This window comes from Parablautia sp. Marseille-Q6255 (genome assembly GCF_951230155.1).
Lineage (GTDB): Bacteria > Bacillota > Clostridia > Lachnospirales > Lachnospiraceae > Choladousia.
On record NZ_CATNVD010000009.1, the window covers coordinates 57,672 to 115,342 of the forward strand.

At 49.6% G+C, this 57,671-nt stretch carries 50 protein-coding genes (2 of these 50 cut by a window edge); 38 read left to right on the plus strand and 12 right to left on the minus strand.

The window, feature by feature from the left end:
* Positions 1-266, minus strand: partial view of a cation-translocating P-type ATPase gene (locus QOX44_RS08090; RefSeq protein WP_283682540.1) — the 5' portion only. It extends 2,335 nt beyond the left edge of the window; the window shows 266 of its 2,601 coding nt (coding positions 1-266); the start codon lies at positions 264-266; its stop codon lies off the left edge, out of view.
* Positions 267-626: 360 nt separating this feature from the next.
* Here QOX44_RS08090 and QOX44_RS08095 point away from each other — a divergent pair, with 360 nt between their 5' ends.
* From QOX44_RS08095 to QOX44_RS08120, 6 genes are read left to right on the plus strand one after another with little or no spacing between them, the layout of a single operon-like run.
* Positions 627-1,076 (plus strand): RrF2 family transcriptional regulator, encoded by a 450-nt coding sequence (locus QOX44_RS08095; RefSeq protein ID WP_283682541.1) that lies wholly within the window; start codon positions 627-629, stop codon positions 1,074-1,076.
* A 15-nt stretch (positions 1,077-1,091) separates the two neighbouring features.
* Entirely contained in the window at positions 1,092-1,832 is a 741-nt protein-coding gene (locus tag QOX44_RS08100; RefSeq protein ID WP_283682543.1) for an MBL fold metallo-hydrolase, read from the plus strand.
* Positions 1,833-1,855: 23 nt separating this feature from the next.
* Positions 1,856-2,242 (plus strand): VOC family protein, encoded by a 387-nt coding sequence (locus QOX44_RS08105; RefSeq protein ID WP_283682544.1) that lies wholly within the window; start codon positions 1,856-1,858, stop codon positions 2,240-2,242.
* Positions 2,239-3,309, plus strand: a complete 1,071-nt coding sequence (locus tag QOX44_RS08110) for an asparaginase (protein WP_283682546.1) — start codon at positions 2,239-2,241, stop codon at positions 3,307-3,309. Before QOX44_RS08105 ends, QOX44_RS08110 begins: the two co-directional genes overlap by 4 nt.
* A 16-nt stretch (positions 3,310-3,325) precedes the next feature.
* Positions 3,326-5,071 (plus strand): ABC transporter ATP-binding protein, encoded by a 1,746-nt coding sequence (locus QOX44_RS08115; RefSeq protein ID WP_283682547.1) that lies wholly within the window; start codon positions 3,326-3,328, stop codon positions 5,069-5,071.
* Positions 5,061-6,812, plus strand: a complete 1,752-nt coding sequence (locus tag QOX44_RS08120; protein ID WP_283682548.1) for an ABC transporter ATP-binding protein — start codon at positions 5,061-5,063, stop codon at positions 6,810-6,812. Before QOX44_RS08115 ends, QOX44_RS08120 begins: the two co-directional genes overlap by 11 nt.
* Before the next feature lie 65 nt (positions 6,813-6,877).
* On the opposite strand, the gene QOX44_RS08125 is transcribed toward QOX44_RS08120, so the two are convergent.
* Genes QOX44_RS08125 through QOX44_RS08135 form a run of 3 tightly spaced genes read right to left on the minus strand, consistent with a single transcriptional unit; the run spans position 6,878 to position 9,891 of the window.
* The gene (locus tag QOX44_RS08125; protein ID WP_283682549.1) at positions 6,878-8,584 is read right to left on the minus strand and encodes a M56 family metallopeptidase; all 1,707 of its coding nucleotides are present in this window, start codon (positions 8,582-8,584) and stop codon (positions 6,878-6,880) included.
* 39 nt (positions 8,585-8,623) lie between these two features.
* Positions 8,624-9,505 (minus strand): hypothetical protein, encoded by an 882-nt coding sequence (locus QOX44_RS08130; protein WP_283682550.1) that lies wholly within the window; start codon positions 9,503-9,505, stop codon positions 8,624-8,626.
* The gene (locus QOX44_RS08135) at positions 9,502-9,891 is read right to left on the minus strand and encodes a BlaI/MecI/CopY family transcriptional regulator (protein ID WP_283682551.1); all 390 of its coding nucleotides are present in this window, start codon (positions 9,889-9,891) and stop codon (positions 9,502-9,504) included. The genes QOX44_RS08130 and QOX44_RS08135 overlap by 4 nt, the downstream gene beginning before the upstream one ends.
* Before the next feature lie 224 nt (positions 9,892-10,115).
* On the opposite strand from QOX44_RS08135, the gene QOX44_RS08140 reads away from it, so the two are divergent.
* The 6 genes from QOX44_RS08140 to QOX44_RS08165 all read left to right on the plus strand — a co-directional run bounded on the left by QOX44_RS08140 (position 10,116) and on the right by QOX44_RS08165 (position 17,387).
* The gene (locus tag QOX44_RS08140; protein ID WP_283682552.1) at positions 10,116-10,991 is read left to right on the plus strand and encodes a PPK2 family polyphosphate kinase; all 876 of its coding nucleotides are present in this window, start codon (positions 10,116-10,118) and stop codon (positions 10,989-10,991) included.
* Between the two features lie 193 nt (positions 10,992-11,184).
* Entirely contained in the window at positions 11,185-12,531 is a 1,347-nt protein-coding gene (glmM, locus tag QOX44_RS08145) for a phosphoglucosamine mutase (RefSeq protein WP_283682554.1), read from the plus strand.
* Between the two features lie 61 nt (positions 12,532-12,592).
* Positions 12,593-14,317 carry an ABC transporter ATP-binding protein gene (locus QOX44_RS08150; protein ID WP_283682556.1) on the plus strand — a complete coding sequence of 575 codons (1,725 nt, stop codon included), beginning with the start codon at positions 12,593-12,595 and terminating at the stop codon, positions 14,315-14,317.
* 63 nt (positions 14,318-14,380) lie between these two features.
* Positions 14,381-15,271: a DUF2156 domain-containing protein gene (locus QOX44_RS08155; RefSeq protein WP_283682557.1), complete on the plus strand. Its 891-nt coding sequence runs from the start codon at positions 14,381-14,383 to the stop codon at positions 15,269-15,271.
* Positions 15,272-15,320: 49 nt separating this feature from the next.
* On the plus strand, positions 15,321-16,379 hold the full coding sequence (hisC, locus tag QOX44_RS08160) for a histidinol-phosphate transaminase (protein ID WP_283682653.1): 1,059 nt from the start codon (positions 15,321-15,323) through the stop codon (positions 16,377-16,379).
* A 249-nt stretch (positions 16,380-16,628) separates the two neighbouring features.
* Positions 16,629-17,387: a class I SAM-dependent DNA methyltransferase gene (locus QOX44_RS08165; RefSeq protein ID WP_283682558.1), complete on the plus strand. Its 759-nt coding sequence runs from the start codon at positions 16,629-16,631 to the stop codon at positions 17,385-17,387.
* A 38-nt stretch (positions 17,388-17,425) separates the two neighbouring features.
* Here the strand turns inward: QOX44_RS08165 and QOX44_RS08170 are convergent, their stop codons facing one another.
* Positions 17,426-17,920, minus strand: a complete 495-nt coding sequence (locus QOX44_RS08170) for a hypothetical protein (RefSeq protein ID WP_283682560.1) — start codon at positions 17,918-17,920, stop codon at positions 17,426-17,428.
* 252 nt (positions 17,921-18,172) lie between these two features.
* Between QOX44_RS08170 and QOX44_RS08175 the strand changes: the two genes are divergently transcribed.
* Positions 18,173-20,566: an LTA synthase family protein gene (locus QOX44_RS08175; protein WP_283682561.1), complete on the plus strand. Its 2,394-nt coding sequence runs from the start codon at positions 18,173-18,175 to the stop codon at positions 20,564-20,566.
* A gap of 10 nt (positions 20,567-20,576) precedes the next feature.
* A complete protein-coding gene (dapF, locus tag QOX44_RS08180) occupies positions 20,577-21,443 on the plus strand; it encodes a diaminopimelate epimerase (RefSeq protein ID WP_283682562.1) in 867 nt (288 codons plus the stop codon).
* A gap of 51 nt (positions 21,444-21,494) precedes the next feature.
* Here the strand turns inward: dapF and asnA are convergent, their stop codons facing one another.
* Positions 21,495-22,505: an aspartate--ammonia ligase gene (asnA, locus tag QOX44_RS08185; RefSeq protein WP_283682563.1), complete on the minus strand. Its 1,011-nt coding sequence runs from the start codon at positions 22,503-22,505 to the stop codon at positions 21,495-21,497.
* Positions 22,506-22,666: 161 nt separating this feature from the next.
* On the opposite strand from asnA, the gene QOX44_RS08190 reads away from it, so the two are divergent.
* The 5 genes from QOX44_RS08190 (at position 22,667) to QOX44_RS08210 (ending at position 29,901) form a co-directional block, all read left to right on the plus strand.
* A complete protein-coding gene (locus QOX44_RS08190) occupies positions 22,667-23,779 on the plus strand; it encodes a hypothetical protein (RefSeq protein ID WP_283682564.1) in 1,113 nt (370 codons plus the stop codon).
* A 98-nt stretch (positions 23,780-23,877) separates the two neighbouring features.
* On the plus strand, positions 23,878-25,185 hold the full coding sequence (locus tag QOX44_RS08195) for a polysaccharide deacetylase family protein (RefSeq protein ID WP_283682565.1): 1,308 nt from the start codon (positions 23,878-23,880) through the stop codon (positions 25,183-25,185).
* Between the two features lie 149 nt (positions 25,186-25,334).
* Positions 25,335-27,467, plus strand: a complete 2,133-nt coding sequence (gene nrdD, locus QOX44_RS08200) for an anaerobic ribonucleoside-triphosphate reductase (RefSeq protein ID WP_283682567.1) — start codon at positions 25,335-25,337, stop codon at positions 27,465-27,467.
* Between the two features lie 151 nt (positions 27,468-27,618).
* Positions 27,619-28,647, plus strand: a complete 1,029-nt coding sequence (locus QOX44_RS08205; protein WP_283682568.1) for a M42 family metallopeptidase — start codon at positions 27,619-27,621, stop codon at positions 28,645-28,647.
* Positions 28,648-28,959: 312 nt separating this feature from the next.
* On the plus strand, positions 28,960-29,901 hold the full coding sequence (locus tag QOX44_RS08210) for a hypothetical protein (protein ID WP_283682569.1): 942 nt from the start codon (positions 28,960-28,962) through the stop codon (positions 29,899-29,901).
* A gap of 136 nt (positions 29,902-30,037) precedes the next feature.
* On the opposite strand, the gene QOX44_RS08215 is transcribed toward QOX44_RS08210, so the two are convergent.
* A complete protein-coding gene (locus tag QOX44_RS08215; RefSeq protein WP_283682570.1) occupies positions 30,038-31,081 on the minus strand; it encodes a LacI family DNA-binding transcriptional regulator in 1,044 nt (347 codons plus the stop codon).
* A gap of 292 nt (positions 31,082-31,373) precedes the next feature.
* Between QOX44_RS08215 and QOX44_RS08220 the strand changes: the two genes are divergently transcribed.
* The 8 genes from QOX44_RS08220 (at position 31,374) to QOX44_RS08255 (ending at position 41,274) form a co-directional block, all read left to right on the plus strand.
* Complete coding sequence (locus tag QOX44_RS08220) at positions 31,374-32,702, plus strand: ABC transporter substrate-binding protein (protein ID WP_283682572.1); 1,329 nt, start codon at positions 31,374-31,376, stop codon at positions 32,700-32,702.
* Between the two features lie 112 nt (positions 32,703-32,814).
* Positions 32,815-33,723, plus strand: coding sequence for a carbohydrate ABC transporter permease (locus tag QOX44_RS08225; RefSeq protein ID WP_283682573.1), 909 nt, complete (start codon positions 32,815-32,817; stop codon positions 33,721-33,723).
* A complete protein-coding gene (locus QOX44_RS08230; RefSeq protein WP_283682574.1) occupies positions 33,723-34,559 on the plus strand; it encodes a carbohydrate ABC transporter permease in 837 nt (278 codons plus the stop codon). Before QOX44_RS08225 ends, QOX44_RS08230 begins: the two co-directional genes overlap by 1 nt.
* A gap of 41 nt (positions 34,560-34,600) precedes the next feature.
* Positions 34,601-36,097, plus strand: a complete 1,497-nt coding sequence (locus QOX44_RS08235) for an alpha-L-arabinofuranosidase C-terminal domain-containing protein (RefSeq protein WP_283682576.1) — start codon at positions 34,601-34,603, stop codon at positions 36,095-36,097.
* Positions 36,098-36,135: 38 nt separating this feature from the next.
* Entirely contained in the window at positions 36,136-37,647 is a 1,512-nt protein-coding gene (gene arfA, locus QOX44_RS08240; protein WP_283682577.1) for an arabinosylfuranosidase ArfA, read from the plus strand.
* 193 nt (positions 37,648-37,840) lie between these two features.
* Positions 37,841-38,290 (plus strand): BlaI/MecI/CopY family transcriptional regulator, encoded by a 450-nt coding sequence (locus tag QOX44_RS08245; RefSeq protein ID WP_331488355.1) that lies wholly within the window; start codon positions 37,841-37,843, stop codon positions 38,288-38,290.
* Positions 38,271-40,328 (plus strand): M56 family metallopeptidase, encoded by a 2,058-nt coding sequence (locus QOX44_RS08250; protein WP_283682578.1) that lies wholly within the window; start codon positions 38,271-38,273, stop codon positions 40,326-40,328. Before QOX44_RS08245 ends, QOX44_RS08250 begins: the two co-directional genes overlap by 20 nt.
* Positions 40,329-40,404: 76 nt before the next feature.
* Positions 40,405-41,274, plus strand: a complete 870-nt coding sequence (locus tag QOX44_RS08255) for a TrmH family RNA methyltransferase (RefSeq protein ID WP_283682579.1) — start codon at positions 40,405-40,407, stop codon at positions 41,272-41,274.
* Positions 41,275-41,361: 87 nt separating this feature from the next.
* Here the strand turns inward: QOX44_RS08255 and QOX44_RS08260 are convergent, their stop codons facing one another.
* From QOX44_RS08260 to QOX44_RS08270, 3 genes are all read right to left on the minus strand, one after another.
* Entirely contained in the window at positions 41,362-42,213 is an 852-nt protein-coding gene (locus QOX44_RS08260) for a hypothetical protein (RefSeq protein WP_283682580.1), read from the minus strand.
* 105 nt (positions 42,214-42,318) lie between these two features.
* Positions 42,319-43,923, minus strand: a complete 1,605-nt coding sequence (locus QOX44_RS08265) for an ABC transporter substrate-binding protein (protein WP_283682581.1) — start codon at positions 43,921-43,923, stop codon at positions 42,319-42,321.
* Entirely contained in the window at positions 43,920-44,795 is an 876-nt protein-coding gene (locus QOX44_RS08270; protein ID WP_283682582.1) for a carbohydrate ABC transporter permease, read from the minus strand. Before QOX44_RS08270 ends, QOX44_RS08265 begins: the two co-directional genes overlap by 4 nt.
* Before the next feature lie 317 nt (positions 44,796-45,112).
* On the opposite strand from QOX44_RS08270, the gene QOX44_RS08275 reads away from it, so the two are divergent.
* Positions 45,113-46,372, plus strand: a complete 1,260-nt coding sequence (locus tag QOX44_RS08275; RefSeq protein WP_283682584.1) for an IS110 family transposase — start codon at positions 45,113-45,115, stop codon at positions 46,370-46,372.
* Positions 46,373-46,484: 112 nt separating this feature from the next.
* Here the strand turns inward: QOX44_RS08275 and QOX44_RS08280 are convergent, their stop codons facing one another.
* Positions 46,485-47,378, minus strand: coding sequence for a carbohydrate ABC transporter permease (locus QOX44_RS08280; protein WP_283682585.1), 894 nt, complete (start codon positions 47,376-47,378; stop codon positions 46,485-46,487).
* Complete coding sequence (locus QOX44_RS08285) at positions 47,375-48,478, minus strand: ABC transporter ATP-binding protein (protein ID WP_283682586.1); 1,104 nt, start codon at positions 48,476-48,478, stop codon at positions 47,375-47,377. The genes QOX44_RS08280 and QOX44_RS08285 overlap by 4 nt, the downstream gene beginning before the upstream one ends.
* A 285-nt stretch (positions 48,479-48,763) precedes the next feature.
* Here QOX44_RS08285 and QOX44_RS08290 point away from each other — a divergent pair, with 285 nt between their 5' ends.
* The 10 genes from QOX44_RS08290 to QOX44_RS08335 form a co-directional block, all read left to right on the plus strand.
* The gene (locus tag QOX44_RS08290; RefSeq protein WP_283682587.1) at positions 48,764-50,125 is read left to right on the plus strand and encodes a sodium-dependent transporter; all 1,362 of its coding nucleotides are present in this window, start codon (positions 48,764-48,766) and stop codon (positions 50,123-50,125) included.
* A gap of 110 nt (positions 50,126-50,235) precedes the next feature.
* Complete coding sequence (locus QOX44_RS08295; RefSeq protein ID WP_283682656.1) at positions 50,236-50,925, plus strand: DNA alkylation repair protein; 690 nt, start codon at positions 50,236-50,238, stop codon at positions 50,923-50,925.
* A gap of 314 nt (positions 50,926-51,239) precedes the next feature.
* Positions 51,240-51,707, plus strand: coding sequence for a hypothetical protein (locus tag QOX44_RS08300; RefSeq protein ID WP_283682589.1), 468 nt, complete (start codon positions 51,240-51,242; stop codon positions 51,705-51,707).
* 53 nt (positions 51,708-51,760) lie between these two features.
* Entirely contained in the window at positions 51,761-52,120 is a 360-nt protein-coding gene (locus QOX44_RS08305; protein ID WP_283682590.1) for a YccF domain-containing protein, read from the plus strand.
* A gap of 208 nt (positions 52,121-52,328) precedes the next feature.
* Positions 52,329-53,150 carry an SH3 domain-containing protein gene (locus QOX44_RS08310; RefSeq protein WP_283682591.1) on the plus strand — a complete coding sequence of 274 codons (822 nt, stop codon included), beginning with the start codon at positions 52,329-52,331 and terminating at the stop codon, positions 53,148-53,150.
* A 182-nt stretch (positions 53,151-53,332) separates the two neighbouring features.
* Positions 53,333-53,713, plus strand: a complete 381-nt coding sequence (locus tag QOX44_RS08315) for a GntR family transcriptional regulator (RefSeq protein ID WP_283682592.1) — start codon at positions 53,333-53,335, stop codon at positions 53,711-53,713.
* Positions 53,710-54,612: an ABC transporter ATP-binding protein gene (locus QOX44_RS08320; RefSeq protein WP_283682593.1), complete on the plus strand. Its 903-nt coding sequence runs from the start codon at positions 53,710-53,712 to the stop codon at positions 54,610-54,612. Before QOX44_RS08315 ends, QOX44_RS08320 begins: the two co-directional genes overlap by 4 nt.
* Positions 54,587-56,392 (plus strand): DUF6449 domain-containing protein, encoded by a 1,806-nt coding sequence (locus tag QOX44_RS08325; RefSeq protein WP_283682594.1) that lies wholly within the window; start codon positions 54,587-54,589, stop codon positions 56,390-56,392. The genes QOX44_RS08320 and QOX44_RS08325 overlap by 26 nt, the downstream gene beginning before the upstream one ends.
* A 202-nt stretch (positions 56,393-56,594) precedes the next feature.
* Entirely contained in the window at positions 56,595-57,578 is a 984-nt protein-coding gene (locus QOX44_RS08330; protein WP_283682595.1) for a substrate-binding domain-containing protein, read from the plus strand.
* A 32-nt stretch (positions 57,579-57,610) separates the two neighbouring features.
* Positions 57,611-57,671: the 5' end (the start) of a response regulator transcription factor gene (locus QOX44_RS08335; protein WP_283682596.1), read on the plus strand. 1,535 nt of this gene lie beyond the right edge of the window; the window shows 61 of its 1,596 coding nt (coding positions 1-61); the start codon lies at positions 57,611-57,613; its stop codon lies off the right edge, out of view.

Here is a 57,671-nt window from a genome sequence, read left to right on the forward strand (position 1 = left end):
AGGATAATAACGGCGATGATAACGACCGTACTTTCCACATTTCCAGAGAACATGGAAATAATGGCTGCAGCGATCAGAATAATGACGAGAAGGTCTGCAAACTGTGAAAAAAAGACCTGCAGGGTACTTTTCTTCTTGCCTTCGAGAAGTGCATTTTCTCCTTTTTCGTGGAGAAGCTCTTCGGCCTGCTGCGGTGAAAGTCCCTGAGCGGCAGTGCCCAGTGCGGACAGAACCTCTTCGTTTGTCTGCTGATACCAGTTTTTCATAAGCATTCACTCCTTGTTTTGTTGTATCGTGTTTGTTTTGTCTGCGGCCGGGCCAAACAAAAAAGACTTTTAATGTATTTATTTAGAGAATTTCCCGATTCCGTAAACAAATACATTAAAAGTCTTGTAACCAGTCTCCTGGTATGTATCACCAGACCAGAGGCCGCGATTGTTGATGATACATTTCAACTACTCCCTTTTAACGGAATAGCACATAGTATACGTTTCTTCCGGGAGGATGTCAATAGTAAATATGCCAAATTTGACTGCCGGTATGTGGCGGAGGCAAGGAGACAAAACCTATTGAAAATATAGGGATTGTAACGTATAATAGCGTCAGTATAAGAGGGAGGAATTGTGGTGAAGGTATCTACAAAAGGAAGGTATGCACTGCGCATGATGCTGGATCTGGCGACAAACCAGACGGGAGAGCCGGTCCGGCTGCGGGATGTGGCGCGCAGGCAGAAAATATCAGAGAAATACCTCGAGCAGATCGCTGCAATACTGAATAAAGCAGGCTTTGTGCGCAGTGTCCGCGGCCCGCAGGGCGGGTATCTGCTCCAGAAAGTACCGGAGGCTTATACGGTAGGGATGATCCTGCGGCTGACAGAAGGCAGCCTCGCGCCGGTGGGCTGTGTCGGGGAGGATCCGGCTGGTTTTTGCGCAGGAGAATGCCAGATGGCGCGCGCCTGTGTGACAAGGAGGCTGTGGAAGCAGCTAAATGATGCGATCAATGGTGTTGTGGATCGGGTGACGTTAGCTGATCTGCTGGCGTGGCAGGCAGAGGCGGCGGACGATTATGTGATCTGACGAGGAGGTGACAGGATGAAGGTGACGTATCTGAACCACAGTGGTTTTTTGCTTGAGTGGGAGGACTGTTTCTGGATTTTTGATTATTATCGCGGAGCGCTTCCGCAGCTTTCGCCCCAGAAGCCTGTGTTTGTTTTTTGCAGTCACAGCCATGGGGATCATTTCAATCCGGAGATTTTCCGGCTTCTCGCAGGCCATCCGTCGGTGCGGTATGTATTTTCCAATGAGATCAGGAAAAAGCTCCGCAAAATGGAGATTTTGCAGGAAGAGGATATACGGTTCCTTACTGTGCGCACGGATGCGCAGCTTTTTGACGCAGCAGGAAATGCGATCCGGATCCATACGCTGCAGTCTACAGACTGCGGCTGTGCGTTTGTGCTGGAGTACACAGGACGGACGGTATATCATGCAGGAGACCTGCACTGGTGGACGTGGCCGGGTGAGCCGGAGCCGGAGAACCGGAAGATGGAGGCAGACTATAAAAAGGAAATGGAATATCTGGATGGAAAGACGGTAGATCTTGCTTTTACGCCTCTGGATCCGAGGCAGGAGGAAGACTATGCAAAAGGGATGTGCTATTTCCTTTCTCGTGCACAGGTGCATCATGTGTTCCCGATGCATTTCTGGGATGATTTTTCTGTGATGGAGCGCTTTGAGAAGGAGTACGTGCGGTCGGATGCACGGATATGGGCGGAGGATGTATGTTTTCATCCGATCCGCCGGGACGGACAGACATGGCAGATAACATTTGAATAAAACAGCAGGAGGATGAAGAAGAGATGACATTTAAAATGATCCATGAAAATTATAATGTACTTGACCTGGAGAAATCCATGCATTTTTATGAGCAGGCGCTTGGCCTGAAGGAGATACGCAGAAAGGAAGCGTCAGACGGATCCTTTGTGATCGTCTATATGGGAGATGGCAAGAGCGGATTTGAGCTTGAGCTGACCTGGCTTGCCGGACGCACAGAGCCGTACAGCCTTGGCGATGAGGAGTTCCACCTTGCATTTGAGACGGAGGATTTTGAAAAAGCGCACCAGCTGCACAGTGAGATGGGCTGCATCTGCTTTGAAAATACGCAGATGGGTATTTATTTTATCCAGGATCCTGATGGCTACTGGCTGGAGATTGTCCCGGCGCATAAGGAAGGGACGCAGGAATGAACCGCATTCTGATGATCAGTACGGGAGGCACGCTGGCCTCCTCGCACAGTGATAACGGACTGTCGCCGGGGCTGCACGGCAGCGATATCCTTGACCGGATCGCGGGACTGACCACGGGCTTTGTGGTGGAGGAGAAGGAGCTGTTTATGATGGACAGCTCCAACATGCAGCCGGAGGAGTGGGCGCAGCTTGCGCAGTGTATTTATGAGTGCAGGATGGATTACGATGGGATCGTGGTGATCCACGGGACCGATACGCTGGCTTATACGGCGAGCGCGCTCTCGTTTGCATTGCAGCATATCGAGATCCCGGTCGTGCTGACCGGCAGTCAGGTTTCCATCGAAAATCCGATCGCTGATGCGACCGAAAATTGCCGGGCTGCGCTTCATATGGCAGCGAGTGGATGTCCGGGCGTGTATGTGGCATTCAATCGGAAGATTATTTTGGGCACGAGGGCGAGCAAGGTCCGCACACGCAGCTTTGACGCATTTGAGAGCATTGACCATCCCTATGTGGCAAAAATCAACAGCAGTGGTCTGGTGGTGAATCCGGCTGCACTGTATCCGCCGCGTAAGGATGGGGCGACCCGGGACACTGCTCCTGGCGCAGACACACAGGGCGTGCAGCTGTGCCGGAAATCCTCGTGTATTCTGAAAAACCGTTTTTCGGCAGATGTGTTTTTGCTGAAGCTGTTTCCCGGGATCTCTCCGGATATTTTTGAGCAGCTTGCAAAGATGGGAGTGCGGGGCATCTATATAGAAGCGTTTGGGATCGGCGGTCTGCCGTTTGAAAGAAGAAACCTGTCTGCAGCGATCCGCAGGGCCGTAGAAGCGGGGATGGTCGTGGCTGTGGGAAGCCAGTGTCTGTATGAGGGCAGTGATTTTACTGTCTATGAGGTCGGCAGACAGGTGCTTGGATGCGGTGTGATCGAGACAGGAAATATGACTTCTGAAGCTGCGGTTACAAAACTGATGTGGGCACTCGGACAGTATGAGGATCGGGAGCAGGTATGTGAGATCATGAGGACGAACCTGCTTGGCGAGCTGGAGTGCGAAGGCGGGCTGTAAGAGGCAGGAGAGGGTTATGTGGAAGCTTTTAAAATATATGAAGACTTATAGAAAAGAGGCAGTTCTGGCTCCTGCGTTTAAGCTTCTGGAAGCGCTGTTTGAATTGTTCGTGCCGCTTCTCATGGCACGTATCATTGACATTGGCATCCGGGAGCAGGATCAGGGATATATTGTGCAGATGTGTCTCTGGATGGCAGTACTCGGTCTGACCGGTCTGGTGTGCTCTATTACAGCACAGTATTTTTCTGCCAGGGCAGCAGTAGGGTTTGCGTCAAAGCTGCGCAGCAGCCTGTTTGCTCATATTCAGAGTCTGTCCTTTTCGAAGCTGGATACAGTCGGCGCATCTACTATGATCACGCGTATGACAAGCGACATCAATCAGGTTCAGTCTGGTGTGAACCTGTTTTTGCGTCTGTTTTTGCGCTCTCCGTTTATCGTGTTCGGAGCAATGGTGATGGCGTTTACTGTTGATGCAAAAGCAGCAGTTATTTTTGTGGTGGTGATCCCGCTTCTGTGCGTGATCGTATTCGGAGTCATGCTGATCAGTATTCCTGTCTATAAAAAGGTGCAGGGACGTCTGGACCGGGTGGTCGCTCTTACCAGAGAAAATCTGCAGGGAGTCCGTGTGATCCGTGCATTTTGTCGGGAACCACAGGAGATAAAAGCGTTTGAGCGGGAGAATCAGGCGCTTGTGAGAGTGCAGCTCTTTTCGGGGCGGATCTCGGCGATCATGAACCCGCTCACGTATGTAGTGGTAAATGGCGGACTGCTTGTCCTGCTGTATACAGGAGCAGGGCGTGTTGATGAGGGGATACTTTTGCAGGGAAGTGTCGTGGCTCTGGTCAATTATATGTCCCAGATCCTCGTAGAGCTGGTCAAGCTGGCTAATCTGATTATTACGGTGACGAAGGCGATCGCCTGCGGCAACCGGATCCAGGCAGTATTTGAGCTGCAGCCCGGGATGGAACGCAGGGCGGCCTGCACACAGACAGCTTCGCAGGATGGCCGGACGGAGGAGATGGTTTCCTTTGAGCACGCGGCGCTGCGTTATCCGGGCGCCGCAGCGGATTCGCTTACGGATATCAGCTTTTCAGTAAAGCGCGGCGAGACGGTGGGGATCATCGGAGGGACAGGGGCTGGCAAGACATCGCTGGTCAGCCTGATCCCGCGGTTTTATGATGTGAGCGCGGGCTGTGTGAAGGTAAAAGGAAGAGATGTGCGGGAATATCCGCCAGAAGAGCTTCGCGCTATGGTAGGTATGGTGATGCAAAAAGCTGTGCTGTTTCAGGGGACCATACGGGAAAATTTGCTGTGGGGCAATGAAAATGCAACAGACGGGGAGCTTTGCGAGGCGATCCGGACAGCTCAGGCAGAGGACGTTGTATTTGGCGCAAAAAGCGGTCTTGATGCGGCTGTAAAGCAGGGTGGACAAAACTTTTCCGGAGGCCAGAGGCAGAGACTTGCGATCGCCCGGGCTCTGGTGAGAAAGCCGGAGATCCTGATCCTCGATGACAGTGCCTCAGCGCTGGATTTTGCGACAGATGCGCGCCTGCGCCAGGCAATCGCGGGACTTCCGGGGGAGATGACGGTGTTTATCGTATCACAGAGGGCATCCTCTCTAAAGCACGCTGATAAGATTCTTGTGCTGGAGGATGGCGAGATTGCCGACATGGGTACGCATGAGGAGCTGTTGGGACGTTGCAGTGTATATCAGGAAATCTGCGACGCACAGTTTCCGGGGAGGGAAGATCATGAACAATGAGGAGCAGAAACAAACTATAAAAAAAGTACTGCGCTGTATCCGGCCTCATGGGATCCTCGTGGCGCTCTCCCTTTTGATGGCGCTGGTGTTCGTAGCCCTGACTTTGTATGTCCCGGTGCTGACGGGACGGGTGATCGATCATATGACAGGACCGGGGGCGGTAGAGTTTGACGCTGTCTTTGGACTTATGAAGCAGATATTAGGAGCAGTGCTGCTCACGGCAGGAGCGCAGTGGATCATGAACGCTGCAAATAACAGAATCGTATATCGGGTGTCAGGAGAGGTGCGTGAGCAGGCATTTCGCAGGATAGAGGAGCTCCCGCTCCAGTATCTGGACGCACATTCCTCCGGTGATATGGTCAGCAGAGTAGTGGCAGATGTGGATCAGTTCTCAGACGATCTGCTGATGGGATTTACGCAGCTTTTTACAGGCGTTATCACGATCCTGGGGACGCTGGGCTTTATGCTTTGCGTCAATGTGGGGATCACGCTGGTCGTAGTACTGCTGACTCCGGTTTCTCTTCTGGTCGCGCGCTTTATCGCAGGGCGGACGTACCGGATGTTTCGCAGACAGTCAGAGACGAGGGGAGAGCAGACCGCGCTGATTGATGAGATGATCGGAAATCAGAAGGTAGTGCAGGCATATGGGCAGGAAAAGCGGGTTCAGGAAAAATTTGATGAGATCAATGACAGACTGAGCAGCTATTCGCTGCAGGCGATCTTTTTTTCATCGATCACCAATCCGGCCACGCGTTTTGTCAACAGCCTTGTCTATATAGGCGTCGGGCTGACCGGAGCCTTTGCCGCAGTAAGAGGAGCGATGACAGTAGGACAGCTCTCTGCATTTTTGTCATATGCGAATCAGTATACGAAGCCGTTCAATGAGATCTCGGGTGTTGTGACGGAGCTGCAGAACGCGCTCGCATGTGCAGGGAGGGTGTTTGCACTGATCGAGGCTGCAGCGCAGACGCCGGACGCAGATCCGGCAGAGAAGCTTCCGGAAGATCCGGGCTGCCTGTCTTTGGAGCATGTGTGCTTTTCCTATACGCCGGAGAAAAAGCTGATCGAGGATTTTAATCTTGAGGTAAAGGAAGGACAGCGCATTGCGATCGTAGGTCCGACCGGCTGCGGCAAGACAACGATGATCAATCTGCTGATGCGTTTTTATGATGTGGACAGCGGAGCAGTGAAGATAGAGGGAAAGGATATCCGCGCTCTGACGCGCCGGAGCCTGCGCAGCTCCTTTGGTATGGTGCTGCAGGATACATGGATACGCAGCGGTACGATCCGTGACAACATCTGTATGGGATATCCCGATGCTTCGGAGGAGGAGATGATCGAGGCAGCGAAAAAGGCGCATGCACACAGCTTTATCAAGCGGCTGCCGCAGGGATACGATACGGTGATCGGAGAAAATGGAGGCAGTCTTTCACAGGGGCAGCGACAGCTTCTGTGTATTGCGCGCGTCATGCTCTGCCTTCCGCCGATGCTGATCCTGGATGAGGCGACCTCATCGATCGACCTTCGCACAGAGATCAGGATACAGAAAGCGTTTCAGACGATGATGGAGGGCCGTACAAGCTTTATTGTGGCGCACCGCCTGTCTACTGTGCGAAATGCTGATGTGATCCTTGTTATGAAGGACGGGAATATTATCGAGAAGGGAGATCACCAGAGTCTCCTTGCGCAGAATGGATTTTATGCGAAGCTGTACGAGGCGCAGTTTGCGGAGGTACAGTAGAAGAAAAAGTGAGGCTATTGCAAACCGCCTGTCCTGGCAGATTTTGCAATAGCCTTTTGCGTCCCCTAGTTTCCTGAAATATGCTGGACCTCTCGGGTATCGGAAAAATATGTGATGTTTATGGTGTCGCCGGCAGTCAGCGTAGTGTTTCCGTTCTGGAAATTGACCAGCCCCGGATCGTACCAGTACCACTCAGTAGTCCCGTCAGGATTTTGTATCTCAAAAGAGGTATCCTTTACGGTAAGGATGGTTCCGGTCATGTCAGTCGGGGTTCCCTGCGGGACAGTCCCGCCGCTGTCTGTATCGCTGTTTTCCGAGGAACCCGTGCCGGTTCCATCCGTATTGCTGTCGGAGGGATTGTCGGTGGTGTTTCCGGGAGGCGTTTCACCCGTATTGCCATCGGAAGGACTGTCGGTGGTGCTTCCGGAAGGCGTTTTGCCCGCATTGCTGTCGGAAGGACTGCCGCTGCTGTTTTCCAGAAGCGTTTCTCCGGGGCTTTCGTAGCCGCTGCCTGAGGAAGTGCCGGAGAGACTGTCCGGATCACTGGAAGAAGGATACCGGTCAGGCTCAATGCCAGTCTCCTGACGGACAGCATCGGTGGCCGCCGCGGGGAGATCATAGGAGCCGAGGACGGCAGGAGTGACAGCTACTGTCTGCGGTGTTTCCTCTTCGGTCTGTGCTTTGGCTTTGCCGGACGCAGCTGTGTCCGCGGTGGAAAGGGCGCTTTCGCCGGAATCTGGAGTCTGCTGCGGCTGCTTTGGCGCAGAGCAGCCGATGAGCATGCCGGAGAATACCAGGACAGCGCCAAGGAAAAGCGCCGGAGTGATCCCCCGCTTCAGTGATCCGGCTCTTAGCATATAGCGGATGCGTTCCTTAAATACCAGAGTACTGTCATTGAGGCTGGCTGCCAGATAGGGCAGGGCGTGCTGCCCGGTGGCTGTCTTTAGCAGGAGCTGGTTGTACAGCTGCCGCTCCGGCTGTGTGCAGCCCTCCGTGACTCTGCTGTCACAGAGGTTTTCAATATCCTTTTCCGCTTCCTTTGTCATCAGGTACAGCGCCGGATTAAACCAGTGGATCGTTGAGACACAGAGCAGGAGCATCTTATACCAGAGATCGTGGCGCCGGTAATGAGAAAGCTCATGGCAGAAGATGAGCTTTAGCTCCTGGTCAGAGTAAATATTTGCCGGAAGATACAGGCACGGTCTGGTGAGTCCGGCAAGGATCGGACTGGTAATGCCGGAATGTATCATAAGCTGAGGCGGTCTGGCGATATGTTCCTTACGGCATGCTGTACGATAGAGAGTCTGGACGTACGCAGAGTCCGCCGGGAGGCTCCAGCGCCTGAGATTTCTGAGTGTGAGCTGGTACTGGATCGTCCGGAAGAGAGCGAGAAGGACCGCTCCTGCGCCCCATACGAGGATAAATATCTGCAAAAGTCCATACAGGGACACTTTTTCAGAATATACGGTGATCTGCGCGGCGGTATCATCTGCCCCGTCTGTGCGGTTTGCCGCTGTGGCAGCTGGCTCCGGGCCTTTTGCAGGGGCAGAAGAGATGCCTGTATCCTGCGAAGGCACGACCAGATGCAGCGGTGCGGCAGAATTCAGTGGATTTACCGGCACCAGCAAAAAGACAGTAATGATAAGCCACATACAGTATTTCCACAGGGCCGTATATTTTGTTTTCAGAAAATGCGCTGCCAGAAGTACAAGCATGACAAAGACAGCAGCGATCAGGTTTGTTTTTATGATATGAAATGCAAAATTCTCCATATCACGTCCTCCGAAGTAATAGAGTATGAGGTACAGGGGTTATCCGACAAAGCGGGATTCCTCAAAAAAGCCGTGGATGTTGATCGCATTTCCCTGCGTCAGGTCATGGATCCATCCGGTTTTCCCCTCTGAGTTTTTGATGCGGGCATATAAAATACCATTTTTTCTGCGTACCTTCTGTGCAGTCACCTTTTCGCGGCGCGAAATGGTAAAGCTGGTATTGTGTCCGCCGGGTTTTGTGCTGGCGGTGATGTTGACCTTCGAGGTCCACCTTGTTTTTGCGATACTGTTTTGTTTGAGCTTATAGGAAGTGCCGTACTGCTTTACAGACTGTCCTGTAACCTCGTATGGAACGTCAATGAAAAATGTGCCGAACGCCATATCGACGTCCTGCCATTCGATGATGAGACGCCCGTCCCTGACTCCTTCCAGGTGGCCGCGTGCCCATCCGGAGAGCAGCTTGGGGCCCTCATACATGGTATGATTTTTGGAGAGCGTGACGAGATCGCCAAGCTCGGTGAAACGTTCTGTTGCAGAATTATATTCAAACAGTTTCATATAAGTGCAGGTATCGTTTGGTCCTTTGTCACGTACGTACAGGATACGGCGGCCCGGAGCGATACGGCAAAGAGCGATTTCCCATGTGTTATAGTCAGGATCATCTCCCATACCCGGGAGTGTGACCATTTTTTCATCATTGATATAGATGCTCAGAAAACGGGTATTTGCCGTGGAGAAGGTAGTAAGCTTAAGCTTCTGTTTGCCCTTTCCGGTCATGGTGACACGATACGTTTTTCCTGTTTTTAGCCGCTTCATATCAGAAGAAGCTGCTGAAGACGGAAGGGAGCAGGAAAAGAGCAGGCAGAGCAGGACAGCAAGAAAGGTACATTTTTTGAAATTAAGAGTCATTTTCTTTTTCATTTCGCGTTTTCCTCCAATTCTTGTATAAAATCATTGAGCTCCTGGATCTGATCCTCGCTCATTTTTCTTCCCTGATAGAGAGAAGCGACAAACTTTTTGAGCGAATTTCCGTACAGCTTTTCCAGGACGCTGCGGCTCTCGTTTCGCTGGTATTCTTCCTGTGAGACGAGGGGAAAGTACAGGTTCATTTTACCCTGCTTTTCAACGGAAACAAATTTTTTCTTTTCAAGCCGTGCGAGCAGTGAAAGGATCGTCGTGGGCGCAAGCGGCTTTTTTTCGTTGATGATCTGTTCGATGGCAGAACGGCTCATAGGCGGCTTATGATTCCAGAGGATGAGCATAATGTCAAGCTCAGAATCAGGCAGCCTCTGATACGTTTGTTTCATAGTCAGAGAACCTCCTTTTATTTACTACATATGTAGAAGATGATTATATTCTACACTTGTAGTAGATATAAGTCAATAGATAATCTGAATTTTTATGAAACTTTAGAAAAACATAAAATGCGCACAATCCGTTGATAATATGATATGATAAGAACACCTGGCAGGGTTTTTTACGTCCGGGTGAGAACCGTTTTCACAAATCAGAGGAACCGGGAGGGATGCATATGCTGCTAAAAAAATATTGCTTTGATGGAAAACAGAAGCTTGATCTGGATAAGCTGCCCACAGACAGCCGGAAGGATTCTGTTGACAGGGAAAAGATCCTGAAAAGGACGGCAGAAAATCAGAAAAGTATGCAGGAACTGCAGGATAAGCTTTATGCGGACGGCAAAGAGGGACTGATCATCGTGCTGCAGGCGATGGATGCGGCAGGCAAAGACAGTACGGTAAAGCACGTGATGAGCGGTGTGAACCCGCAGGGGATCGATACCTTTAGCTTTAAGCAGCCGGGAGCAGAAGAACTGTCGCATGATTTTTTATGGAGGGTGAACAGATGTCTGCCCAGGTATGGGAAAATGGCAATCTTTAATCGTTCCTATTATGAAGATGTGCTGGTCGTGCAGGTCCATAAAATGAACCGGACGTACCATATGGCTGACCGTATTACGGGACAAAAAGACAGAGAATTCTTTGAAAAGCGTTATCGGCAGATCCGAAATTATGAGGAATACCTCTATGAGAACAGCTACCGTACCGTTAAGATTTTCCTGAATGTCTCCAAAGAAAAACAAAAGGAGCGTTTTATGGAACGGATCAATCAGCCGGAAAAAAACTGGAAATTTTCCCATTCAGACCTGAAGGAACGTTCCCTTTGGGAAGAGTATCATAAAGTATATCAGGAGGTTATCAATGAAACTGCCACGAAGGAAAATCCGTGGTATGTTATTCCTGCTGATCAGAAGTGGTATGCGCGCTATCTTGTCTCAGAGGCGATTCTGAGAACGCTGCGTGATATGGATCCGCATTATCCGAAGATGCCGGAATCCGAGAGAGCGCTTCTGGAGGAGTGCCGCAGCGCGCTTTTGCGGGAGGAGGATTAGAGAAAGTGTAAAATCGTCCGAAAAATTTGCACAAATTTACAGATTTTGGCAGACTACAGCGTTGACGTTTACTGGCAGAACGTGTATATTAAAAAAATGAAAGCGTTGCAGGATAGTTCCGGCAGTACCTTTTCGGGTATTTTGTGATGCTTCATGTAACTTTGTGGAAATGCAAAAAGAGGAGTGAGCATATATGGGAAAATATTTTGGAACAGACGGTTTTCGCGGTGAGGCGAATAAGACACTGAATGTAGAGCATGCCTTTAAGGTAGGACGTTTCCTGGGCTGGTATTACGGACAGGAGCATAAGGCGAAGATCGTGATCGGAAAGGATACGAGACGTTCCAGCTATATGTTTGAATATGCGCTTGCCGCAGGCCTGACGGCATCAGGGGCTGATGCATACCTTCTGCATGTGACGACGACACCGAGTGTATCCTTTGTTGCGCGCACGGAGGATTTTGACTGTGGTATTATGATCTCTGCGAGCCATAATCCGTATTATGACAATGGCATCAAGATCATCAGCGGGACAGGAAAGAAGATCGAGGCTGAGGTTGAGGAAAAGATCGAGGCATATATTGACGGACAGATCGGAGAGCCGCCGCTTGCGACAGGAGGAGAGATCGGACGCACTGTGGATTATGTGGCAGGACGTAACCGCTATATCGGATCGCTGATCGCACTTGCGACGCGTTCCTTCAAGAATACCAAAGTAGGGTTGGACTGCTCCAATGGAAGCTCCTCAGCCATTGCCAAAAGTGTATTTGATGCGCTTGGCGCAAAGACCTATGTGATCCATAATGAGCCGGACGGCACAAACATCAACCGGGACTGCGGTTCCACACATATCGGAGAGCTGCAGAAATACGTTCTGGAGAAGGGGCTGGATGTGGGCTTTGCCTTTGACGGCGATGCAGACCGCTGTATTGCCGTAGATGAGAACGGCCGCATCATTGACGGAGATCTGATCCTTTATGTGTGTGGAAAATATCTCAAGGAAGAGGGAAAGCTGACGAACAATACAGTCGTGACGACGATCATGTCAAATCTGGGACTGTATAAGGCCTTTGACAAGATCGGCATTCAGTATGAGAAGACGGCAGTAGGTGATAAGTACGTCTATGCAAATATGTCTGAAAACGGTCACTGCCTTGGCGGCGAGCAGTCCGGCCATATTATTTTCTCAAAGTATGCGACCACCGGAGACGGTATTCTGACCGCTTTGATGGTCATGGAAGCTATGATGGAGAAAAAGATGAGCCTTGGCGCGCTTGCTTCAGAGGTAAAGATCTATCCGCAGCTTTTGAAAAATGTCCGTGTGGCAGACAAACAGGCGGTAAAGGAAAATGAAGCTGTGCAGGCAGCCGTGGATGCTGTAGCGCAGGCGCTTGGCGCAAACGGAAGGATCCTTGTCCGGGAGAGCGGTACAGAGCCTGTGATCCGTGTGATGGTAGAGGCTGAGACGGATGAGCTGTGTGAGAAGCACGTATGTGACGTGATCGAGGTTATGAAAAAAGAGGGGCTTACGCAGGAGTAAAGCCGGTTCCGTCAGGGATGACCGGTTTCTCCGGGCATCCCCGGCAGAAAGGCGTTTGAAAATGAAACACAAATGGAAAAAACTCGCAGGATACTACGGGTCATATAAGAAACTGTTTTTCAGCGATATGTTTTTCGCTGTATTAGGAGCGGGCGTCACACTGGCGATCCCGCTGATTGTGCGTTATATCACAACGAATGTGATCACAATGCCCGCAAATGAGGCGCTGCACATGATCCTGAAGCTCGGCGTGGCGATGGCAGGACTGGTAGCGTTGGAATGCTTCTGCAATTTTTATATTGCGTATTTCGGGCATATGATGGGAGCAAGGATCGAGCATGATATGCGAAATGAGATCTTCTCCCATTATCAGAAACTGTCGTTTGCATTTTACGATAATCAGAAGGTTGGGCAGCTTCTCTCAAGGGTGACCTCCGATCTGTTTGACATCAGCGAGCTTCTTCACCACGGCCCGGAGGATGTCGTTATTTCTGTGATCAAGTTCGTGGGTTCTTTTCTCATTCTTTGCAATATCAATGTCTCGCTGACTCTGGTGGCATTTGCATTTCTTCCGGTGATCGTTGCATATGCGTTTTATTTTAATAAGAAGATGAAGCGCGCGTTTAAACGCAACCGTGCAAGGATTGCAGATATTAACAGCCAGATCGAGGACAGTCTTTCCGGTATCCGCGCTGTCAAATCCTTTGGCAATGAAGAGATAGAGATGAAAAAATTCCGGGAAGGGAATGAACTGTTTGTAGAATCCAAGCGCAACAGCTACTGGTATATGGCATGGTATCATTCCGGGCTCGGAGCCCTTACGACGCTTGTGACAGTCGCTGTACTTGTCGCAGGAGCGGGTCTGATCACCGGCACAGGCATGGATGTCGCAGATCTGGTAACGTTTCTTCTATATATAAATAACTTTACAGAGCCGATCAAAAAGCTGATCAATTTCACAGAACAGTTCCAGAATGGATATGCCGGGTATGAGCGTTTTCTGGAGGTGCTTGATATCGAACCGGATATCAAGGATGCGCCGGATGCAGTATCCATATCGCAGGCAAAGGGTGATATTTGTTTTGATAATGTATCATTCAGATACGAAGAAAATCAGGATACGGTATTGAGCCATATTGATCTTCAGGTAAAGGCGGGAGACTATCTGGCGATCGTCGGCTCCTCTGGTGGCGGCAAGACGACACTTTGCAGTCTGATCCCGCGCTTTTACGATGTGGACGGAGGACGGATCCTGCTTGACGGGACGGATATCCGCAGGTTCCGGCTTGCGGATCTGCGCAGACAGATCGGTATTGTACAGCAGGATGTATATCTGTTTGCAGAAAATGTTATGGAAAATATCCGTTATGGCAGGCCGGATGCAACGGACGAAGAGGTCATCCGGGCTGCGAAGCTTGCCAATGCGCATGAATTTATTGAACAGCTTCCGGATGGATATCTGACGGATATCGGACAGCGGGGCGTGAAGCTTTCAGGGGGACAGAAGCAGCGGCTTTCCATTGCGAGAGTATTTCTGAAAAATCCGGCGATACTTATTTTCGATGAAGCGACCTCTGCCCTGGACAATGAGAGTGAAAAGATCGTACAGCAGTCTATGGAGGAGCTGGCAAAGGGCAGGACGACGTTTGTCATTGCACACCGCCTCTCAACGATAAGAAATGCACAGAGGATCCTCGTACTGACGCCAAATGGCATCGAGGAGCAGGGGACTCATGAGGAGCTGCTCGCAAAGAACGGGATTTACGCAAAGCTGTACAATGGCTGAGGCATTGTGAGGATCTGAAGGCCAAGGATAAAATGCAGTATAAAAAATAGAATGGAGATTTTTATGGAAATAGAATTTAAACGGCCGGAGCTTGAGCACAGAGAGATGGTGAACCGATATTTCAGAATGAACCGGAACCGGAGCTGTGAGTATACGTTTGCCAATTTATATCTCTGGTCGAGACATTATAAAGTAAAGTTTGCAATTGTAGAGGACATGCTTGTATTTCAGTATACGGAAACAGGCAGCTTTACGTTCCCGCAGGGGGATCTGGCGAACCTGAAAAAGGTGCTGGATATCCTGGAGGAGTGGAGCAGGGAGCACGGAGTAGCCTTTCATCTGACGAATGTGAATGCAGAGCAGTTTGCGCAGCTTGAGGCAGTATATCCGGGGAGATATACGGTGGAGTATTACCGGGATTCGGCTGACTACGTGTATGAGACAGAAAAGCTGATCGCACTTTCCGGTAAGAAGTATCACGGAAAAAAGAATCATATCAATAAATTTAACCGTCTTTATCCGGACTGGTCGTATGAGACGATCACCGACGAAAATGTCGAGGAATGCTTTCAGATGGCGCTTAACTGGCGCAAAGAGAACGGCTGTGAGGAGGATGTGGACAAGAATGCAGAGATGTGCGTGACACTTAATTCTCTCCGGCTGATGAAGGAACTGGAGCTTTGCGGCGGACTGATCCGCGTGGAGGGGCGTGTCGTGGCATTTTCGATCGGCGAGCCGGTCTGTGACGATACCATGGTAGTGCATATTGAAAAAGCATATGCAGATGTGCAGGGAGCTTATACGATCATTAATCAGCAGTTTCTTGCGCATGAGGCAGTACAGTACAAATACGTAAACCGTGAGGAAGATCTGGGAGATCCTGGTCTGCGTCAGGCAAAGGAATCCTACCGGCCGGTATTTCTGGTCGAAAAGGGTCTTGTATCATTTGCGTAACAGATAAGACGAACGCAGAAAAGCAAAAGGAAAGGGAGAGGACAGTGTGATGCAGGGATGGGAAAAAAATGTGCGCAGGGTGATACCGTACGTGCCGGGCGAGCAGCCGAAAAGAGAGAATATCATTAAGCTCAATACGAATGAAAACCCGTATCCGCCCTCGCCGAAGGTGACAGAGGCGCTGCGGCAGATGGATGCAGGCACACTGCGCAAGTATCCCGATCCATCTGCACAGGAGCTTACAGAGGCGATCGCTGCGCAGCATGGTGTGGACCCGGAGCAGGTCTTTCCGGGAGTAGGTTCAGACGATGTACTGGCGATGGCTTTTCTGGCATTTTTTAATTCTGAAAAGCCAATCCTGTTTCCGGATATTACGTATTCCTTTTATGATGTGTGGGCAGATCTGTTTCAGATCCCGTATGAGCGTCAGCCGCTCAATGAGGCATTTGAGATCGTGAAGGAGGACTATTATAAAGATAACGGCGGCGTGATCTTTCCGAATCCGAATGCCCCCACCGGCGTTCTCATGGGACTTTCACAGGTCGAGGATATCATCCGCCATAACGGGGATGTCGTAGTGATCGTTGATGAAGCGTACATTGATTTTGGAGGCATATCAGCAAAATGCCTGATCGACAGATATGAGAATCTTCTGGTCGTGCAGACCTTTTCCAAATCACGCTCTATGGCAGGTATGCGCATCGGGTACGCGCTTGGCAGTAAAAAGCTGATCCACTATCTGAATGATGTGAAGTATTCGTTTAATTCCTATACCATGAATGCGACGGCTATCCGGCTTGGGACGGCAGCTTTGAGCGACGATGCGTATTTTGAGGAGACGTGTGCCAGGATCATCGCGACGCGGGAGCGCACGAAGCAGGAGCTTGCGGCGCTTGGCTTTACCTTTGCAGACTCCTTTGCAAATTTTGTGTTTGCATCACATGAGCGCGTTTTGGCGAAGGAGCTGTTTGAAGCGCTTCGCGAAGCCGGGATTTATGTCAGATACTTCAACAAGCCCCGGATCGACAATTATCTGCGCATTACGATCGGCACGGATGAAGAGATGGACAGACTGTTCACATTCCTGCGGGAGTATTTAAAAAAGTAAAATTGAATATGGATGACAGAAAGAGTGCAGAAGCTGCGGAGTGCGGTATGCTGCGCTCTTTTTACATGGGAAATTGCGCTTTGTGAAATAAAACCTGCTTCGCAAGGATGCGCGGGCAATCGTGCCGCAGGATATGAAAGCGATATTCTAAGTGACTTCTTATTATAGAGATGGTATAATAGGAACACTTAATCCTCGATGATTTGTCAGGCTGAAAGAAAATATTTGTTATATGAAAGGATGATATTTTTGGCATCGTATGAGAGCTTTGCGCGTGTCTATGACACGTTTATGGATAATATTCCTTATGAGGAGTGGTGCGATTATCTGCACATGCTTCTGAAAAAGTACGGCGTAGAGGACGGGCTTGTGCTGGAGCTTGGCTGCGGGACAGGCTCGATGACGGAGCTTCTGGCGGCATGCGGGTATGACATGATCGGAGCGGACAATTCCATTGAAATGCTGGAGATCGCTATGGAAAAAAAGGAAGCGTCCGGATCGGATATTCTGTATCTGATGCAGGATATGCGTGAGTTTGAGCTGTATGGGACGGTGCGCGCTGTTGTGAGCGTGTGCGACTCGATGAACTATATTACGGAGGAAGAGGATCTGCTTACCGTATTTTCTCTGGTAAATAATTATCTCGATCCGGGCGGCGTATTTATTTTTGATCTGAACACCGTGTATAAATACGAAGAGCTGCTCGCAGATCACACGATCGCGGAGAATCGTGAGGAGAGCAGCTTTATCTGGGAAAACTGGTATGATGAAGAAACGCAGATCAATGAGTATGATCTGACGCTGTTTATCAGAAATGAGGATGGCCTGTATGAGAAATACGAGGAGACGCATTATCAGAGAGCGTATACGATCGATACGGTAAAGCGACTGCTTGTACAGGCAGGGCTGAAGCCAGAAGCAGTGTATGAGGCATTTACGCAGGATGCACCGGGGGAAGTAAGTGAGCGCGTCTACTTTGTGGCGCGGGAGGTGACGAAGCGCTGTTAGGCAGCGCTGTCGTCAGCTGTTCTTCCCTTCTTGTGCTACTAGTAGATATGCGGCGCTTCGTATGTTTCATTATAATTCAATTCTCCGGAGTAAATATCGGTAATAACATTATCCTCCCATTTAAAATCCAGATAGCGGTAGATCACATCATGTCTGCGCAGATAGGAGCGGGAGCTGATCAGATCGGGAAGCTGGGCGAGCGTAACGTCATTTTCCTCGCAGAATGCTTCTTCTGAGACGGGCTCTCCATCAATGAACAGTGTGGCGATCAGAGTAGAGATACGGTCCTCGTAGGGGATCTCGTCGATCGACATCACAAGATAGCTGGATGCCTGATCCAGGTATGCCGCCTGTATTTCATAGTCCTTGTAGGCGCTGATAAATTCCTCCGGCCCGTCTCCGGGAGCAACTCCGGCAGCGGTCGTCTCACCGTCCATGATAAACAGCTGTGCAGACGCGATTTTGGTTGGATTTTTCTGACAACCTGACAAAAACAATAATGCCAGAAGTGTTATACATAGTAATTTTTTCATATAATAAGGAATCCCTTCTATTTCTCTGTTTATAAACTAACATACAACAGAAAAAGAATCCAGCAAAAAATTATGCGCTTTTTGCAGAGAAATTCTTAAAGAAATGTAAAACAGCATAAATAAATCTTAATTTTTTAGGAAGGCAGTTGACTTTTGGCAGGTTTTAGATTAATCTGTCAAATGAATTTTACTGTACTTTACATATATAAAAGGGTCTGCGCAGGGGGAGTGGCAGGCGCGGGGGTAGGAATTATGATGAAGATGAAGAAGATGAAAAGTCGTGAAGAAAAAATGGAAATAAAAAGGGCAAAAAGGGAGCAAAAAGAAAAGGTACATAAGGAGCCGGGGCGTCTGGTCACGATACTGAACAAGTATTCTCTGATTTTTCATGCGCTGCTTGCATGCGGCGTCTGCTTTCTGATCGAGTGGATTTCCAGACATTCTTTCCTGGAAGCATGCTCTTTCATGATAGATCGGAACCTTGTATTTCTTTATAATTCGCTGATCGTATTTTCCTCTCTGATGCTGGTATATATCGTGCGCAGGAGGGCGGTGCTCCGTACGATCATCTGTGCATTCTGGATATTCCTCGGAACGGTCAACGGATGTATTCTTGCAAAGCGGGTTTCGCCGTTTAGTTTTACCGATATTAAGATGGTCGGCGACCTGTTCATGATGGAAAGTAACTACTTTACGGATACAGAGGCGATGCTGGTGATCGGAGGCGTAGCGCTCGTTGTGATCCTGCTTGTGGTATTTTGGTTCAAAGGACCGAAATTCCAGGGAAAACTCAATTATGCACTGAGCTTTGCGATGATCCTGGCAGTTGTGATGATGCTTCCGAACGTGACAAATGCAGCGGTAAGCAATCACATCCTGACCTCCTATTTTGAGAATCTGGCACAGGGCTATAAGGACTACGGATTTGTCTACAGCTTTTCTTCCAGCGTGATCGACCGTGGGATGAGTACGCCGGAGGAATATTCGCAGGAATCTGTCGATGCGGTTATGGCAAAGCTAGGTGACAAGGATACCGCGGTCCTGGAACAGCAGGATCATGTGCTGACTGGATCCGCAGACACAGATGTGCAGCAGGAGTCCGAAAAACAGACAGGCAAGGCAGCACAGCAGGAATCTGAGACACTGACGGTACAGCAGGAAGCCGGGACATCGGCGGCGCAGCAGGGAACAGAAGCGCCGGCCGTGCAGTCAGAAGCTGTGACAGAAGAAACAGGAGAGACGGGAGCGGAGCGTGTGGGAGCGTCAGCCGCACAGATGGAAAAATCGGATATTGCGGTAGATGAAAAGATTCCGGGAGAGACAGAGGGAGTGGACGATGAGTATCCTAATATTATCTGTGTTCTTCTGGAATCTTTTGTTGACCCGGGGCTGATCCGGTTTTTAGAGACAGATCAGGATCCGATCCCAACCTTCCATTATCTGTACGATAATTATACATCCGGTTACCTGGAGGTGCCGGTAGTCGGAGCGGGTACGGCAAATACGGAGTTCGAAGTGCTGACCGGCATGGGGATGCAGTTTTTTGGTCTGGGAGAATATCCGTACAAGACGGTACTGAAAAAGACAAACTGCGAGAGTATTGCGTCAGACCTGAAAACACTGGGCTATGGCGCGCATGCAGTTCACAATAACGGAGGTAATTTTTACAGCCGCAAGAATGCATTCTCGATGATGGGCTTTGATACGTTTACCAGCAAGGAACTGATGGATATCCATGATTATACACCGCTTGGGACATGGCCAACGGATGATATTCTGGTGGGAGAGGTGGAAAAGTCACTTGACTATACACCGGATCAGCCGGATTTTGTGTATACGATCACGGTCGAGGCGCACGGAGATTACCCGCATGAGCCGGTGATCCATAATCCTGATATTACGGTAACCGGACCTGAGGATGAGGGCTGGCGTTATGCATGGGAATATTATGTAAATCAGCTCCATGAGGTAGACGAGTTTATCGCAGATCTGATCACAATGCTTTCTGAGCGCGATGAAAAGACGATGGTAGTGATGTTTGGCGACCATCTTCCTACGATGGGTCTTACCGAGGAGGATATGGAGACGGGAAGCCTGTTTAAAACACAGTACATCACGTGGAACAATTTCGGAATGGAAAAGGAAGATAAGGATATGAGATCCTACCAGCTGCTCGCAGATATGACGGAGGATCTCGGTATCCACAATGGCACGATGTTTACGTTCCACCAGAAGCGGGACGCCTATACTACAGAGGAAGAATATCAGAAGGATATGGAGCTGCTGCAGTATGATATTCTTTACGGAGACCATTACGTATATGATGGCGGCGATCCGTATCCTGCCACAGAGATTGTCATGGGTACGCAGGATGTGACGATCCGCAAGATTGAGGAAGAAAAGAATTACTACTATATATGGGGGAATAATTACACAAAATGGAGCAGGGTATTTGTCGATGGAAAGAAGCTTAAGACAAAGTATGTAACACCGCGGCTTCTGATGGTGGCAAAGGATCAGATCGATCCAGGTTTCCACAAGATCGTGGTCAACCAGATGGGATCCTCTGATACGGTATTCCGCAGCTCAAATACAGTGCTCTATACGATCAAGCCGAGGGAGACGGAGACAGAAAAAGCCGGATGAGGAGAGAAAGATGAAATTTACCAAGATGCACGGGATTGGAAATGATTATGTATATGTCAATTGCTTTTCGGAGCAGGTCAGTGATCCGCCAGAGCTGGCAAGAAGGGTCAGCGACCGGCATTTCGGAATAGGGTCGGACGGACTGATCCTTATCCGGCCATCGCAGATCGCGGATTTTGAGATGGAGATGTATAATGCAGACGGCTCGCGGGGGGCAATGTGCGGAAATGGTATTCGCTGTGTCGCGAAATACGTGTATGATTACGGTCTGACGGATCAGACACAGATCCGTGTCGCGACCGGCAGTGGAGTGAAACAGCTTGATCTGACAGTCGATGCTGCCGGAAAAGTATGTCTGGTCAGAGTAGATATGGGAAGGCCGGTGCTGGAGGCAGCAGGGATCCCGGCAGATGTATCCTGCTTTGCTTCCCCGGACGCAATGTCGGAAACGTCCCGCCTTGTTTCGCAGAAGCTTGCAGTAAATGGGGAGATGTACGCAGCGACATGTGTTTCGATGGGAAATCCGCACTGTGTAGTCTGTGTTGACGATGTAGACGGACTGGAGATTGAAGCGATCGGCCCGCATTTTGAGAACCATCCGGCATTTCCGGATCGGGTCAATACAGAATTTATCCGGGTGATCGACCGGCAGACGGTGCAGATGCGCGTGTGGGAGCGCGGCTCCGGTGAGACCTGGGCGTGTGGGACAGGAGCATGTGCAGTGGCAGTCGCATGTATTTTGAATGGATGGACGGAAGATGAGGTCACAGTGAAGCTTCGCGGAGGTGATCTTGGGATCTGTTGGGACAGAGAGAAAAATACTGTGTATATGACGGGACCGGCAACAACCGTATTTGATGGAGAGATTTCTGTTTAAGAGATCTCTCCATTTCTATAGCAGGCTCGTTTCCCGTTTTTTGCAGGATCGTCACAGGAGCATGATCCCATGGCTGGCTGCTTCCTCACGGATCTCCTGCGGCCACAGGGAGCACTGGACCTCTCCGATGTGTGCTTTGCGCAGGTAGAACATACAGATGCGGGACTGTCCGATCCCGCCGCCGATCGTGTAGGGAAGCTCCCGGTCCAGAATTGCTTTCTGGAAAGGCAGCTCTGCACGTTCGACACAGTCTGCCGCGCGCAGCTGATGCATCAGCGCCATTTCATCAACACGGATGCCCATGGAGGAAAGCTCCAGAGCAATGTCAAGTACCGGATAGTAGACGAGGATATCTGCATTTAATGTCCAGTCATCGTAATCCGGCGCGCGCCCGTCATGCTTCTGGCCGGAAGCCAGAAGTCCTCCGATCTGCATAATGCAGACAGCGCCCTTTTCCTTTGTGATCGCATATTCGCGCTCTTTGGGAGAGAGACCGGGATAGAGATCCTCCAGCTCCTGTGAAGTGATGAAAAAGATCTCCCTGGGGAGTACCTCTCCTATGTAATCATACTGGATCGACATATATACCTCTGTTTTTTTCAGAGCCTTATATACAGAGCGGACCACCTTTTTCAGCGTATCGAGGTTTCGTTCGTTTTTGCTGATGATTTTCTCCCAATCCCACTGGTCTACATAAATGGAGTGGATATTATCGGTTTCCTCATCCCGGCGGATCGCATTCATGTCGGTATACAGTCCTTCTCCGTGGGAAAAACCGTATTCTTTCAGTGCGTATCGCTTCCATTTCGCCAGCGAGTGTACAATTTCAGCTTCTGCATCATTTTGCTCGCGGATGCCGAATTTGACGGGACGCTCCACACCGTTTAGATTATCATTGAGTCCGGAGTTCGGATCAACGAAAAGCGGAGAAGAAACACGCAGCAGATTAAGCTGTGATGCGAGCGTCTGCTGGAAAAAGTCCTTGACTGTTTTTATTGCTATCTGAGTGTCGTAAAGCGAAAGGGCAGATTCATACCCTTCTGGTATGATCAGATGGTCCATTTCAGAAATCCTCCCGTATATTTTTAATATAAGTATTGATTATACCAGAATGAAGCGAAGTTACAACTGTTAATTTGGCGAAATAAGTGCAAAAATTCTTTACCGGACGGAAAGAACTGTGTTAGGATTACTGTATTGGGGATTGTGAAAAAGAAATGACCATGAAAAAGAAAGTGACAAACGGGATGGAGGCGGCTATGAAGCGATGTACGTTATGTGGGGGCAGGCTGGAAGACGGCAGATGTACGGAATGCGGTCTGGATAATACAAAAAATGACAGAAGATATCGTCTGAACACGCACAATGAACAGGGAATGGTACTGCACGAGGGCGGATGTGAAGAGAATCTGAATAAAGTCCGGGATGAGCATACAGCTTTGGCACAGAGGTCTTTAAATGAAGATCCCGATGCGAAAGAGGAAAAGATCCGGACAGCAAAAAAGCAGGAAAAGAGGCGCCAGGCGGGGACGGTAAAAAAGAAAAACCGGACGGTCAGGATCGTGCTGGGAGTTTTTCTGGTTGTTTTTGTCGTCCAGATTCTTGGGGCAATACTGTCGGCACTGACACAGTGGCCGGATCCGTCCGGCTCTGATTGGATCCGGGAGGACTCAGCGGATAACAGTCTTGTACAGGAGCCGGATAAGCTGCGGCCACAGGCGATCGACTGGAATGAACAGGAGGATGGCTACTATGAGACGGAGCTAAGGTGCGGGCTTTATGTAGTGGGGTATGAGATCCCGGCAGGCCGGTATCAGTTTTCCTGTGAGGAGGGGACTGCCTGGGTAAGCTGGAACCAGGAGGATGGAGACAGTGACTGGGTATCTTTGTATTCGCTGCAGACGCAGAAGGATTATTCGGAGTTTACGGATGAGGTCACCAGCTATGAAGTCTCAGAAGAAATAGAGTTTTCGGATGGGGCTGTGATTTATGTGGAAGACTGCGATGAGACTGTGTGGATGAAGGGGATTGCTTCCGGACTGATGGAAAAGAGGGAGCCGCAGGATCTGGAGGAAGTGACGCTGGAGGACGGCATGGTCGTCGGAGCGGATATTGCACAGGGCGTATATGATCTTGTAGTTGAGGAGCAGGCAGGCGGAGAGTTCCGCAGTGTGGGCGTAAAACTGGAAAGGGATCAGAGGAGCCTGGTCACCGTTTATCTGAATGTGCTGCAGACAGAGTTTTATCATCTGCCGCTGGAGGAAGGGACGCAGATCCATCTGGAAACGTACGATGACAGGGAGCCGCTGACGGTGCGGCTGGTGCCGAGCTGGTAAAGACGGTGGAGCCGCGGGCGCATACGCTTGTATATTTTTATGGCCTTTGCTAAAATAGGGTAAATGGAGTATATGATTGACAGGAAAAGGGGAACAGTATGTCTGGCAGAAATAAGAAGATTTTGTTGATGTTTTCTCTTGCAGCAGTGCTGCTTGGCAGCGGATGCTCAAGAAAGGTACTGAACTATCAGGTCGCAGAGTGTATCGGGACGCTGAATAAATACGAAAATAATGAACCGGTCGAGACGCCCAAGATGAAGGCGGAGCGTGAGCAGAGGGAATCGGAGGAAGCGGTAGAAAAAGGTAAGGAGAAGGTGCTGAAACAGGCGCAAAAGCAGGCGCAGGAGTATCATTATGAGGAGGCGATCGCTACGCTGCAGTCCTCGGAGGAGCTAAAGGAGGATGAGCGCGCCCTCGAGGCGATCGCCGAGTATCAGCGTGCGCAGGAGAGCATGTATGAGTATGAGGGAGCGATCGGACATCTTTGCTTTACCAATCTGGTCGTTGATATGAAGCTTGCCTTCGACGGCGATGAGTATGCCCCGGTATATCAGCAGAATATGATCACACTGGAGGAGTTTACCAATATTTTGAATACGCTCTATGAAAGCGGCTATATCCTGATCGACATTCATTCTCTGGCGCAGGAGGATGAGGCAGGGCAGCGTGTGACAATGAGCGCAAAGCTGCCGAAGATCCCGGAAGGCAAAAAACCGCTGATCCTGTCCATAGAGAATCTGGACTACAGCGCGGTGCGAAATGGCGATGGCGTGGCAACGCGGCTCGAGCTGGATGAGAATGGAGAGGTCGCAGCGCGTTACACCGATGACGGTGGGCATGACCTGATCGGCGCATACGATGTTGTGCCGGTGTTGGAGCAGTTTATTGATGAGCATCCGGATTTTTCCTTCCAGAATGCACGCGGCATTATCTCCGTATCCGGATCAAACGGAGTGTTTGGATATCAGGTGGAGGAAGGAAAGGCGGCGGATTATGAGGCGAATCAGGATACGGTAAAACAGATCGCTGAAAAGCTGCGCGCAGATGGCTGGACATTTGCCTCACAGGGCTACAGCTATCAGTATCTGGGAGATATGTCCTATGAAACGCTTCAGGAAGATATCACAAAGTGGGAGACTGTTGTTGGCAGTCTGCTGGGAGAATGTGATACCCTGCTGTATCCGTACGGCTCTGAGGTAGACTATACGACAGAGAAGGCGCAGCTTCTGATCAACGAAGGGTTCCGGTATCTGGTCGGTATCTGGTCAGACGGAGACCATCTTGAAGTAAATGAGGAATACCTGCGGCAGACGAGGCGCACAGTGACAGGCTACGTGTTTGAAAATTATCCGGGAAATTACAGCACGTATTTTTCCACTGCGAATATCCTTGATCCGGCAAGATAAGGCAGAAAAGCCCTTTTCCAAAGCGGCGGACGGGTCAGGAAAGAGCGGCAGTGAAATATCTTCTTTACAAGATGTTGGATTTGAGGTATACTCAAAAAACAATATATAGATCAATACTGGTTTCAGTTTCAAAAGAGGAGTAATGCGAGATGTATGTAATCAAAAAAGACGGAACAAAGGAAGCGTTCAATGTTCAGAAGATCATTGTTGCTGTCAACAAATCAGCAGCGCGTATTTTGTATAAGTTTACAGAGGAAGAGCTGCAGTTTCTGTGTGATTTTGCAAAGGAAAAGGCAGAGTCCCTTCACAAAGAGGGCATCACGATCCAGGAGATGCACAATATCGTCGAGGGAGCGCTTGAGGCAGTCAATCCGGCAGTTGCAAAGAGCTATCGTGATTACCGTAATTATAAGCTTGACTTTATCCACATGATGGATGATGTCTATACAAAGAGCCAGTCTATCCGTTATATCGGGGATAAGAGCAATGCAAATACGGACAGCGCGCTCGTGGCGACAAAGAGAAGCCTGATCTTTAATGAGCTGAACAAGGAGCTTTACCGCAAGTTCTTTATGACGCGCGATGAGCTGCAGGCATGTAAGGACGGGTATATTTATATCCATGATCAGTCGGCGCGTCTGGACACGATGAACTGCTGTCTGTTTGATGTCGGTTCTGTACTCAGGGACGGTTTTGAGATGGGAAATGTCTGGTACAATGAGCCGAAGACGCTGGATACGGCGTTTGATGTCATGGGAGACATTATCCTGAGCACTGCTGCGCAGCAGTATGGCGGCTTTACCGTACCGGAGGTAGATAAGATCCTCGCGCCGTATGCGCAGAAGAGCTTTATCAAATACCGCGAGGAGTTTATGGAGTATGCAGACCCCTCCTGGGAGGGAGCGCAGGAGAAGGCGCTCCAGTATGCCAGAAATAAGGTGCGCCGCGATTGCGACCAGGGCTGGCAGGGCATTGAGTACAAGCTGAATACAGTCGGCTCCTCACGCGGGGACTATCCGTTTGTCACAGTGACACTTGGACTTGGCACGGATGAGTTTTCCCGGATGATCTCGATCTCTCTTCTTGAGGTGCATAAGGGAGGACAGGGAAAGAAAGGGAATAAAAAGCCGGTACTGTTTCCGAAGATTGTTTTTCTCTACGATGAGAAACTCCACTGTCCGGGCGGCGCATGTGAGGATGTGTTTGAAGCGGGCGTCGCATGCTCTGCAAAGACGATGTATCCTGACTGGCTGTCTATGACAGGAGAAGGCTATATTTCCAGTATGTATAAGAAATATGGAAAGGTCATCAGCCCCATGGGCTGCCGCGCATTCCTCAGTCCGTGGTATGAGCGGGGAGGTATGGATCCCGCAGATGAGAACGATGTACCGGTATTTGTCGGAAGATTTAACGTCGGCGCGGTCAGCCTCCATCTGCCTATGATCCTGGCAAAATCCCGTGCAGAGAGCCGCGATTTTTATGAAGTGCTGGACTATTATCTCGAGATGATCCGCAAGCTGCATATCCGCACCTATGAATATCTTGGCGAGATGCGTGCGTCTACAAATCCGCTCGCGTACTGTGAAGGCGGATTTTATGGCGGACATTTAAAGCCGCAGGATAAGATCAAGCCGCTTCTAAAGCCAATGACCGCTTCCTTTGGGATCACCGCGCTCAATGAGCTTCAGCAGCTGTATAACGGCAAGTCTATCGCTGAGGACGGCCAGTTTGCGCTGGAGGTACTGCAGTACATTAATGATAAAGTAAATGGATTCAAACGGGAGGATGGATGGCTTTATGCGATCTACGGCACGCCGGCGGAGAGTTTGTGCGGTCTGCAGGTAGAGCAGTTCCGCAAGAAGTACGGGATCATTGAGAATGTCTCGGATCGTCCGTATGTGAGCAATAGCTTCCACTGCCATGTGACAGAGGATCTGACTCCGATCGAGAAGCAGGACCTCGAGGGGCGTTTCTGGGAGCTTTGCAATGGCGGTAAGATCCAGTATGTGCGTTATCCGATAGACTACAATATCGAGGCGATCAAGAGCCTGATCCGCCGTGCAATGGCGCTTGGCTATTATGAAGGCGTGAACCTTTCCCTTGCCTACTGTGATGACTGCGGTCACCAGGAGCTGGAAATGGACGTATGCCCGAAATGCGGTTCCAGAAATCTGACCAAGATCGATCGCATGAACGGCTATCTTTCCTACAGCCGTGTTCATGGAGATACGCGTCTGAATACTGCAAAAATGGCAGAGATCGCAGAACGAAAAAGCATGTGATACAACAGTCCAGCCATGCAGAAAAACGGAGGTTTCAGCCTGAGCCGATTGATCGGGCGGAGGGTGCGCAGCAGCGGAAAGCCCGTCAGGGCGATCTGCGGCCTGCATGGCGGGACATTTTTTGTATGACTGGAGTTTGGAGGAGAAGAATATGGATTACATGGATTATATTATGAAAATGACACAGAAGCTTCTGGCAGTGCCAAGTCCATCAGGGTTTACGCATAATGCGGCACAGTTTCTTTATAAGGAGCTGGAGAACCTGGGGTATCAGCCTCAGATGACAGTCAAGGGGGCTGTCCTGGTGGATCTGGGCGGAGAAGATGCGCAGGATGCAGTATTGCTGGCAGCACATATTGATACGCTCGGTGCAATGGTCACGCAGATAAAAGAGAATGGGAGACTGAAGCTTACCAATATCGGAGGGCTTAATCCAAATAATACAGAGGCGGAAAACTGCCGCGTTTATACCCGGGAAGGAAATATTTATGACGCAACCTTCCAGCTTACGGATGCATCAGTGCATGTAAATGGCAGCTACAGTGAGGAAAAACGAACCTACGACAGCATGGAGGCTCTTCTGGACGAGCTGGTTTCTACCAGAGAAGATGTGGAGAAACTCGGTATTATGGCGGGAGATTTTGTCTGCTTTGATCCCCGCACGGTTGTGACAAAAAGCGGATATATCAAGAGCAGGTTCCTGGATGATAAATTCAGCTCCTGCATTATTCTCGGGTACGCAAAATATTTAAAAGAGCAGGGGATATTGCCGAAGCGCCGTATATATGCGATGTTTACTACATATGAAGAAGTCGGTCACGGAGGTGCGGCGGCTATTCCGGAAGGGGTCACAGAGATGATCTCCGTTGATATGGGATGCGTTGGCGAAGGACTTTCCTGTGATGAGACGATGGTCTCTATTTGTGCAAAGGACAGTACAGGACCGTATGATTACCGTGTTGTTTCCGGTCTGGTGCAGGCGGCAAAGGAGGCAGGGCTGTCCTATGCAGTGGACGTATATCCGTATTATGGTTCTGACGTCGATGTGGCTCTTCGGGCAGGATATGATATACGGCATGGTCTGATTGGACCGGGCGTTTATGCATCACACGGATATGAGCGGTCGCACCGCAAAGGCGCAGAGAATACGTTTGGACTGATCCGGGCTTATCTTGGGTAAAAGAGGGTGTGGATTGAAAGGCGGGTTCAGGCTGTTGTGGGACTATCTGCTGAGACAGATGGTTTCACGACAGCCTTATCTGATTATCAGAGCGTGCCATTGACAATATAACCAATATGTGATATAAAAACAATATATGGAATAGCATATAATCATTTCCGTTTTATTCTGGTTTCGGCGTATCTGGAACAGATCATTTTATTGCGTACACAATATATTTCTGAAGCTTTTCCAAAACTTTTCATCTCAAATTTTTCACTATCTTTTTCTTGCAAGGCAACAGGAACATTCTTATAATAAAAGGAGAAATACATGAATAATGAACTCTCGAACGGTATTTCGCTCCAGGGATCAAAAACGCGTTGTGATGCACAGTGCAAGAAGGTGCTCAGTCAGAAGGTGATTCTTGCGTGGATCCTGAAGTATACGACAAAAGAATTTTCGGCACTTTCCATTGAAGCAGTTATGGATTGCATTGAGGAAGAGCCGGAGATTGGCAGTATTCCAGTAAGCTTTTCCGGAAGAGAGGAAATCGACGGACTGCCAAATGAAAGCAGCATTCCCGAGGAGGGCGTGATCTATTATGATATCCGTTTTCTGGCATATGTTCCTCTTTGCAGAGAAAAGGTCAGGGTAATCGTGAATGTAGAGGCGCAGAAGGCTTTTTACCCGGGATATCAGATTGTGACGAGGGGGATTTTTTACGATGCAAGGATGCTCTCTGCACAGCTTGGAAGAGAATTTACTCCGCCAGGCTATGATGATCTGAAAAAGGTATTTTCTATTTGGATCTGTATGGAAGCGCCGGCTTTTATTGGAAATGCAGTGTCGGTATATGAGATGGCAAAAAAGGATCTCGTGCCGGGAATCCCGGATCTGCCGGAGGCATATGATAAGCTGGTGGTCGTAATAGTGGCGTTAAATGAAAAAAAGCCTTCCGGGGATAAATTTCTGAAGATGCTGAATGTACTTTTTTCTGTTGAAAAGTGTGCAGAAGAAAAACGGGATATCCTGGAACGGCAGTTTCATATACCGATGCAGACAGATTTTGGAAAGGAGATGGGGATTATGTGTAATTACAGCGATTATGTAGAGGCGAAGGGGATAGAGAAAGGGATAGAGAAAGGAATCCAGTGCGGCAGGACGGAAACTGCGCAAAAGCTTCTTGAGATGGGGATGAAGCCCGAACAGATTGCGGAGGCGACCTCCCTGTCTGTGGAATATATTAAAGAGCTTAAGGCTGAACGGCTGTAAATATGAAAAGCTACAGTTGCGGATTTTGACAGAGAGAAACAGATAAAAAGTATGCCAGAACAGTTTTTTGGTGCAGGTCGGAGATGATTGCGACCAGGTGCGGACTGTTTGGGGCATACTTTTTTGTTTGCAATGCTCAGGGCAGAGCGGGGGTCTGCGGCGCTGCCCCGGAGGTTCCGTCAGGATAAAAGGCAACCTCAAGGATTTTTCTCTGGTAGGGAAGAGAAGGATTTTCTATCCGTGCCTGAAGCGCATGGACAGCCTCGCGTGCAATGTCCATGGTCGAGCTGCATGCGATACTGCTTAGAGGCGGAAGGTACGGAAGCCCCTGGCGAAGGCGGTCGAAGCCGATAACCGAGATATCTTCCGGCACACGAAAATTTGCCATGCGCAGGGTATTAAGGATCACGTAGGCGGTCTGATCATTGAAAACAAAGATTGCTGTGTAATCAATTGGTGAGAGCAACTCGATAATTTCCTGGTAATCCGCACAGATCGGAAATTGATCTACAGAAGTGACGGTACGGATACAGTCATCCCCTATCCCGTGCTCTGCAAGGGCAGTCCGGAAACCGCGGTCACGCTGGATCTGGGAACCGTTTTTTTCAGGTCCTGGGACATAGAGAAACCGGCGGTGCCCAAGACGGCACAGCTCGCTCCCGGCAAGATATCCACCGGCATAGTCGTTGCAGCAGACAAGATCGGATTCTATATGGCTGATCTCACGGTCCACCAGTACGAACGGGATATTGTGCTGGCGGATCAGACGGGTCGGAGCGGCATTCGTCGTATACGGAAAAAACAGAATGCCGTCTACGGAATTGGAGATCGCGACATTGATCATATGGAGGACAAGATCATCTCTCAGATTGGTAATAAGGACCATGACCTCGTATCCGAGTTCTTTCAGAAGCTGATCCATCTGTGAGATCAGGAGAGAGTAATGGTGATTTAAAATATCGTCGACAATGATCGCGATGATATTGCTGTGACCGGAGCGCAGTCCGGAAGCAAGGTTATTGCGGATATAGCCAAGCTTTTGCGCGACATTTTGGATTTTTTCGATTGTCTGTGCCGGAAGCTTTTTATCTCCGCGCAGTGCGCGGGATACCGTATTGACAGAATATCCGCAGTGTTCCGCGATGACTTTCAGTGTCACTCGTGTTGTCTTTGTATTCATAAATGATTCCTCGTTTTTCTGATATTTCATATGCTCTTATTATAGCATTTTTTATGAGTGATTTGAATAGACGAAAAGGAAAATATACACAAAAAGAAACGAAAAAACATGTGCAAAATGACAAAAAGAATAAATTATATAGAAAATTAAAACAATTAAACCGTTAAAAAAACGAAAAAATAGAAAAATATACTTGACAAATTAGAGAAATAACGTTAATCTTAAATTACAAGTTAACGTTAACCTTCCGGGAGGAAAATAAAAAGACTGTAATCGGAAAGGAGAATTTCAGATGAAGAAAAAATTAACCAGAGGTATCGTAGCGGCTGGTCTGGCTGCATCTATGGTAATGTCGACGGGGATCGCTGCTTTGGCAGAGGAGGGCTCCACACAGGGAACGAATACTTTTGTAGATGGCGGGACAGAGATGTCTTTCTGGACCTTCCAGGATCAGCATGTAGGGTTCTGGACGTCTATGGCAGATCTCTGGAATGAAAAGAATCCGGATAAACCGATCAACCTTACGGTAACGATCGGAGAATCTCATTCGCTGCACAGCAAGCTTCTTGTTGCATGTCAGGCAGGCTCCGGTGCGCCGGATATGGCAGACATTGAGATTGGATATTATGGCGCTTTCTTAAAAGATGGTTATCTGGTTCCGATCAATGACGCAGTAGAGCCGTATAAGGATGATGTGGTTATGTCCCGTGTAGAGATGTACGGAGATAATGAAGGAAACTGGTATGGCGTGGACTTCCACCTCGGCGCATCCGTATGCTACTACAACATGGACATTATGAATGAAGCAGGCATTGACCCGGCAACGATCGTGACATGGGATGACTATGTAGAGGCAGGTAAGGTTGTCCTTGAGAAGACAGGCAAGCCGATGTGTGCAGTAGAGACTGCTGACCTTTTCCTTCCGCAGCTGATGCTCCTTGAAAAAGGCGTTCAATATGTAGACGAAGAGGGCAATCCGAATATTGCGACAGAGGAGCATGCAGAGGTTATTGATTATATCAGAGAGATGATCAATCTCGGCGTATGTGAGGTGGCTCCGGCAGGATATTTCCATTCAGAAGAGTGGTACGCACATCTTAACGACGGCGGAGTAGCTTCTCTGGCAATGCCGCTGTGGTATATGGGCAGATTCACAGATTACTGTGCAGACCTCGAAGGCAAGATGGCGATCTACCCGATCCCGGTATGGAACGAGGGCGACACACGTGAGGTTCTGCAGGGTGGTACAGGTACATCTGTAATCAAGGGCACAGAGAACGAAGAGCTCGCAAAAGAGTTCCTTGCATTTGCAAAGCTTTCCAAGGAAGGCTGTACCTACGAGTGGGAAAATCTTGGATTTGACCCGATCCGTACAGAGCTTTGGGAGGATCCGGCGATCACAGAGGATCCGGACAACAAATTCTTAAACTACTTTACAACAAACCCGTTTGATATCCTCAAAGAGAACGGCACAGATCTGACAGCGCCGGATATCTCAGGAGCATATTCTGCAACATACAGCACGCTTGTATCTACGACATACTCAAATGCGTTTGAGATGTCCTTTGACCAGGATGCGATGGAGCTGCTGCAGGCAGAGCAGGACTCTATCATCTACTAAACAGAAAAGGTAATACTGGCTGAGACAGCCATAACAGTAAGGGGCGTCGAGGATAGCGGCGCCCCTTTCCTGTCAGAAGGACAGAAGGAAGAACGAGGGAAGGAGGAGCGAAATGAAAAAGAAGAAAAGCCTTTTTAAGAAGTTTTTGTATTCGCAGAAGGTAGCTCCTTATGTATTTATTGCTCCATTTGTTATTACGTTTTTACTGTTTTTTGCGTATTCGATCGTCAGCATGGTCATTATGAGCTTTCAGCACGTGGCGGGACCGAATACTACTTTTAATGGGCTGGAAAACTATAAGATTCTTACGAACACTGTATTTATCAAGAGCTTAAAGAACAGCATTTTTTATACGATTGTCTCCTGCGCACTGATGATCCCGATCCCGATGGTACTGGCGATCATGCTCAACAGCCGCCAGATGCGTCTGAAGACAACGTTCCGCAGCATCCTGTTTATCCCGGCGCTGACCTCTGTTGTCGTAGTCGGCGTGGTATTTCGCCTGATGTTTGGCGAGCTGGAAGGATCTTTTATGAATCAGCTTATCGCACAGTTTGGCATGGAGCCGATCATCTGGCTGCGAAAGCCGGGCACTGTGTGGCTGGCGCTGTTTTTGATCTGCCTGTGGCGTTGGACGGGTGTCAATATGATGTATTATCTGTCTGGTCTGCAGCAGATTCCGGAGGATCTGTATGAGTCTGCTACGGTGGATGGCGCGAACTCTCTGCAGAAGTTCCGCTATGTGACGCTTCCTCTGCTGAAGCCGACGACCGTTTATGTGCTGACGATCTCTATTTTCGGCGGCATGGCAATGTTCTCTGAGTCGTTTATCCTCTTTAATGGAAATAAATCACCGAACAATGTCGGTACGACACTTGTCGGTATGCTTTACCGCATGGGCTTTGAACAGAACCAGATCGGTATTGCCAGCGCGATCGGTGTGATCTTCCTGGTGATCGTCCTGCTGATCAATGCAGTTCAGCTCATCGTGAATGGATTCTTTAAGAAGGAGGAGCGCTGATGAAACGGAAAAATAATGTAATATCGGTTTTGCTGATGGTCTTTTTCATAGCAGTCGCAGTGATCACGCTCCTGCCTCTTGCGCTGCTGGCAGTTTCTTCCCTGCGTCCAGGCTCAGACCTTATGCGCTATGGACTGAATTTTTCGATTGACTGGGCAAACGCGAATCTGCATGAATATCAGATGCTGTTCAGCGGCCAGAATAACTACTTTGTGTGGTACCGCAACAGTCTTGTGATCACAGTTGTGCAGGTGACGCTGGCTCTTTTGCTGAGCGCCTGTGTCGGCTATGGCTTTGCGATGTATGAGTTTAAGTTTAAGAATGCGATCTTTGTATGCGTTCTGCTTGTAATGATGGTTCCTACGGAGGTAATCCTCCTCCCGCTGTATCGTCTGATCTCCGGCATGGGGCTTACGAACAGTATGTGGGGTGTGATCCTGCCGTATATGGTAGTGCCGATGCTGATCTTTTTCTTCCGGCAGTATCTGTCGGGGATCTCGAAGGAGTTTGTGGAGGCTGCCAGAGTAGACGGATGTTCGGAATACGGCATCTTTGCAAGGATCATCATGCCCCTGATGAAACCGTCCTTTGCAGCTATGGGGATCTACCAGGGTATGTCGAGCTGGAACAATTTCCTCTGGCCGATGATCGTGATCAATGATATTGACAAGATTACGCTTCCGGTCGGACTGCAGAGCCTTCTGTCCCCATATGGAAATAACTATGATATCCTGATCGCAGGCTCCTGTTTTGCGATCATTCCGATCCTTGTCCTGTTTGTATGCTTCCAGAGATACTTTATTGAGGGTATGACGGCAGGCGGAGTAAAGGGCTGATGTGAGCGATTCATGCGTACAGATTCAGGGAGGATACTGCTATGAAATTACATATGGACAGAGGGCGTGTGACCGGTACGCGCAGCAAGATGATCTACGGTCATTTTATTGAACATTTTCACCGCCAGATCTACGGAGGCGTGTACGATCCCGGGAATCCGCTTTCTGACGAGGCAGGGCTTCGTACAGACGTGCTGGAAGCGATGCGGCGTATACAGGTTCCGATCCTGCGCTGGCCGGGCGGCTGTTTTGTGTCTTCCTATCATTGGAAGGATGCGGTAGGAGAAACGCGTACTCCGCTGTTTGACAAGGCATGGAGGGTCGAGGATCCGAATACCTTCGGTACAGACGAGTATATTGACATGTGCCGCAAGATCGGCTGTGAGCCGTATATCTGCACAAATGCGGGTACGGGAACGCCGGAGGAGATGAGCGACTGGGTAGAATACTGCAACCTCCCATGCGAAGGACAGTATGCGAGATGGCGGATCGCGAACGGCCATGAACAGCCGTATGCGGTAAAATACTGGAGCATCGGAAATGAGAATTACGGTTCATGGGAGATAGGAGCTAAGTGTGCGCCGGAATGGGCGCGGCTTGTAAAGGAATCTGCGAAAATGATCAAGCATGTCGATCCGCAGACTGAGCTGACCGCGGCGGCGCTCACCGACCTTCACTGGAATATCGGTCTTCTGGAAAATTGCGGAGATTTTCTTGACTGGATCTCTATCCATGAATACTGGGACGGGATCCATCAGACAAACGATTACGCGTCGTATGAGCAGGTGATAGCATACACAGACCAGATCGGCCACTCGATTGACGAGGTGCGCGGGCTTTTGACGGCTATGAAGCTGGACAAGAAGATCAGGATCGCATTTGATGAGTGGAATCTGCGCGGCTGGTACCATCCGAATGTGCATACGATCCGTCAGGGAGTGACGAAGGAAGAATATCTGTATCCGCGCGACAAAAATGATGACAACACAAAATACACCATGGCTGACGCGGTATTTACAGCATGCTTCTTAAATGAGCTGAACAGAAACTGTGATATCGTGGGTATGGCGAATTTTGCACCGATCGTTAATACGAGAGGATGTATTTATACGTATCCTGAGGGGATCGTGCTGCGCTCTACGTACTACGTCTTTGACCTGTACGTAAATCTGCTCGGCGATGTGGTGCATGACTGCTGGGCGGAGGAGGTACCGGAGGAAACAGTGACGGCAAAGTCCGGCGAAGCGGTCGCGGTGGAATTAATCGATACAGTGGTCACTTCGTTTAGTGATAAAACCGGCTGTGCAGTGGCTGCGGTGAATAAAGCCAGCGAAAAGAGTATAAGCATCTGTCTGGAACTGGAGGCCAGAGGCGCTGTGCGGATCCATACATTAAATGGAGACAGTACAGAAGCGTACAATGATGTGGGCCATCAGGGAGTCTCAGTGACGCAGACCGGGCTTGGAATGTATGAGCGTGGAATGGAGGTTGTGCTTCCGCCGCACAGTGTATCCGTGATAGAAATTGGTGTGAGTTAAAAAAGGAAAATCAGAATAAAATAGTTGGAGGAACGTTTATGAAAAAGTCGAGAATGATCATTGATAAGGCGTTTAAAGTATCCAGGGTAGACGAAAGAATCTACGGCTCTTTTATTGAGCACCTTGGCAGGGCAGTATACGATGGGATTTATCAGCCGGGTAATCCGCTTTCTGATGAAGAAGGGTTCCGCACAGATGTGATTGATATGGTAAAAGAGCTTGGCGTACCGATCGTGCGTTATCCGGGAGGAAATTTTGTTTCAAGCTTTGTCTGGGAGGACAGCGTAGGTCCGGTGGATCAGCGTCCTGCAAGGCTGGAGCTTGCGTGGAGAAGCCTGGAAAAGAATGAGATCGGGCTGAATGAGTTTTCCAGATGGGCGAAGAAGGCGGATACGGATGTCATGATGGCAGTCAACCTCGGTACAAGAGGGATCGCAGACGCCTGCAATCTTCTGGAATACTGCAACCATCCGGGCGGAACGAAATACAGCGATATGCGGATCAGCCACGGCGTAAAGGATCCGCACAATATTAAGGTGTGGTGCATTGGCAATGAGATGGATGGCCCATGGCAGCTTGGCCACAAGACCATGGAGGAATACGGACGTCTGGCAGAGGAGACAGCAAAGGCGATGAAGCTGATCGATCCGGGGATCGAGATTGTTGCGTGCGGCAGCTCTAACCGCGAGATGCCGACCTTCCCGGACTGGGAGGCTACAACGCTGAGTCACGCGTATGACCATGTGGACTATATTTCTTTGCACCAGTATTACGGAAACAGAAATAACGATACGGCAGATTTCCTGGCTCTTTCGGATGATATGGATGATTTCATCCGTTCTGTCATTGCGACCTGTGATTTCGTAAAAGCAAAAAAACGCAGCAAAAAGAATATCAATTTAAGCTTTGATGAATGGAATGTATGGTTCCATTCCAACGAAGCAGATGACGATATTATGACAAATCATCCGTGGCAGGTAGCGCCGCCTCTTCTGGAGGATGTGTACAATTTTGAGGACGCGCTGCTTGTCGGACTGATGCTGATCACGCTTCTGAAACATGCGGACCGTGTGAAAATGGCCTGCCTGGCGCAGCTTGTCAATGTTATCGCTCCGATCATGACAGAGCAGGGCGGCGGAAAAGCGTGGAAGCAGACGATTTTCTACCCGTATATGCATGCATCCAGATACGGCAGAGGTACAGTACTGCAGCCGATCCTGGATACGCCGGTACACGATACGAAGGAGCATGAGAATGTAACAGATGTAGAGAGTGTTGTCGTATGGAATGAAGAAGAGGATACGATCACAATCTTCGCAGTAAATCGAAACATTGAGGAGGACAGCGAGCTGACAACGGATCTGAGGAGCCTTGGCGGATACCATGTAGCAGAGCATATTGTGCTGGAAAGCAACGATATGAAGCTGTGCAACAGCGCTGGCGGGGAGCTTGTAGCTCCGAAGACTGTTTCCAGAAGCACGATGGAAGGCGATATCATGACGAGCCATCTTGCGAAAGCATCCTGGAATGTGATCCGTCTGAAAAAATAAAGCTGTAATCAACGCATAAAAAAGAAAGCCTCCGACAGGATTTTCCACCATTATGGGGAAGGGAGCCTGTCGGAGGTTTTTCTATGTCCTGTTTGCGAAAAGAATGCCGAAAAGAGTTTGTCCGAGCTCATTGACAAACGTGTCTAATCATGATAGACTAATTCTGTCTAATATTATTAGACAGAAAGCATGCATGATTTCAACGGGAAACAATCAGGAAGGACAGGCGACAGCAGTCGGCAGGGGGGTGATTTTTATGCAGGATTACGTGCTTGGTGTGATGGAATCGCGTTTTGCATCACTGATCTGGAGAGAGGCGCCGATCACGACAGGAGAGCTGGTAAAGCTCTGCCAGCGCGAATTTGACTGGAAGCGGACTACAACGTATACGATGTTGAAGAGACTGTGCCAGAGAAATATTTTTCAGACAGAGAATGGTCTGGTGACGGTACTGATCACTGAGGATGAATTTCAGGGAAAGCAAAGCGAGAAGTTTGTAGAGGATACGTTTGATGGGTCGCTGCCTGCATTTATTGCAGCATTTACAAAGTGCAGAGGACTAAGCGAGGAGGAGGCATCCCAGATACAGCGGCTGATCGATGAGAGCCGGGAGAGGAGCAAAGATGCTGGAGAATCTGTTTGATGTGATTTTACAGATGAGCTTTTATGGCACGGTGGCAGGACTTTTTGCAGCTCTGTTATGTCTGATACTCCGGTATCTTCCCTGCTCGCGGCGTGTGGGTTTTCTGCTCTGGGCAGTGGTTGCTCTGCGGCTCGTGTGTCCGTTTACTGCGCCTGTATTGCAAAGCGCCCAGGATGTATCTGAAAATAAAACGGTAAGGTCGGATGCAGGTATGGATCCGGTAAGCAGTGCTTCGGGAGCCGGAGATTTCGGGCAGGCCGCGGCAGAGAAAAGCAGCCGTCTGCCGCAGCGGCACAATGCGGCGCCGGATCAGCCGGGAGAGGAGCGCAGTGCAGGAAAGGCTGCCTGTGCGGATCGCGCCGGGGACAGTATGCAGGAGGGTCCAAAGAAACACCCGGATTTTCTGCAAAGGCTGTATCTGGATCATGTGGCGGTTTATCTGAATGGAGGCTGGCTGCGCGCGTGCAAGCCGTATCTGGCGATGCTGTGGCTTGCCGGTGTCCTGGTATTCTGGGGATACGGGATCTGGGACGCAGTCAGGATTCGGAAGAGACTCCGGTTTGCGATGAAGGCAGGAGAGGGCGTCTATGAGGTGGATACTATCCGCTCATCCTGTGTAGTGGGGATTTTCCGGCCCAGGATCTATCTGACTTTGGGGCTTAATGAGGAGCAGAGAAGGTATATTTTGTGCCATGAGCAGGAACATATCAGGCACCACGATCAGATATGGAAGCCGCTTGCATATGGCATTCTCGGACTGCACTGGTTTAATATTTTGCTGTGGATGCTATATGAGACCTTTCAAAACGAGCTGGAGCGCTACTGCGATGAAAAGGTGATCAGAAGACTTGGATCAGAAAAAAAGGAAGACTATTGTGAAGTATTGCTGCAAATGTCAGTGAGAAGACCGCGTTTTGCCTTTACGCCGCTGGCATTTGGAGAGAACAGGGGGAAAAACGACATGAAGGACAGGATTTCTCAGATTTTGAATTATAAAAAGCAAAATAGAGCGGTGCAGGCGCTGCTTTTTGCGGGGGCATTTGGCATTGGTACAATCCTGCTGTCAAATGGCGCGGTGCTTGGCTCGCAGGCACAGGAGCTGGAGACGGAGACAGAGACAGAAGAGCCAAAGACGGTGGTAACGCAGACGAAGAAGGCCCTGGAGGCAGAGACACAAGAGCCGGAGACGGTGGTGGCGCAGACGAAAAAGGCTCTGGAGACAGAGACAGAAGAGCCAAAGACGGTGGTGGCGCAGACGAAGAAGGCCCTGGAGACGGAGACAGAAGAACTGGAAACAGGGACCGGGGAGGACGAGGCATATGAGACGTACCTGTACCGGACGCTGGATGTTTCACTTGAGGAGCTTGCCGGAGAACTCTTTGCGCTGCGCAATCCGTATGTGGGAGATGCGTCGGCAAATGGGGCATTGTTAGATGCGCTTTCGCCTTACCTGCCGGATACTGCGTTCACGCAGGAGCTGGAGACGCAGGAGGAGCCGTACCGGCTGATCCTGAATCTGGAGGAAGGACCGGATGAGGAGGACGAGATCTCGACATATCAGTACGAGAATCTGGACGAGGCTGCAGCGGTATTGCTTGCCCTCATCGACAATGTAGACGAAGTGATCTTTTCTTATCCGGCAGAGACACAGGAGGAAGAAACCGTCCAGATCAATGAATCATACAGTGTACAGCAGTTTGCCGAGCTGCATGACGGGATCAATATCAAGGATTATGCTTCTTCGCAGGAGAAGGTTCTGGAGCTTCTGGAGCTGCTTGACTGGGCGCTGTATTATGATGAAGAAGGAAATGCGCTGGTTGGAACGCTGATCGACAGTTCGGACAATACTGCGAATATTTATATGGATGACGAGAGCATTTCTGTGATCGGCGGGGCAGATGGTCCGACCAGCGTTTTCATAGCCGGCAAACGGAAGGACTCAGACAGTGAGACAGACGGTGCACAGACGGATACCGGGACGCAGGCGCAGACAAAAGCACAGGCAGAAACAGAAACAGAATCCCTGAGAGCCGATTAGGGTCGGAAGCGCACAGCGGAAAATACAGGGAGCCGTGCAGGAGACTTTTGCAGTCGAAAAAAGGAGACGAGATGAGATGGCAGAAATGACAGAGATCACAGATTTTGCGGCGTCGCAGCTGGATGTTTATGCGCGCCTTTCGGAAGTACAGCTCCGGCGGTACCGGGAGCCGGAGTGCGGGATTTTTATTGCGGAGAGTCCAAAGGTGATCACCCGGGCACTTGACGCAGGATATACGGCAGACTCCTTTCTGGCGGAGCAGGGGAAGCTTGCGGGAGAGACAGGCGAAGTGCTCGCGCGCTGCCCGGAAATACCAGTCTATACGGCTCCGAAGGAGATGCTGACAGAGTTGACAGGCTTTTCGCTGACAAGAGGGCTGCTGTGCGCGATGAATCGCCGCAGGCTGCCCACGGTGGAGCAGATATGCGCAGGCGCGCGCCGTATCGTGGTACTGGAGCATGTGGTGAATCCGACAAATGTAGGGGCGATCTTTCGCAGCGCTGCTGCGCTTCATATGGATGCGGTCCTGCTGACGCCGGACTGCAGTGATCCGCTGTACCGCCGCGCGGCCAGGGTCAGCATGGGGACAGTGTTCCAGATCCCCTGGACTTATCTGGATGACGAGACGATGCAGACAGATAAGCGCAGGCCGGAGGCGCCGCATGGGCAAAAGCAGTGGCAGGAGGTTCTCAGGGATTTTGGATTTAAGACGGCTGCGATGGCGCTTTGTGAGGACACGGTGTGTATTGATGATCCCCGCCTTGCGCAGGAGGAAAAGCTGGCGATCGTGCTTGGTACAGAAGGGGACGGACTGGCTCCTCAGACAATCGCGGACTGCGATTACACGGTAAAGATACCGATGTCTCATGGGGTAGATTCACTCAATGTCGCCGCAGCGAGCGCAGTGGCATTCTGGGAGCTTGGAAAACAGCAGTCCCGCTCATAGATAACTGTAAGCACTGCAATAAAAAAGGCTGCTGCCTGAAATCCATCGGATCTTAGGCAGCGGCCTTTTACAATTCGGATCTTTTATTTACTCTGCTGCTGTCACTGCTGTGATGTGCGGATTGACACCCTCATACCAGTACAGGAAGCCTTCCATATCGATCGTATCGCCGATCTGAAGCTCTTTTACTGCTTTGTATACATCGCTTTCGCTGTCGCACAGGTAGGATTCTACAACGAAGGTATAGGTTTCGCCGTTTAAGGAAGCGTTAAAATACAGGTCGTCGCCCTCTGCGCCGGAGCCATCCCAGTTGTACAGGAATGCCTGATCTGCATTTTCACCGGAACCTTCTACAGTCAGTCCCTTGAATGCAACGTATTCATTCTGATGCTCGATCAGCTCCTCTGTGCCGAGCAGCTCTGTCACATCCTCGATCGGAGCAATGTACTCCTCTCCTTCTGCAAATTCAAATGTGCCGTCCATGATCTCTACTTCTCCGGACCACTCTGCCTTGTAGCCTGTTACCTTGATCTTTGTACCAGGTACGAGCTTTTCGTAATCCTCCTCAGAACATGCGACATTGTAGATGAAATAAGCGCCATCCTTGTCCTGTGTATAGAGAGTAGCCTTGTCCTCCCACCAGGACTGTTTTGCCTGCACGTATGCTTCGATCACAACCTCTGTGTCCACATCTGCTGCCAGATACTCGTCATACGTCATGACGCCTTCGGATTTTTCTTCTGCTGCCTCAGAGGAAGCTTCAGTTGCTGCCTCGGAAGAGACTTCGGTTGCTGCTTCGGAGGAAGCTTCAGTTGCTGCCTCAGAAGAAGCTTCAGTTACTGCTTCTGTCACTGCTTCTGTGCTTTCTTCTGCCAGTGCGGCGCCGGAAAATGCACATGTAAGAGAAAGTGTTAAAAATAAAGCAATGGATTTTTTCATAAGTATTCTCCTTTTCTAAAGTACTGTTCTTTTTAACAGTTTCATTATACCCCAAAACGGCAGGAAATCAACGGTTATTTGCGGAAAGGGCAGCTGGTCCGCCTGTTACTTTTTCCGGCGCGCGCGTTCGCGCAGCCGCTGTGAAAGTACGTACAGCAGGATGCCTGCCCAGGTGAGCGCGAGTGCCAGAAGCAGGAGTACAGCTGTGCCGGGGAGAGGTCCCAGATCCGCTTTTGTTTCCGACATGGCTCCGGCTTCATTTAGATGGTACAGGGATGTTACATCATCAAAAAGTGTCTGCATATAAGCATCATCTATCGTCTGCTTGCGCCTTGTAGATTTTACCACATTTTCGATCAGCTGTCCGGCTGCATCCCGAAGAGAGGCAGAGCCGTTAAATACGGGCGTTGTAAAGGTGTTGTCGATATTGTCGAGCAAAAGGCCGGAGGCTTTGATCTTGACATCGTAGTATGTGGAATTATCTTCACCGCAGCGGGAGAGATAATCCTGGTATGCACTGGACTCCTGTGCAGTTTTGGTGACGGGGACGTATCCTTCCGTCTGTGCGTAGGCGATCTGCACCTCATTCGTCAGCAGATACTGGGTGAACAGCCAGGAAGCAAGGACTTCCTGGGGATCTTCCTTATTAAAAATGCACACGGAGGGTCCCTGCGAGATCATCTGCGGATGCTCCGGATCAAACTGAGGGATTGCGCGCACCTCTGTCTCAAAGTCTGCAACAGCATCTGCGCTGATATCGATCAGCGGAGCATGCGCGCCCATCCATGTCGCTCCCGCGGTAGAATCGATGGCGAAGATGCACTGACCGGCATTCAGGAAGTTTGCAGGATAGCTGGAGACCTTGAAGGTTGAAAACGCTCCGCTTTTGGTATGATCTGCGATCGTATACAAAAGCTCTTTTGTCGTATCATTAAAGATCTCGATCTCGCCGGCGTCTGTCGAATAGCCGGCTCCCCTCTGGCGCAGCATCTGGATCATCATATTATCTGTGGATTTGTAAATGAACGGGATCATAACGTCCTGTCCATTGACGGTATAAGTCCCATCAGCCTCCTTTTTCGCTGCTGCCTCTGATACCTCCCAGATGAAGTCCCAGGTAAGTGTATCAGGAACGGTATAGCCCAGTGCCTCCACATACGTTTTGTTGATGTAGCATGCCTCTGTAGAGCGCATGTAGGGGATGGCGTAATGCGTACCGTTTAAGGAGCACTCATCAAGAAACTCAGGGACGATCTCCTCGCGGGAGGGCGCGTCAAAGGCAACCTCACTGCCGCCCAGCCCGTATTTTTCATCCTCAAACAGAGCATCAAGCGGGACTACGGTATCCTCACCGGTCAGGTAGGTCGCAATGTGATCGGGATAGGTGATACAGACATTGGGCGTCGTCTCCGTCGCTATATTTGTGATCACGTCATTATAGATCTTCCCATAGTCAGTATACAGCTTCAGATTGACTGTGATATTCGGATACAGGGACTCAAAATCAGAGATTGCTTTCTTATAAATATCGGTCTGCGTTTTGTTCGTATCATTTTTTGCCCAGAAAGTGATCTCATACTCCCGCGAGGTATCAAAGGTCTGCGGAATAGCAAAGGCATTTGATTCTCTGGAACCGTGGCAGCCTGTGCATGTGAGCGCTCCTGCGAGTGCGAGCGGCACAAGCAGGGCTTTTTTTGCTGTCTTTCTCATCCTTTCGTACCTCCTCTCGATACTCCTTCCATGATCTTTTTGCGAAAGACGAGGAACAAAACGATCAGCGGGACGCAGATCACAACGACAGCGGCCATCATGGCAGGGATGTTTTCACGTCCAAAACCATTTTCGCGGATCTCCTGGATCCCGTTGGATACCAGAAAATAATTCGGATCGTCCGTAATAAGCCGCGGCCAGACATAGGAGTTCCAGCACTCGATGACCTTCAGGATAATGACCGTGACAAGCGTAGGACGGCAGATCGGGATCATGACCTTGCAGAGGTATTTCAGGTCAGAGGTGCCATCAACCTTTGCAGCGCGGTACAGCTCGTCGGGTACCTGTTCAAAGTTTTCTTTCAGAAGATAAATATAAAATACCGATGTGACGGACGGCAGGATCAGTCCGAGAAAGGTATTTCGCATATCCCAGTCGGTGACAGTTACGAAGTTTGTGATGATCACCAGCTCAGAAGGGATCATCATCAGGGACAGGAACAGAGTAAAGATAATATTTTTCCCTCTGAATTCCAGCCGCGCGAACGCATAGGCAGCGAGTGTGATGACAAAGATCATGATCGCGGTCGTTGCGATGGTAAAGAAAAGCGTATTGGCCAGATATCTGGCAAGCGGCACTGCGGTAAATGCGTCTGCATAATTTTGCAGTGTCGGAGAAGCCGTAAAAAATGTCGGAATCCGCTCTGCATTGTAGGATCCGTAGCTTTTTACGGAGGTCAGCAGCATCCAGTAAAATGGAAACAGCACGATGAGCGCCCAGATGATAAGCAGGGTGTAGATGGCGGCGCTTCGCATGAGCTGATGCCGTCTGATCTTTTTTTGGATTTTTATATAGTCTGTAAGTTTTTCCATATCTATTTTCCGCCTTTCTGCGAAAGGCACCGATGGGGTTATGAAACCAACGGTTATCTTTCGCTTTTTATTCTATTTTCCTTCTGATATTATCTTCTTAAATAAGACTGACACACTACAGAACACGTAGAGGTGAGTGGCGGGGCTGTATAGCGGCAACCTCGCATATCTATATGTCGTCGGTCATCCGTTAAGGCATCAATGATTGGCGCATTCCCTTAGCCCGTAAACTTATCTCTTCCAAAGTCGACTCGATTTTGCCGGATGACCAGTCACTGTCAGTTTTATTGCTATAAAATATCAGGGAGGTTATTTTATTGTCGTTTAAAATTCTCAAAAACAATTGCTGCGGACTTGATGTCCACAAAACATGGATCTTTGCCTGCATTGGTATTACGGATTCTCACAGTCGTACAGAGTATAAGCAAGCTCGCTTTTCTTCCTTTTCAAAGGGATTACAAGAGTTGTGTAACTGGCTTGCTAAATATAACTGTACCGATGTCTGTATGGAATCAACCGGCAAGTACTGGATTCCTGTTTTTAACATCCTCGAGAAGAATAACATCTGGGTTACTCTTTCTCATCCCAAATACACAAAACCCCAAAAGGGCAATAAAACTGATCGTAAGGACGCCAAGTGGATTTGTGATTTATATATGTGCGGAATGGTAAAACCATCCTTTATTCCACCTGCTGACATCCGCGAATTAAGAGATTTGGTTCGATACCGCTATAAACTCACCTGCATGATTACCGGGGAAAAGAATCGTGCTCAAAATTGCCTTACCGTATCGAATTTAAAATTAGATGATGTCTTTTCTGATGTATTTGGTAAATCTTCCCGTTCTATTACGGAACAGATTTTGCAACATCATGGGGAAACTTTCGATGTAGCACCTTTTGTGGATAGCAGATGTAAAACTCCTATTGAAGAAATACAGGCTGCGGTTGATGGTGCTATATCTACAGAACAGGCTGTGAAACTCAGACAATGCCTGAATCACATCGATGAATTAGAAATGCACAAAGCTGAAATAGAACGGGAAATCTTTCGTCTCAGTGATAAATACGAAGAAGCCCTTACTCTTATTCGTACTGTTCCCGGATTCGACAAGAACCCTATGACTGCTATTCAGGTGCTCTCTGAAATCGGAGGTGATATGTCTGTCTTCCCCACAGCTAAAAACCTCGTCTCATGGGCAGGATGTTGTCCTCGCAACGATCAAAGCAATCAAAAAATCAAATCCACTAGGATTTCCCGTGCTGGTTCCTATTTTAAACCAGTTTTGGTGCAAGTTGCAAATGCTTTAATCAAATCGAAGAAAAATCCTGAATTTACTACCCGTTATCGACGTATCAAAGCACGGCGTGGTCACAAGAAAGCTATTATTGCCATCTGTCGTATGCTCCTGACCGCTATCTGGCACATACTCACAGATTTAAAACCGTATACACCGGAGGGCTTTCTTGAATCACGTCCTGTGAACGAATCAAAAGTACTGACCACTTCACAGGCACTTAATCTGCTTAAACAGCGAGGATATATCATTAAAAATGATATAATTCCTGTTTCCTGATTAGGTGTTGTGTCCATATTTACTTTTCAAAATCATCTCAAATGATGATTTATTTGTCATGCCCTTTATTTCTTGGCTATTTTCTACTTGATTGTTTCAAACTTGACCTCTTTTATGAATAGTGCACATGCTTTTTGCTGACCAGCAGATTGATGCAGGTGATCGTCAGTACGATCGCAAAAAGAATGATCGCAGCCGCAGCCGCGTAGGAGGGGTAGCCTCCGCCTTCTCCATACAGCATATCGTAGACATAACCGACGATCGTGTTCATGCCGGCCGCGTTCAAATCTGTACCGAACAGAGCCACTGCATCGCTGTACGCTTTAAAGGCGCCGATGAATCCGGTGATGACCAGATAAAAGACCATAGGAGAGATCATCGGCAGCGTGATCCTTGTGAACGTCCGCAGCCGGGAGGTACCGTCGACCCTTGCGGCTTTGTAGAAGTTCGGATTGACAGAGGCGAGTGCGCTGGTCAGGATCAGGATCTTGAACGGGAGCACCACCCATATCGTATAAAGGCACAGCACAAACATCTTGGCCCAGTAGGGTCCGTCGATAAAGTCCACAGAGCTTCCGCCAAACCAGTTGATCAGGACATTGATCAGGCCGTCAGAGTAGGCTGTTTTTTTGAACAGGATCATAAATACGAGCCCGACGGCCAGTGTATTTGTCACGTATGGCAGAAAATAGATCGTCTGGAACAGCTCCTTTAGCGGACGGATCGAGCTCAGGCAAAGAGCGATCAGCAGGGCGAGTCCTGTCGATACCGGTACCGTGATGATCACGAGGAGGAAGGTATTTTTTACCGCCTGCAAAAAGTAGGTATCATGCAGAACATAGGAATAATTATACGCTCCGACGCCAAAGTAGGTCTGAGACGCGGAATTGTAGCCCTCTTCAAAGGAATAGATAAATACATCGATCAGAGGATATACCATAAAAACGCCGAGAAAGAGGAGCGCCGGCAGAAGATAGAGCCAGGCCTTTGTATTTTTTCGGTTCATTGCTGCCTCCATTCTATCCTGTTTTCACTGGTGCGGTCAAAAAGGAAGAGCTTATTTGTCCTGAGCGAAAAGCGGACTGTTTCAGACGAGGTATCCACGCTGTTTTCAGCATGGACGATCGCCCGGATGCAGGAGTCCTCACAGGCTTCGTGGGCGGAGATGATGCTGATATCGCGTCCCATCACCTCTACACGGCGCAGTGCGCAGGTGAGCGGCCCGTTTTCATCAGGGATAAAGCCCTCCGGGCGAATGCCGACAGTTACCTCCTGATCAGCAAGAGCGGGGGTGTCAAGCACTGCTTCCTGTCCGATATAAAGCCTGCCGTCTTTTATCGTTCCATGCAGGATATTGATAGGCGGTGTGCCAAGAAATCTGGCAACAAAGAGATTGACCGGCTCATCGTAGACCTCCTGTGGTCTGCCGGTCTGCTGGATCACACCGTCCTTCATGACTACGATCCAGTCAGAGATGCTCATTGCTTCGTCCTGATCGTGCGTGACAAAGACCGTCGTGATCCCGGTGGCGCGCTGGATCTTTCGGATCTCCTCGCGCGTCTGCAGACGCAGGCGGGCATCCAGATTAGACAGCGGTTCATCGAGCAGGAGGACACGGGGCATTTTTACGAGTGCACGGGCGATCGCCACGCGCTGCTGCTGTCCTCCGGAGAGCTCGCCCGGCTTGCGGTCCATCAGCCCGTCAATCTGGACAAGCGCGGCGGCCTGAGCCGTACGTCTGTCCATTTCCTCTTTTGAAAGCTTTTCTTTTCCCTTCAGGTTCTGAAGGGGGAACAGGATATTCTGTTTGACAGTCAGATGCGGATATAAGGCATAATTCTGAAATACCATGCCTACTCCACGGTGCTCGGGCGGAAGCTTTGTGACATCCTCGTCACCGAAAAAAATCTTTCCGGAGGTAGGCTGCTCCAGTCCGCAGATCAGGTTGAGTGTTGTACTTTTCCCGCATCCGGAAGGACCGAGGAGACCTACGAGGGTACCGTCCGGGATCTCAAATGAGAAATGATCTACAGCCACAACGTCAGTCCGCAGCTTTTTGCTGCGGCCGGGGAATTTTTTGGTAAGATTCTGCAATACGATTTTCATGGTTGTTGTTTCTCCCTTGTCAGGTTAGCGCCCATGTACCCGGTCGCGCTATCGTGGGTACACGGACGCTATATTTATTTTTGGCGCCAGTCCGGCTGTGTACGATCGCATCAGACCAGGCTGGTACGGTTTTCGTGTATAATTATAGAAGGTTTTACAGTATTTCTCAAGGCTTTCTCAAAAATAGAGGAGAAAAACGGCGGATATTGGAAAGAAAAAGATGACATTTGGAGAAGATGATGATACTATGGAAATACTATGTGCATGAGGGGAGAGAAAATTGGAATGAAAACACAACGAGACAGATTTTCCGGGAAGATCGGATACGTACTGGCAGTCGCAGGATCTGCGGTCGGACTGGGCAATATCTGGCGATTTCCGTATCTGGCGGCAAAGTATGGCGGGGGTATGTTCCTGCTGGTGTACCTGATTTTGATGCTTACATTCGGGTATGCGCTGATCGTATCGGAGACAGCGCTTGGCCGTATGACACAGAAAAGTCCGATCGGAGCGTTTCTGACATTTGGAAAATCGCGGGGGCACCGTTTTGGAGGATGGATCAATGCCATCATCCCGATGCTGATCGTGCCGTATTACAGCGTGATCGGCGGCTGGGTGCTCAAATATCTGTTTGAGTATCTGCGCGGAAATGTCCAGGAGCTGGCAGCGGACAGCTATTTTACCGGCTTTACGTCCTCAGCGACGGAGATGGAGCTGTGGTTTTTGCTGTTTGCAGTACTTGTATTTGCCGTGATTTTTGCAGGAGTGAAAAAGGGAGTGGAAATGATCTCAAAGATCATGATGCCGCTTCTCGTCGTGCTGGCAGTGATCGTAGCCATTTATTCGGTGACGCGTCCGGGCGCAATGGCAGGTGTGAAGTACTTCCTGATCCCTGATCTTGAGAATTTTTCTTGGATGACTGTCGTGGCCGCGATGGGGCAGATGTTTTATTCCCTTTCGATCGCGATGGGGATTCTGTACACATACGGTTCCTATATGAAGAAGGATATAGACATTGAAGCTTCCACAAAGCAGGTCGAGCTGTTTGACACCGGGATTGCCGTTCTGGCAGGTCTGATGGTCATCCCGGCTGTATTTGCATTCTCAGGCGGAGATGCGGCTGCACTGCAGGCAGGCCCATCTTTGATGTTTATCACGCTTCCAAAGGTATTTGCGAGCATGGGCTTTGGTACAGGTGCGGGGATCCTGTTCTTCCTGCTGGTACTGTTTGCAGCTCTTACGAGCGCGATCTCTTTGATGGAATCCTGCGTGTCCACATTTGTAGACCAGACGGGCTGGAGCCGCCGCAGGAGCACAGGGGTGATGGTCGTAGTCATGGTTGTGCTTGGTTCGGCTTCTGCTCTTGGGTTTAATATCCTTGGCTTTGTCAGGATCTTTGGAATGTCGATCCTCGACTTCTTTGATTTCCTGACGAATTCTGTCATGATGCCGATCGCCGCACTTGCGACCTGTGCGCTGATCCTCAAAGTTGTCGGACTTTCGAATATCGCGAAGGAGGTCCAGATCTCTTCGGCATTTAAGCGCAGAAATATGTACAATTTCTGTATGAAATATATTGCGCCGGTCTTCCTTGTGATCATCCTGCTCAGCTCGATCGCCAATGTGCTGGGATGGATCACGATGTAGCTGACCGGGGCTGCAAAACGGGAGCGTCGAAACGGCTGTGCAGGACAGAAAGGGTACGCGTCACGGACGGCGACAGGCGGCGCTTTGCCGCGGGTGAGAAGGAGAACGAGATGAGTGCGATCACAGAACACATAAAAGAAAGCCTTTTTTCCTGTCAGGATCTGGGCTATCGCGATTTCCAGGCGCGTCTGATCCCGACCATAGACAAAGAAACGATCATCGGCGTGCGCACACCCAGGGTGCGCGCGCTGGCAAAGGAAGTGGCGAAGGATCCGCAGATCGGAGCATTTCTCTGTGATCTGCCGCACCGGTACTATGAAGAGAATAATGTGCATGTCTGTGTGATCGGTCAGATGAAGGATTATGAGAGCTGTCTGCGGGAGCTGGAAAAGTTTCTGCCGTATATTGATAACTGGGCAACGTGTGATATGGAAGCCCCGAAGGTATTCAGGAAGCATACGCAGGAGCTTCTTACGCCGATTAGGGGGTGGCTTGCTTCCGGCCAGACGTACACGGTGCGCTTTGCGATCCGCATGCTTATGTGTTTTTACCTGGATCAGAACTTCCGGACGGAGTATCTTGAGCTGGTAGCCGGGGTGCGTTCACAGGAATATTATGTCAATATGATGATCGCATGGTATTTTGCGACAGCGCTTGCCAGGCAGTATGAGGCGGCCCTGCCGTATATCGAGCAGAGGCGGCTTGCAGACTGGACACATAATAAGACGATACAGAAGGCACAGGAGAGCCTGAGGATCACACCAGAGCAGAAGGCATACTTAAAGACATGGAAGGTGTGAGCGCAGCGCTTTGTTTTCAAACAGGTCGGTATGCAGATGTCTGCAGCTTTGCGCCTGGCGGGACGGTTGCGAAATTCCTTAAGAAAACGTTAAGTTCATTGACAGACGGGCGCGGATATGCTATAAAAAGAACAAATAAAAGGGAGTAGCTGAACATCCACTCTCGTGGATGGATTTGAAACCGTCATTCGATGCTGCGCAGCATCCGTATCAAATGAGATAGCAAGACTTTTATTATGACGAATATCATGATAGGAGTCTTTTTTTATTACTTTTATTTACTACTGGGAAAGATCAGAAGGGAGAAGGATCAGATGAGAAGTCAGATGGAGAATCAGATGGAAAGAGAGCTTCGTGAAGCGATCGGCGCCGGAGAACGCGCGCTGTTTAGCTTACGGGCGGCACAGGAACAGCTGTGCAGTGCAGGCAACTGGGGATTGCTGGATCTGTTTGGAGGCGGGTTTATTACCGACATGGTGAAGCACTCTAAGATAGAAAAGGCAGTTTCCAGTATGGAAAGCGCCAAGAGGTGTCTTGAGATCTTTAAACGGGAGCTGAGAGATGTTTCTGTGCGGATCGACCTCAATATGGATATCGGCGGTTTTCTGACATTTGCAGATTTTTTCTTTGACGGTCTGGTAGCAGATTATCTGGTACGATCAAAAATATCTGAAGCGCGCGAGCAGGTGGAGGATGCGATCAGCCAGGTGAGCCAGGTTATGGAGGGACTGCAAAGGAGGATCGGCGCACAGGGGCGCGGGTCCGGTACGGATGAGATGTAAACAGAAAAAAGAAAGCAGAAAAAAAGCAGAAAAAAAGACAGGGAGGAAATCATATGGGATGTCTGGGAAATTTACTCTGGTTTGTATTTGGAGGCGCGATCAGCGGACTGAGCTGGTGTCTGCTGGGATGCCTCTGGTGTATTACGGTGATCGGTATACCGATCGGGCTGCAGTGTTTTAAATTTGCATCACTGAGCTTCTTTCCTTTTGGGAAAGAAGTAGATTATGGAGGAGGGGCAGGTTCCTTTCTGCTCAACATCCTGTGGCTCGTTATTACGGGGCTGCCAATGGCGATCGAGCATGCGCTGCTTGGGCTCGGGCTTTGTATCACCATCATCGGCATACCGTTTGGGCTGCAGCATTTTAAGCTTGCAAAGCTTGCGCTGATGCCATTTGGGACCGTTGTCATGTGACTGTGAATAATATGGAGAAACCTGCACATACTGCCAGTAAGAGATAGCTGCGAGGCGCGGGAGAGAGACGTAGAAAGAAAAGATGTAACAAAAACTTAAAAATTTTAAAAGTTTTGTGATAACTCTTGCCTTATGATTCATTGCGTGATATGATGGACGCAGAATTATTTTGGGAGTAATTGTAAATTCATAATGGAGGGTAACTGAGATGGCAAATAAGAGTAAAAAGATTTTACTGACCTTGTTATTATCCTGTTCTGTAGCGCTGTTGGCGTCAGGATGTGATAAATTAAAAAAAGAACCGGAGACAGAGACACAGGCACCGACGGAGGCGCCGACAGAGGCTCCTACAGAGAGTGAGACGGAGACAGAAACCGAGACAGAGACAGAAACCGAGACGGAAACGGAGACTGAGACAGAGCCTCAGACACAGCCCAAAGAGCTGACGGCACAGGAAGAGCTGGCACAGGAGAAGGATCTTGACGCGATCCGCACCGTGTATGCGGCAGATGATATCAATGTCCGCACACAGCCGGGACAGGACGGAGAGATCTTTGACAGCTTTGACCAGGGCGAGACGATCAGGGTCGTAGGTGAGACTCCGAACTGGTACGTGGTAGATCTTGAGGATTACGAGGATAACGGCTACGTATCCAAGCAGTTTGTCTCTGATCAGGAGGTAGCGCCAAAGACGGAGGAAGAGCGTGCTCAGCTCGCGAACGGCGGTTCCGGCGAGACGTCCTCAGAAAATAACGGCGGGACGGATACAGACGCTGCGGCGGCTTCGGCAAACACAGGAAGCTCTTCTGTGGATGCACAGTATAATGTAGAGACGTATGCTGAGTCTTTCCCGATCGAGGCGACGACAGGAGCAAATATGCGTCAGACTCCGGCACAGGACGGAGAGATCATCAATACGATCTCCTCAGGTACAAAGGTCACAGCGATCGGTTATACAGACCGCTGGTATAAGGTGGAGTACGACGGGGCAGTTGGATATGTAAACAAAAATCTGTTTGCTGCAGAGTAGGGAGCAGCATGCATTAAGAAAAAGATAAGAATTCACCCGGCGCCTGCGCATTGACAGGCGCCGGGTATTATTATATAAATAAAAGTGTACTAACAATCATAGTACACTTGGAAAACTTGTATGGTACAAAGGTTCTGCCATGTACATATGGGACAATCTTTTTATCAGGAGGAGGGGGATGGATGATCGGGATAGACTTACAGAATCGCAGACCGATTTACGAGCAGGTCGTAGAGCGGTTCCAGACACTGATCGTGAGCGGTGTGCTGGAGCCTGACAGTCAGATGCCTTCGGTCCGTTCTCTTGCCATGGAGCTTTCAATCAATCCGAATACGATACAGAAGGCATACAGCGTGCTGGAGCAGGAGGGATACATCTATCCGGTGAAGGGACGGGGAAATTTTGTTTCGGGGAATGAAGGGTTGAAGGTGAAAAAGCAGGAGAGCATTTTTACGGCGCTGAAGGAGCTGGTGGGAAAAGGCAGGGAGCTGGATATTCCATGTGACGCATTTGTGGAAAAGACAAGAGAATTTTACCTGGAGGGAGGAAGAAAGCAGGTATGATAAAGATAGAAGATGTGACAAAGAGCTTCGGGGATATTCTGGCGTTGGATCATGTGCATGCGCAGATCCATGAGAACAGTATCTTTGGACTGGTCGGGACGAACGGAGCAGGAAAGAGTACCATGCTGCGGGTAGCAGCCGGAGTGCTGCAGCCGGAGGGCGGCCGCGTGCTGATCGATGAGCTTCCTGTATGGGAAAATCCGCAGGCAAAGGAAAAAATCTGTTTCCTTCCTGATACGGCATGGTTTTTTCCGAATGCCACGGCAAATATGATGCGTGATTATTATAAGATCGTATATCCGGATTTTATGGAGGAGCGGTTTGATGAGCTGCTTGCAAAATTTGATCTGGATCCGAAGCGGAAGCTTGCGACATTTTCCAAGGGAATGAAAAAGCAGGTATCCGTTTTGCTGGGGATCTGTGCAAATACAGAGTATCTGTTCTGTGATGAGACATTTGACGGCCTGGATCCCGTGATGCGGCAGACCGTGAAGAGCCTTTTTGCAGCTGAGATCCTGAACCGCAAATTTACACCGGTCATTGCCTCGCACAGCTTAAGAGAGATCGAGGATATCTGCGACCATATCGGTCTGCTGCACAAGGGCGGGATCCTGTTTGCAAAGGATCTCGATGAGATGAAGCTTGGCATCCACAAGGTACAGTGCGTGATCCCGGATCCGAAGAAGGAGGAGGAACTCTTTTCGGAGCTGGAGGTATTAAAACATGAAAAGAGGGGATCTTTGCTGACCGTGATCGCGCGGGGCAAATACGACGAGGTGCTGGCGCGGATCGAGGCAAAGCAGCCGCTGTTTTGTGAGATCCTGCCGCTTACTCTGGAAGAAATTTTTATCAGTGAGACGGAGGTAGTTGGATATGATATCAAAAATCTCGTTTTCTAAGCTCGTGCGCGATGAGCTGCGCAAGCTGAACTGGCTGCTGGCAGTGCAGATGCTGGTATTTGGACTGCTGATCCCATTTCGTGTGCTGATCGAGCTGTCCGTACAGCGTCCGCGTTTTTTTTCAGAGGGAGTGAGTCTTCAGGAAGTGTTTTACAGCAGCATCGGTCTGGGACATCCGGAAAATACGATGTTTATCCTGATGGCGGGCGTGGTCTGTGCGATCAGTGCATTTTCCTACGTCCATTCCGCGGAAAAGCTGGACTTTTTTCATAGCCTGCCGATCAAACGGGAGCGCCTGTTCGCGGCGAAATATCTGGGCAGTGTGCTTACCTTTGCGGCAGCATACATACTCAGCCAGGCGGCGGCTCTTGTGATCGGTGCGGCGTACGGCGTATGTTCTGCAAAAATCGTTTTTGAGATGGCCTTGGCTACGGTGGAGGGGATCCTGTGTTTTCTTTGCAGCTATGCAGGGACACTGGTTGCAGTGATGCTGACCGGAAAACTTCTTGCTACATTTCTGGCAGTCGGTGTGCTGGGCGCTTACTTTCCGCTTATCTGGGTCCTGAAGATCGGGATGCAGGAGCTCTTTTACTATACGGCGCTTGCCAGTGATATGTCAGGCGTAAACAGTACGGATATTCTGATGTGCAGCTCCCCGTGGGCATTTGCGGCATTCCACAAACGGGGGATGGTAAAGGGGATCACAGGCACCATGCCAAGCCTTGCGGGGCTGTGCCAGCTCCTTGCAGTGGCAGCCGTGTTCTCCTTACTGGCGCTGGCGCTTTATCGTGCAAGAAAAACAGAGGCTGCCGGCAATGCGATCGCATTTCGCAAGGTAGAGGGGATTGCAAAAGTGCTGCTGATGATACCGGCTGCTCTGTGCGCGGGAGTAGTCGCATACGCGAGCTTTTATTCTCCGGTGTGGGAGTTCTTCTTTATCCTGTTTTTTGGAGCGCTGGGCTGTATGATCATCGAATTCATTTATCGCAGCGATATCCGCCAGGTGCTTGCGCATAAAAGCCATATGCTGATCACAGTTGTCGTAGCGTCTGCCGTGTTTTTTGCCTGCCGATACGATGTGACAGGATTTAATACCTACCTTCCCGAAAAAGATGAGGTGGAGGCGATGGCAGTGTATCATTATGATATGTTCGGCGTAGAGAATGAAGGAAAAGATGAACATAAGGTACTGGATGCGCTTGCGATAGAGGACTTTACCCCCGTCTATGAGATGGCAAAGGCCGGTATAGAGCAGACGCCATCAGCGGACTGGACCGATGAGAGGGAGATCAAAGTAAAATACTGTCTGAAAAACGGAACATCCGTATATCGGAGGTACAGGATCGACCAGGAACTGTACTACGAAAAGATGGACGAATTGCAGAAGCAAGAAGATTTTCGTACACTGTGCTATCCGATCCTGACCTGGGAGGATACGCAGCAGATTTCCTCTCTGGAGTTCTCTGTATATACAGGTGATCTGGAGACCCTGGGCCTTTCTGATATAAAGAGAAGCGATCAGGAGATATCTGACTCGGAAGCGGAATTTACTTTGCATATCAGTGGAAAAGACATGGATCAGGTGATCGAGGCATATCGCAAAGACCTTGAAACCGTATCGTATTCAGAACTGCAGAGTTATGAAATGTGTCTGAGATTTTATAAAAAAGATGGAACAAGCGGCGGGTGCTACTATGTATCTGACGGGTGTGAGAATACGCTGAAGGTGATACAGGAAATCTTTCATAGAAAAACATCCGGGAAGACAGCAGGAAAATAAAACAGACAGAAAAACAGCTTATATTTTGAAAAGACTCCATTTCAGTGACCGGGTAATCCCGATGCTGAAGCGGGGTCTTTTTGCACTTTCCCTGTCTTTTGTTTTGCACATTACAGTGCTATAATAAGAACAATTGGAAAAATATACCTAAACGCGTATAAAACCGGAGTGAAGAAAAAACAGCAGAGAGGAAGCAGTGCGTATGGGAAACAGGCTTTTTATGTTGTGTGCGGTGGCGGCAGCGGCGATGCTCCTGCCGGGCTGTGCGGTGCAGGAGGAAGAAGAGGATATCACAATAGCAGTCAGTACGATCGGTCCGACCCATGCATGGGCAGAGGGCGTATATTATTATGCCAAAGAGGAGCTTGCGCGCGTGGCAAAGGAGAATGGCTGGGAGACGGTGTGTGTGACAGCAGATGATTCCAATGAGCAGTCTAAGCAGGTGGTGGAGCTGGTGAACCAGGAGGTGGACTGTCTGGTACTGCTTCCGATGGACGGCGCTTCCCTGAAGACAGCGGGGATCGCTGTACAGAAGGCGGATATTCCGCTTGTGATCTTTGACCGGGAAATCCCGGATTTTACGCCTGCGGCTACGGTGAAGGGGGACAATCCGGGGATCGGGATACAGACCGCTGAATTTTTTAACAATTATTTTCCGGAGGGTACGGTCGTCCTGGAGCTGATGGGAGATACGTCTACGGTTCCCTTCCAGAGAACAGACGGTTTTGATGAGACGCTTGACGATGACTTTGAAAAGATCCAGGTAGGATATACAGGCTGGCAGCGGGAGGATACGAGCAGGTTGTTTAAGGAGTGGATCCAGAAACAGCCCGCCCAGGTCAGGAGGAGCGTAGGCGCGATCTTTACACATGATGACGAGATCGCTCTCGGTGTGCTTGACGTACTGGACGAGTATAAAGAGCAGGGGATCGAGAAAAAGATGTTTCCGAATCTGGAGGTGATCGCCGGCTCGTCAGGTTCGCAGGAAATGTACCGGAGGATCCAGACAGAGGAGGATTACGTCCTGCTGTCGATGAGCTACTGGCCGCAGATGGTCCGGCAGGCGATCTGTGTCGGGGAAAGTATCCTGAAAGAAGAGACGTATGAGGAGATGACGATCGTACCGACGGTACTGGTAGGGAAGGATCAGGTAGAGCAGTATTTGAATGAGGAGCTGCCGTTTTAGAATCTGTACAGGTGAAAGAAAGGAACAGGAAAATGTATCAGCTGGTAATTGTGGATGATGAATATACGATACGGGATGGGATGTGCAATTATA

Coding starts and splice junctions, on each gene's coding strand:
- QOX44_RS08175 (WP_283682561.1), top strand. CDS start 18,173: ATGATGAAGATGAAGAAGATGAAAAGTCGTGAAGAAAAAATGGAAATA.
- QOX44_RS08210 (WP_283682569.1), top strand. CDS start 28,960: ATGAATAATGAACTCTCGAACGGTATTTCGCTCCAGGGATCAAAAACG.
- QOX44_RS08290 (WP_283682587.1), top strand. CDS start 48,764: ATGAAAACACAACGAGACAGATTTTCCGGGAAGATCGGATACGTACTG.
- QOX44_RS08295 (WP_283682656.1), top strand. CDS start 50,236: ATGAGTGCGATCACAGAACACATAAAAGAAAGCCTTTTTTCCTGTCAG.
- hisC (WP_283682653.1), top strand. CDS start 15,321: ATGCAGGGATGGGAAAAAAATGTGCGCAGGGTGATACCGTACGTGCCG.
- QOX44_RS08170 (WP_283682560.1), bottom strand. CDS start 17,920: ATGAAAAAATTACTATGTATAACACTTCTGGCATTATTGTTTTTGTCA.
- QOX44_RS08110 (WP_283682546.1), top strand. CDS start 2,239: ATGAACCGCATTCTGATGATCAGTACGGGAGGCACGCTGGCCTCCTCG.
- QOX44_RS08140 (WP_283682552.1), top strand. CDS start 10,116: ATGCTGCTAAAAAAATATTGCTTTGATGGAAAACAGAAGCTTGATCTG.
- nrdD (WP_283682567.1), top strand. CDS start 25,335: ATGTATGTAATCAAAAAAGACGGAACAAAGGAAGCGTTCAATGTTCAG.
- QOX44_RS08150 (WP_283682556.1), top strand. CDS start 12,593: ATGAAACACAAATGGAAAAAACTCGCAGGATACTACGGGTCATATAAG.
- QOX44_RS08315 (WP_283682592.1), top strand. CDS start 53,333: ATGATCGGGATAGACTTACAGAATCGCAGACCGATTTACGAGCAGGTC.
- QOX44_RS08320 (WP_283682593.1), top strand. CDS start 53,710: ATGATAAAGATAGAAGATGTGACAAAGAGCTTCGGGGATATTCTGGCG.
- QOX44_RS08260 (WP_283682580.1), bottom strand. CDS start 42,213: ATGAAAAAATCCATTGCTTTATTTTTAACACTTTCTCTTACATGTGCA.
- QOX44_RS08120 (WP_283682548.1), top strand. CDS start 5,061: ATGAACAATGAGGAGCAGAAACAAACTATAAAAAAAGTACTGCGCTGT.
- QOX44_RS08255 (WP_283682579.1), top strand. CDS start 40,405: ATGGCAGAAATGACAGAGATCACAGATTTTGCGGCGTCGCAGCTGGAT.
- QOX44_RS08305 (WP_283682590.1), top strand. CDS start 51,761: ATGGGATGTCTGGGAAATTTACTCTGGTTTGTATTTGGAGGCGCGATC.
- QOX44_RS08245 (WP_331488355.1), top strand. CDS start 37,841: ATGATTTCAACGGGAAACAATCAGGAAGGACAGGCGACAGCAGTCGGC.
- asnA (WP_283682563.1), bottom strand. CDS start 22,505: ATGGACCATCTGATCATACCAGAAGGGTATGAATCTGCCCTTTCGCTT.
- QOX44_RS08250 (WP_283682578.1), top strand. CDS start 38,271: ATGCTGGAGAATCTGTTTGATGTGATTTTACAGATGAGCTTTTATGGC.
- QOX44_RS08195 (WP_283682565.1), top strand. CDS start 23,878: ATGTCTGGCAGAAATAAGAAGATTTTGTTGATGTTTTCTCTTGCAGCA.
- QOX44_RS08100 (WP_283682543.1), top strand. CDS start 1,092: ATGAAGGTGACGTATCTGAACCACAGTGGTTTTTTGCTTGAGTGGGAG.
- QOX44_RS08135 (WP_283682551.1), bottom strand. CDS start 9,891: ATGAAACAAACGTATCAGAGGCTGCCTGATTCTGAGCTTGACATTATG.
- arfA (WP_283682577.1), top strand. CDS start 36,136: ATGAAAAAGTCGAGAATGATCATTGATAAGGCGTTTAAAGTATCCAGG.
- QOX44_RS08190 (WP_283682564.1), top strand. CDS start 22,667: ATGAAAAAGAAAGTGACAAACGGGATGGAGGCGGCTATGAAGCGATGT.
- QOX44_RS08220 (WP_283682572.1), top strand. CDS start 31,374: ATGAAGAAAAAATTAACCAGAGGTATCGTAGCGGCTGGTCTGGCTGCA.
- QOX44_RS08115 (WP_283682547.1), top strand. CDS start 3,326: ATGTGGAAGCTTTTAAAATATATGAAGACTTATAGAAAAGAGGCAGTT.
- QOX44_RS08230 (WP_283682574.1), top strand. CDS start 33,723: ATGAAACGGAAAAATAATGTAATATCGGTTTTGCTGATGGTCTTTTTC.
- QOX44_RS08125 (WP_283682549.1), bottom strand. CDS start 8,584: ATGGAGAATTTTGCATTTCATATCATAAAAACAAACCTGATCGCTGCT.
- QOX44_RS08225 (WP_283682573.1), top strand. CDS start 32,815: ATGAAAAAGAAGAAAAGCCTTTTTAAGAAGTTTTTGTATTCGCAGAAG.
- QOX44_RS08155 (WP_283682557.1), top strand. CDS start 14,381: ATGGAAATAGAATTTAAACGGCCGGAGCTTGAGCACAGAGAGATGGTG.
- QOX44_RS08325 (WP_283682594.1), top strand. CDS start 54,587: ATGATATCAAAAATCTCGTTTTCTAAGCTCGTGCGCGATGAGCTGCGC.
- QOX44_RS08130 (WP_283682550.1), bottom strand. CDS start 9,505: ATGAAAAAGAAAATGACTCTTAATTTCAAAAAATGTACCTTTCTTGCT.
- QOX44_RS08235 (WP_283682576.1), top strand. CDS start 34,601: ATGAAATTACATATGGACAGAGGGCGTGTGACCGGTACGCGCAGCAAG.
- QOX44_RS08265 (WP_283682581.1), bottom strand. CDS start 43,923: ATGAGAAAGACAGCAAAAAAAGCCCTGCTTGTGCCGCTCGCACTCGCA.
- dapF (WP_283682562.1), top strand. CDS start 20,577: ATGAAATTTACCAAGATGCACGGGATTGGAAATGATTATGTATATGTC.
- QOX44_RS08270 (WP_283682582.1), bottom strand. CDS start 44,795: ATGGAAAAACTTACAGACTATATAAAAATCCAAAAAAAGATCAGACGG.
- QOX44_RS08215 (WP_283682570.1), bottom strand. CDS start 31,081: ATGAATACAAAGACAACACGAGTGACACTGAAAGTCATCGCGGAACAC.
- QOX44_RS08285 (WP_283682586.1), bottom strand. CDS start 48,478: ATGAAAATCGTATTGCAGAATCTTACCAAAAAATTCCCCGGCCGCAGC.
- QOX44_RS08205 (WP_283682568.1), top strand. CDS start 27,619: ATGGATTACATGGATTATATTATGAAAATGACACAGAAGCTTCTGGCA.
- QOX44_RS08105 (WP_283682544.1), top strand. CDS start 1,856: ATGACATTTAAAATGATCCATGAAAATTATAATGTACTTGACCTGGAG.
- QOX44_RS08310 (WP_283682591.1), top strand. CDS start 52,329: ATGGCAAATAAGAGTAAAAAGATTTTACTGACCTTGTTATTATCCTGT.
- QOX44_RS08330 (WP_283682595.1), top strand. CDS start 56,595: ATGGGAAACAGGCTTTTTATGTTGTGTGCGGTGGCGGCAGCGGCGATG.
- QOX44_RS08300 (WP_283682589.1), top strand. CDS start 51,240: ATGAGAAGTCAGATGGAGAATCAGATGGAAAGAGAGCTTCGTGAAGCG.
- QOX44_RS08280 (WP_283682585.1), bottom strand. CDS start 47,378: ATGAACCGAAAAAATACAAAGGCCTGGCTCTATCTTCTGCCGGCGCTC.
- glmM (WP_283682554.1), top strand. CDS start 11,185: ATGGGAAAATATTTTGGAACAGACGGTTTTCGCGGTGAGGCGAATAAG.